Raw genomic sequence first — 56,109 nt, 5'->3', positions numbered from 1 at the left:
GAGGAATTGCCACAAGATACGATAAGCTAAAACGTAACTATCAAAGCGCTGTTGCTTTAGCTTGTATATTTATATGGTTGCCTCTTTAGCTCAATTTATCGGCTGTAAATGTCAACACACCCTAATACATTGAGGATCGCTCATGAAATACGGATCATTTTTAGCAGGTTTAATTGCAGCTACATTCATCGGTAATGTATCTGCATCGCAAGCAACCCAAGTCACCGCCAAAGCTAGTTCCAGCTATGCAAAGACCAAATATCCAATCGTATTCAACCATGGTATGGGTGGTTTCATTACCGTTGGTACGGACTCATTTGGACTCGACTATTGGTATCAAATCCTTCCTGATCTTGCCCGAAATGGTGCAAATGTTTGGGCAACGCGCGTATCGCCTTTTAACTCTACCGAAGTACGTGGCGAACAACTTTTACAACAGGTCCTTGAAATCCGAGCACTCACAGGTGCGGATAAAGTGAATTTAATTGGACATAGTCATGGTGGACCAACAATTCGCTATGTTGCCGGTGTGCGCCCAGATGTCGTGGCTTCATTAACCAGTGTTGCAGGACCTCATCAAGGCTCCCCTGTTGCAGATTTAATTTTAAAAGCTGAAGGCACCGCTGTCGAAGCACCCTTGGTCGGAGCTGTGAATTTTGTCTCTAAAGCCATTGTTTGGGCGCAAGGTCTAGATCCAACGACTTATCCTCATGACGCATTGGCAGGTGGTTCAAGTTTAACGCTAGCGGGTTCTGCAAAGTATAACGCCGCATTCCCTCTGGGCTTGCCTAAATCCAATTGTGCTGATGGTAATAGCGTGGAAAAAGGCATTTATAACTATTCATTTACAGGTGTGGGCCAAATCACCAATATTTTAGATTTAGACTCAGCACTAAAAGTGACCGCATTACTGATCGATGGCGGAAAAGACAATGATGGCCTCGTATCACGCTGTAGTGCCAAGTTTGGTAAAACCATTCGTGATAACTACAACTGGAACCATTTAGATGAAGTCAACCAAGTGCTTGGTCTCAAAGCGTTGTTCGCACCAGATCCTGTCGATGTCTATCGTCAACATGCAAACCGGCTAAAATCTCAAGGTTTATAATTTAGTAAAGCTATACATTAAACCCTGTAAATTCAGGGTTTAATGATATTTTCATTAATCAATGTACAAAATATCTTTCATTCTGTCGATTAGTTCTCACATTTTACTTTCCTTTTTTTATAATCCTTAATGACAATAAAAATTGTCAGATAGGCAATTTTGTCTATTTGCAAACTGAACTGAATCAAAGTTTGAAAACCAAAACAAAAAGAAAGGAATGAAAAATGAAAGGAAAATTGCTCTGCGCCACGCTCCTTGCAAGTATGGCAGTGACCCAAACGCATGCTGCATTGGGTATACAACAAGCGACCACTAAAAAAGTCATCGACAATTATGCTGAAACCCAATACCCCCTAGTGTTTGTACACGGGATGTTTGGTTTTAATCGCTTAGGCGGTGCCGTTTTTGGTCTAGATTATTGGTATCAAGTTCTCCCCGATTTGGCAAGCCATAAGGCAACGGCCTTTGCTACTCAAATCTCCCCGTTGGAGTCCATTGAAGTTCGCGGTGAACAACTGTTAGACCAAGTTGAACAAGTTGTCGCGATTACAGGCAAACCCAAAGTGAATTTAATTGGTCATTCACATGGTGGTCCTACGGCTCGATATATTGCTGGCGTACGACCTGATTTGGTTGCCTCTGTCAGTACAGTTGCAGGAACCAATGACGGTTCACCTGTGGCGGATTTAGTACAGAGTGTGCCGATTTTAAATGGCGTATTAGCGACAGTTATGGATGCCTTAATGACCCCAGTGATTAACTTCGCCCAGCAGTCCAATCTGCCTTCAAATTTTAAAGCTTCGATCTACAGTATGTCTCAACCGGGTGCGAAAGCCTTTAATGCAAAATTTCCACTCGGTATGCCTGCAACTAAATGTGCTGATGGCCCAAGTGTTGCCAATGGCATTAGCTTCTATTCATGGACAGGTATTTCCAACACCACCAACTTACTTGATCCAGACACGATCTTTACCGCAATGGGGCCAATTGCATTTAGCGGACAACCGAACGATGGCTTAGTGAGCCAATGCAGCAGTAAATTGGGTAAAACCGTCCGTGATCATTACAAGTGGAACCATTTCGATGAAGTCAATCAAGTATTAGACTTGAAAGGCTTATTTGCACCAGACCCTGTTTCAGTCTACCGTCAACATGCCAATCGTTTGAAACTTCAAGGGTTATAATTTTCTTTCTTGCATAAAAAAATGCGCCTAAAGGCGCATTTTTTTACAGCGTTGTAAAACAAATTATTTTGCTTTACGAGCTGGTAATTTTTCACGAATACGTGCAGCTTTACCAGACAATTCACGTAGGTAGTAAAGTTTAGCACGACGAACGTCACCACGACGTTTCACTTCGATACCAGCAACGATTGGTGAGTGAGTTTGGAATACACGCTCAACACCGAAACCACTAGAAATTTTACGTACTGTGAACGCAGAGTTCAAACCACGGTTTTTCTTAGCAATTACAACACCTTCAAATGCCTGAAGACGTTCACGCTCACCTTCTTTTACTTTAACTTGAACAACTACTGTGTCACCAGGAGCAAAAGCAGGGATGTCTTGTTTCAACTGTGCATTTTCAACAGCTTGTACTAAAGGATGTTTACCGCTCATGGGGTATCTCCGATTATGCGAGTTAGAAGAGGTCTAATCATCGCTGGGGCTAGAGGCTAAAGCGCATAGACCCGATTGACTTTCCCTTTATGCTTGACCGCTTCAATGCATAAAGAGCCTAATATAAGATTTAAAAAATTAAACCTTGGAATCTTTTAGCCATTTCTTTTGCTGCTTGGTCAATTCAACTTTTTCAACCAACTCAGGTCGGCGTTCTAAAGTGCGTTGATATCGCTGCAAAAACCGCCACTTCTCAATATTGGCATGATGTCCCGATTTTAATACTTCAGGAACATCTAAACCTTCAAAATGGTCTGGCTTGGTATATTGTGGGCAATCTAAAAGACCATCCACAAATGAGTCTTGCACATGTGATTGCTCATCAGACATTGCACCCGGAAGTCTCCGAATCACACTATCCAATAAAACCATCGCAGGAAGTTCACCACCAGATAAAACGTAATCGCCTATTGACCATTCCTGATCAACATATTGTTGGATCAAACGCTCATCTACACCTTCATAACGACCACACAATACAATCAATCCATCATATTTGACGAAATCTTGTACCGAAGGTTCATTTAAGGTTTTTCCTTGCGGCGACATATACACCACAGGGACATGAACAGCACCCGCTTGCTTGGCAAGCTGTTTGGCACGATGAATTGCTCTCGCTAATGGCTCAGCCATCATCACCATACCTGGACCACCACCAAATGGACGTTCATCCACTCTTTTGTAGTTGCCCTCAGCAAATTCGCGTGGATTGATACAATGAACTTGCACAATGTCACGTTTTGCTGCGCGCCCGCTAATACCGTAGGCTGTAATCGCTTCAAACATTTCAGGAAAAAGCGTAATGACTGCAAAAAACATCGCAGACTCCTCTATTTTCCTGCTGCGTCAATCCTTAAAGGATTAATAATCTACGCCCCAATTTACGTAGATACGACCAGCTTCGAGATCAACACGCTGTACTACATCTTTATGCCATGGAATCATTCGCTCTTCGCTATCGACACTGTCAGCAGTAGCGCGAACTACCATCACGTCGTTAGCACCTGTTTCAAACAATTCGTGGATTTGACCGAGGTTGACTTCTTGTTCATCTTCTCCAAGACCTAACACTGTTAAGCCCTTCAAATCTGACCAGTAGTACTCATCCACGCCTGCTTGAGGCAGTTGCGATTTAGAAATCCAGATATTTGCGCCAACCAAGTTATCTGCCGCGGTACGATCACTCACACCTTTTAGCGAAACAACCAAGCCTTTGCCATGTGGTTTCCAACGTTTTACATCTACTGTTTGCCAACCTGCTTTGGTCTCAATGTACCAAGGGAGGTAGTCAAAAATATTGCTCATAGGTTCTGTATTGGAATAGACCCAGAGCCACCCATTTAATCCATATGCTGAACGTAGCTGTCCAATCTGAATACGATCTTCTGGAACATTCTGTGTTGGTGTCATGGGCAAGCTACTACCGTATTAAACAGCAGCTGCAGCTTTTTTAGCTTGAGCAGCTAAAGAAGCAACACGGTCAGACGGTTGAGCGCCTTGAGATACCCAATGAGCAAAACGGTCAGCGTCTAAACGAAGTTTTTCTGCTTTACCTTGAGCTGTAGGGTTGAAGAAACCGATACGTTCGATGAAACGACCGTCACGTGCATTACGGCTATCAGTCACAATGATTTGATAGAACGGACGTTTTTTAGCACCACCGCGTGCAAGACGAATAACTACCATGATACAACCTTATAGTTTTTACGGATTATCCCTGCACCGACCATCGGCACACTTCAAACCCCTTTCATAGAGGGCAATATTTTACGTTATCTTTACTGCGAAAGAAAGATTAAAATTTAGTTATCCGCAATTTTGAATTTTGAAAAAATCTGATTTTCTCTATTCCCATTTATCACAGATATTACTCTCTTTATACCAGCATTTTTCACCCTGCCAATTTAAAGTCAAATTTCCTGCATTCGGATTAATAGCCTCTGCTGTCAACATCCAGGTGCTTACTTTTGCCCCTGTGCGCACATATTCCAAACCACTTTCATCTGTGAGTTTAAAATTATAATTACTCTTAACACTAGCTGGTATAGATTCCCCATATACACCATCAAAATCAAGATTTTTAAAACTTCCAGCAGTAACCTTATAAATAGCTAACTTTTGTGAAAGCTCTTGCAAAGCAGCTTGTGCTTCTACCCTTTTTGATTTCATGGCATATTGATTGTATTGAGGATATATAAATGCTATTAAAGCACCAATAATCACAACAACGATCATCAACTCCATAAGCGTGTATCCTAGGTTTGTTCGCACACTTTTTTTACTTACATGCTTCTGGCAACACACAAGCTCCCCTCCATTCACATGTCCGTCCATCATTTTTTTTAGCAAAATTCTTATAAGTATCTTTTCCAGATAGCTGATCATTCACACATGCCATTAGAGTCCAAGTCTGAACCGTCGAATTAAGAAAGATATTGTATTTAATATCCTTACCGGTTTTACCTTTAGGCAAAGTCGATTCCTCTTTTGCCAGTTTATACCCACTGAAGTTAAAGTTCCTCGCCTTCTCCTGCTCTAATTCAAGAGAAATTCTATTTAATGCCTGTTCTGCAATATTTTCATCATTTTTACGCTTATAGCTCTGGTAGTTTGGTATTAAAATAGCGGTTATTATTGAAAAAATAATAACCACAACCATAAGCTCAATTAAAGTAAATCCGTTTTTAACCATCTTATTTGCCCGCATAAGGGTTATATTCGAACCAACGGCGCGGCAACAATCTATCTTTTGTTGCATACTGAGCCGGTGAAGATGTAGATTTATTATTTAAAATCAAAGTTCGAGTATCCGAATTAGAACCTGGCCCAATACTAAGGGCTAAAATTCCTGCGCCTAGTTTACCAACCGAAGCTATATCTCTATCGCCTGTGCATTCACCAGATGGTAAACACAATTTATATGCTTCACTCTCACCAATAATCCCCCCTGTACAGCTTGTAGCAGAACTACTACTGCTATTACTTTTTTGTGGATTAAAAATTGAATAGTAAAGATCATTATCCAATGCGATCCCTTCAGCTAAGCCGCGACTTTGATATTTAGCTGCGCTTGCTGTCGAGCCGCCATTAACCGGAAGCTTATAATACCAACCCTTTGGATTTGTCACTGACGGTGCCGCAGTACTATAAATCTGCTTCAAGCTGGTCAGAACAGCTGCTGTATCTGTCACTGGTACAGACTTAGTAACGCCATTATCATACAACCCAACAATCATATCTTGACTATTTGCATCATTTGTCACCAACGGACTGCTGCGATCCCCTGTTACAAATGTAACTACAGCAGAATTCACCCCATCACTCTTATGAATTGTAAAAGTTGGAGCCTCATAAATACGAGGAGGATTTTTTCCAGCCGTATTCAAATCTGCAAATTTAAAAGCATTAATAGCAAATGGTTTAACTTCTTTAACGGCACTAGATATTTTATGTTCAGAATTCAAATCGATGCGAAACACTTGCCCACCCAAATCCCCTACATATAGATGATCTGTGACCCCATCTCCGTTTCGGTCTACAGCCTTGATTCGAGAAGGAATACTATTTGTCATCGTTGAAATATTACTAGAAGCTGGTGTTTCCACTCGAGTCTTATCCGTATTTAAGACAGCATTACCGTCTTTAGCGAAGCTACTTCCCCACCATAATAAATCGCCATTTTTAGCATCAAAAATATAGATACCATTGCCCTTAGCATTTCCATTAGTTGCTGTGACTTTAAATGTTGGCGACTCATAACGTTCGTCATATCCGCCACCTACAATCATCGCCAGCCTTTTCTCACCATTCCACTTAATATAAGTCAGTGTAGGCTTAGACCAGCTTTGCCCCATGTACTGTAAAGGGCTATCTGTAGTGGCAGTAGTTGGATTTATTTCAAACAACATTTCAGGTTTATTAATATCAGTTAAGTCTAAACCATAATAACTTCGCCCACCCATGCGTAAGCCACCATATACATATTGATGACTATGTCCTGTTGTTTTATCAACTTTTAAGCCTTCACGCTGCACCATCACTTCTTTGTTATTAGCATCTAAAATTTTATTTCCGTTACCATCCAATGAAACCGATTGATAAATTGATGCTTCATATTCTGTATGAGCAGTCCAAGGTCCATCAACACCGTAAAAAAAACCGCCTCCTTCTTGAGCAGGTTTAGATCTTTTTTGCGCTAATGATTCAATAAAGCCTGTTTTTTGTTTTGCTAGCATTTCTTGAGGCACAAATGCAAATACTTCCTCACCGCCAGCGGCATCAACACCCACTCCGTTCATTGACTGTTTATTTTGCTGACCTGCTTTTAAAACATGAACCACACCTTGTGTTGTTCCATACAGAATATAATCCTCTCTATCCGTAGAACTAAAACCATCTTGTTTATATTCGATCACCCCTTTTTGCGTTAACAGCAAAGGAGATGAATGAATTACTGCACCTAATTGATAATCTGCTTTAGGCATACCTAAAGTACTTAAATAAGCTAATTGATCAGCATAAGAATTTTTTGCTTTTAAATTTATTAAATCCTGAGAATTCAGGGTTGAAAAACCCAATAAACCATACAAGTATTCCCGATCAGCCAACGCGCCTTCCGCTAGAATATCCGTAACAGGTTTTAGCTTACCATCAACATTCATCCACACATTACGTTTAATTTTTAAAGCATTACTTTCGATCAAAACCTTCATTTTTGCTTGTAACTGGCTTAAATTACCACCAAAATTCAAAAATTGATCTGTATTTTTGCCTGCTGATGTATACCAATAATCTTGAAGGCCTGCATTAAAATCAACACTATTTTTAAATACAGCAATATTTTTGACATCAAATAGAGAGCCATTAGAAACATTAAATTTCTTTAAATTCCCCATCCAAAGCTGATCTTCTGTGCCTATTAAAGGCTTAAACATTGGGAAATATGCGTAAGGCTGCAATACACGGGTATTTAAAGCATCTACTGGGATAGTACTACTTCCCATAGTTGTTCCTTCTATTGGAACTGTTGTATCTGTAATAAATGCCTTAATACTACTTACTAAGTCTGCAGAGGATTGGGCAGTATAAAATCCTCCCTCACCAAACCCCCCCATACCCGTTTGGTTTGGAATTGTTTTAGATCCCCATTTACACAAACTTAAATGATCTGCGCCATCTGCTCCTGTTGTATCCAATTTACTGCAATCAAAATATTTTTTATCACCTATGCTAATATTCGCTTCTGCTTTTTTTGTAGCATCTAAATAATACCCACCGCCAAAGCCAACAGTAGCAGTTTTAACTTTATATTTACTGCTTCGTATACTCTGTGCAAAATTACCAACATGTTTCCAATAATCATCTGATGCTAACGTATTCGTATTAACGCTTGTAATGCTTCTATTTGTCAAAATAGTTGAATAATCATCTGAACTATTGCCATATCCATTTGTATTAGTATTCAAACCTGTAAAAGACGGCTCACCATCTGTTAAGAAATAAACACCATTACCTGTACATTCCAGCGATGTTGCACCGGCTGGACTAGAAGCATTTGCAAAAAGGTTGTCAGCTGCAACACTGTAGGCTGGTGCAATTGGGGTACCACTATTAGCAGTAAGATTTTGAATAACATTAATTAAACTGTTTTTATTGTTTGTATCCATTGATTGAAATGCAAAAATGGTTTTACCTGAATACTTTGCATTGTTCGATGATCCAATATTAACTGGATACTGACCTAAAGCAAAATAGATACTCTCGTCAATAGTGGCATCCGCAACAACAGAAATAAGTCCTTTTCGAAGATTCACCATCCGGCTGTAGCAATTATATTCATTGGTTGTACCGATAGGCTCACAAACACTCGGTATTTTTGCCTTATAAGCTAAATCCTCATTAGTGCTCCCTATTACCGAAGAATTTAGATTCACTTTACAATAAGTATCCGTTAACTTCGTGTACGTATAAGACTTAGGCAACCCATTTTTATCAGGAATTGATATGTTCAAGTTAGATGGTAAAGTCTTCCTTTCACACAAATCCTTATCAACAGTCTCATTCCAACAATACAAATAATAACACTTTCTCACACTTTCTGTATATGGATAACCATAATCGACTTCAAAAGAACTGGAATTATCCATACTCCCAGAAGTATCCAACATCAAATAAATACGAGTTGCTCCTGTCCCACCTGACTGATAGATATCAATATCGCTAGCAGACACTTGGTAAGGAATACCGCTTAGAATAAGCGCTGTAATAGATGCCGATAAAGTCGATACTTTAAATTGCATCCAAGTTTTATTCATCTTTTTGCTATTTTTCATATTAGACCTCGACTTTTATGGCGTTAGGGAAGCAGCAGGAATTTTTTTAATAAATTGCCCTTGGCTATACTCAGAAACTTGGGTTTTATACGGAACAGAAAGCGCTTCTAAACACCCAGAAACTGTTAAATTTGCGGGAAGTGCTGTATTATCCAAATAGCTCATTTTTTTCATACATTTATTAATTTCGTCATTATCTGCTGAACTTAGAGCAGGCATGACCGTTGTAACAGTCGCAACAAGGCGTACAGGATCCTCTAATTTACCTGACTCCCCATCCGTACCCTCTTGTAGAAAATCAAACGGATTTTCCGTGGCACTTAAACCGCCAACACGAATTGAAATTTGCGTCATTGCAGCACTTCGACCACTCACAAATGCCTTTAAGCTATCATCTACCTGACAAAAACCGGTTTCAGACCCGCCTAAGTTTCTCGCCTTCACTTCCCCATTCTCTAAATAAACCACACTTGCTTTGCTTAAGGCGTAAAAATCAGTGTCTGCCCCTCGATAGCAAATCACAATTTCTTTATCGCGATTTGGCAAATCTTTTGGATAACCAAATAATCCAGTACCAAGTAAATAATTTGAAAGCTTTGAAGCATCTTCTATTTTCAAAAAAGGCGCATCTGTATTTTGATTCATGATATTAGTGGCCTGACTGTTTGTTGCTATCTTCAAACTCAGCAAACCAGAACGTACAGACATAACACCTATGATCATCATAACAATGACGATTAGTAAAATAGTTATTAAGGCGGAGCCTTTTTGAGCATGAATTCCCATTATGAAGCATCCCCCAAAGCATTTCGAAATGCTATCGTTTGTTCAACTGGAATTCTCAAATATTTCCTATGAACATTGTCAGGCAACGCCAATTTATATGGTTCATTTAACAGCTGATATTGATTAGCTTCTTGTGTATTTGAACTAGAATTATCAACTGATCTAACTAAAACACCTATCTGCAGCGATACTGCACGAGCGCCAACAATATTATTTGCAAATTGTTTTGGTGTCATATAAGCCATCTCAGCACCATTTACCGACCCAATTAAAACTTTAAACTGATCCACTCTCGGCATGATGATTTGCCCAGAGCCATCCAATCCCGTTATTTTCTTACCCGTACCAAAAGCATATCTACCAGCATCGCAGGCCAAGGCTAAATCTTCATTGGGGCTATTCTTATCAACTCTCAAAAAATAACGCTGTACAATTACATCATTCACAGAAGTAATTAAATTACCTTCACAATCATAGCCTCTAGCTACAACAGGCCTATATTGAATAACCAAAATATCACTTTTAATATTCGTGAAACTCGGACCAGCCTCACTCTCAGAAAAAACAGCCCCATCCATTTTAACCACAGGACTGCCACTGGCTGGAGGCTCTATAAAATTTGCATCAGAAACAACTAAACCGGATATTTTATTATTCAGCATCGCTCTATTTGGAAGATTCAAGTTGGCATGATGGATATCTGAAACGATATAATTAATACCAATATTCGCATTATCTTGCACATCCGCGACTGCAGATTGGAATAACAAACTTTTTTGTCCGCCAATTAATAGCTGTATCCCTGCTGCAATTACAATAAGCCCAAGGATTAATGCAATCATTAATTCAACTAATGTATATCCTGAGACATTTTTTTTCATTTTCAATATGCCTCTACTACAATACATTTAGCATTAGGCTTATAGGTAAACTCTTTCACGTTAGTACAAGCTGAATCCGCATCATCTGATTGCGTAGCAAATGTTTCATCCCATGCGACATAAATACAACTTCTTCCATTTTTTGTAGCAGGACAAGGCAATACATCTACTCTCATATTTTTATCTTCAGCCAGCTTAGCTATATCAGCCAAATCTTTTTTTGCAAAATCAGTAAAAGCACAGTATTTAATTTTATCTTTGTCAAATTTACAATTTGCTATATCACTTTTCTGACTTAAGCCGCTTTTATAAATTCCTGAGTACGCCACTTTATTTACATACATACGTTCCCCAAGATTTCGAGCCAAATTCATCGCTTCAACTTTTTTCAAAGCCTGCCCGCCCGCCTCTAATGATCTATATTGCAATAAGCTATATCCCAAGACAGAAATTGCCAACAAGAGCAATGCGATGATAACTTCCATCAATCCGACACCATTTTGATTTTTCATAAAATACCTTTTTTACTTAAGGACATTGATGATCGGAAACATTAAAAACCCCCAAAGCATTTATCTCTATTGATTTATATTCCAGTGTCTTAGAATGCAAAAATTCAAGGCATATCGGATATAAATTTAAATTAGATGACACCATCCCATTCGGTTCAAAATAAAGAATTGTAGCTTTTGAATTTACCTTGACCTGTGCACTTGTATTTTTTTCAATTTGAGTAAATCCATCTTTCACTTTCCCTGAGGATAATGAGTAAGCTATTTTACGATTTTCCGCTTTCGAAACAGCCCTATATTCTTTAATTGCATCACTTACATCTCTAACGTCTTTTTTTAATTGATAGTTAGCTATCATTACCCCAAATGAAGGCACAGCCATCATCGCGATAATCGCCATCACAGCAATCGTCACCATCAATTCAATTAATGTAAATGCTTTATTTTTCTGCATACTCCCCCCAAGGCGCGCCAAACTTTACCCTATTAAAAATAATATCTAATTAAATTACAAAACAAACACAAATAAGGATAAAAGGCATAAAAAAACAGATAATTGCCAAAAAGCAATTATCTGTCAATTCTTAAAAAAATTCAGAATGTTAAGTCATTAACACTTTATGCCTGAGTTACAGGAATACGTAACTCTTTTGGCAAACTAAATGTAATATTTTCTTCACGACCATCTAACTCTTGCGGTGCTTTCGCCCCCCAATCTTGTAGGCGCTGAATTACCTGTTTAATTAAAATTTCAGGTGCAGATGCTCCAGCAGTTACGCCAATTTTAGTGTGTTCATTAAACCATTCTTGCTGCAACTGATCTGCATTGTCCACCAAATACGCATACTTACCCATCCGTTCAGCCAATTCACGTAATCGGTTCGAGTTCGAAGAGTTCGGTGAACCCACAACCAAAACAACATCACATTGCTCAGCCAGATCACGTACGGCATCTTGGCGGTTTTGAGTAGCATAACAAATATCATCTTTACGCGGCCCCTGAATTTCAGGAAACTTCTGACGTAAGGCATCAATGACTTTTGCTGTGTCATCTATAGAAAGCGTTGTCTGAGTTACAAACGCTACTTTTTCAGGATGCACCACTTTTAGATCAGCAACATCTTGTTCATCTTCAACCAAATAAATCGAACCACCATTTTTGGTGTCATATTGGCCCATTGTCCCTTCAACTTCTGGGTGACCTTCATGACCAATCAAAATCGCTTCCACGCCTTCACGTGCGTACTTGGTCACTTCTATATGTACCTTGGTCACCAAAGGGCACGTCGCATCAAAAACTTTTAGCCCACGGCGTTCAGCTTCTTGTTGTACCGCTTTAGATACACCATGCGCACTGAAAATCACGATATTGTCATCTGGCACTTCATCCAGTTCATCCACAAATATCGCACCGCGTTGACGCAGGTCGTCCACCACAAATTTATTATGTACTACCTCATGACGCACATATATTGGGGGGTTAAAGCATTCCAGTGCACGGTTCACAATCGCGATGGCGCGATCAACACCTGCACAGAAACCGCGTGGATTAGCTAAAACAATTTCCATAGAATCCTCAATGCCCACTCAATTTTACGGGTATCACTTGAAATAAATGTAAACAATAGACGTCTAACTATTTTGTTTGGCGCGCGTCTGCTCTAAAATAGAGAAGATATTTTATCATATCAGGAAAAATATCATGTCGGGTCTCTTGTTTGTCGTTTCTGCTGCTTCGGGAACGGGCAAAACATCCCTCGTTAAAGCCCTGCTTGAACGTGTAAACAATTTACATGTCTCTGTTTCTCATACCACTCGTGGTCAGCGTCCTGGCGAATTAGACGGCGTACATTACCATTTTGCTAAAAAAGAAGATTTTCTATCTTTGGTAAATGAAGGCGGCTTCATTGAATATGCAGAAGTTTTTGGTAATTATTACGGTACTGCACAGCGCACAGTAAAAGAACAATTGGCCAAAGGTCATGACGTTTTACTTGAAATTGACTGGCAAGGTGCTGAACAGGTTCGTAAACTTTTTCCTGAATCTAGACAAATTTTTATTCTTCCTCCGAGTCAGTTCGATTTACGTCAACGTTTATCCAATCGTGGCACAGACTCTGTTGAAGTCATTGAACATCGTCTTAGCTGTGCCGTAGAAGATATGCAGCAATACGTTAATTTTGACTATATCATTATTAATGATGACTTTAATAAAGCACTGCATGACTTAGAGTCCGTGATTATTGCCAATCGTCTTGTTTTAAAACAACAGGCCATGCGCCATGAAAAACTGATTGAGAAATTAATCACCCCTACGGAACAGTGATTAAAACTTGAGTCTATAGACAAAGCACCTTATACTGCACAGTCTGTTAAAATTTTATATTCAAACGAGAATTCTTATGGCACGCGTAACCGTTGAAGATTGTTTAGACCATGTAGACAACCGCTTTGAGCTTGTACTAGTGGCAAGCAAACGCGCGCGTCAATTGGCACGTCAAGGTATCGAACCTACTGTTGAGTGGGACAATGACAAACCAACCGTTGTTGCTCTTCGTGAAATCGCAGCGGGTCACGTTTCTAAAGACATTTTGAAACAACGTGAACAAGACTACCAAACTTCAAGTTTAGACCTTGCACTTTCTGCAAATAACCTAAACTTAGACGGTTTTTCTTTCCAATAAGATAAACCTGACCTTAAAAGCCTAGTTTTTAACTAGGCTTTTTTTATGGATTCTCTTTAATATTTTACTCAGAACAGTTATAACATAAGCTTAAGAAGTGCAAAGCAAGCAAAAAAGATTTTCATTTTTTTAAACTAAAAAATTGACAAGTCATGCAATATGCATTTCATTAAAGTATTAACCGTTTCATTTGTAAATTAGTAGTAAAAGGGTGTTCTATGCCAGGCCCAATGGTCAGCCAAGCCAAGCAACAGTTAAATGTGATTATCGACGCTTACCTTTCAGTAAGTGATGTCGAACGCGTGCTTGAAGCTTGCGACTATGCGGATATTGCCCATGATGGCATTACTCGTAAAAGTGGCGAACCCTACATCCTTCACCCGATTGCGGTGAGCTGTATTTTGGCGCATATGCGTCTTGATGCGGAAACTTTAATGGCCGCTTTATTGCATGATGTCATAGAAGATACTGAATTTACCAAACAAGATATTACTGAAAAATTTGGTCTGACCGTTGCTGAACTCGTCGACGGCGTCACAAAACTCAGCCACTCTAGTGATAAAGAATATAATAAAGCCGCATCCTTCCGTAAAATTTTGCAAGCAACACTACAAGACCCACGTGTCATTATTATTAAACTAGCAGATCGCTATCATAATATGACCACACTAGGTGCTTTACGCCCTGACAAACGTGCTCGTATTGCCCAAGAAACTTTTGAAATTTTTGTGCCTATGGCACGCCTTGTCGGTATGAATGAAATGGCCGACAACCTTGAACATTTGTGTTATCAAAATCTCGACTTAGATATGTATAACAATGTTCAAGAAGCTTTATTACAAACCAAGCCGAAACGCTGCGAATACCAAACCAAGTGGGAAAACAACCTCACCACCTTACTAGAACAGCACCATATTTCTGGTCGAATTAAAAAGAAAAATAACAATATTGAGTTACTTCGCCACTTTGTAAAAAACGATATCGACTTACAAGAGCTCACCCATAGTCATGCCTTTGAAATTATTTTACAAAGTATCGCAGACTGTGACCGACTTGCAGACATCCTCAAAGAAAGTTTTAAAGTTCTTAATTACGCCGATCATATCCGTCGCCCACTCCCTGGTGGCAACCAGTCACTGATGATGCGCTTAAAAGGTGAAAAGACTATTTTATCTCTGACCATCCAAACGGAGTTGATGCGTAAAGCAGCGCGCTTTGGTGTGGTCCTCGGTGAAAATGCACCGCAAGCTTGTCGTTCAGCGATCCAAGCCTCCATGCAAAATTTAAACGTGTTAGTCGATGGCGCATGTGCAAAGACCACATTTAGTGAATTACTGGATTATCTACATCAAGAAAAAATTTGGGTTTATACCCCACACGGTCATTTGCATGAACTCCCTCAGGGTGCCACAGCGGTTGATTTTGCTTATTCAGCAAGCTTATTTTTGGGCAACCATGCTGTTGGTGCGAAAATTAATGGGGAAACCAAGCCCCTTTCAACACCATTACTGAGTGGTCAAGTGGTTGAAATTATCACTGATGTTCTTGCAACACCAAACCCTGACTGGCTCAGCTTTATTAACACCCAAAAAGCCCGTCGTGCATTACAAAATATCCTCCGTGACCAAGACCAAGACGAACAACGTTTAGTTGGTCAGCAAGCTTTAAATCGCGCATTAAAACTCTTTAACCGTTCTGTGAGTGATTTGACATTAGCCGATTGGGAAAATGTGCTGAATTGGCGTCATTTAAATGATAAAGAACAATTATTTGAACAGATTGCCGTGGGTGACTTACTACCTCAATTGGTTGCCAATCATTTATATGCTCAAGATACTATTCAGACTTCAAATTCTGCACGCTTAATCTTAGGTACTGACGGTGTCGACGTTAAATATGCGCATTGTTGTAACCCGGTTTTAGGCGATCCAATTCAAGGTCATTTATCACGTCGTGGTTTGATTGTGCACCGTTCACGTTGTCACAACTTATTGCATGAACAGCATTTACATCCTGAAAATATCATGCCGTTACACTGGACCACAGAAGACAGTGAAGACATTAGTTTTACAGCCTATTTATGCTTAAACATGCTGTTAAATGATGAGCAAATTTCAGAACTGATCTATCTGTGCCGTAAAGAAAAAGTGGGTGTAGAGACTGTCCGCTCACATGAAGAAAAAACCTATGTGAATATTGTTGTACACAACCGTAAACAAATTGCCGAAATTATCCGTAATTTAAGAATGCATTTTGGCTTCCCACGCATCAGTCGTTTGGCACAACCTGTTGCCATTGCTGAGCCTGCGAAAGTTGCCAGCTAACCTGACACCATATGTATATGTGACGTGTCTGTGATGATAATAGGAGAAATAGATGTCCCGCCAGGTAATCCATACTGAAAATGCACCCGCTGCAATTGGTACTTACTCACAAGCCATTTTAGTAGGCGACACTTTGTATTTATCAGGTCAAATTGGCTTAGATCCATATAGTATGGAGCTGGTAGAAGGCATTGAAGCTCAAATTCGCCGAGTATTCGACAACTTAAAAGCGGTATGTGAAGCTGCAGGTGGTACGTTAGCCGATATCGCTAAGCTGAATATTTTCCTCACTGACCTTTCTAACTTCCAATTGGTCAACCAAATTATGGGCGAATACTTTGCTCAACCCTACCCTGCACGCGCAGCACTCGGTGTTGCAAGCCTACCAAAAGGTGCCCTAGTTGAAATGGATGGCGTGGTGATTATTAATCAATAAGTTAGTAAACACCGCTTAAGCCCATCACTGAATATCAAATTCTAAAAGAATAGAAGTCTCATACGGAAATCTGAGCATTACTCAGATTTCCGCTTAAATGACATTTTTTTATTTAAAAACTCAATCAGCATAAAAGTATTTTTAGATGATTTTTATTGACAAACGATAATAATTATCAATAATATTACTTATCCCATTTATTCACTTGGTTTGATTTCATGTACGTTTGTTTGTGCCGTGGTATTACTGATCAAGACATTAAAGATGCAATTGCCAATGGTGCAGAAAGCTATCGTGAAGTTCGCGATATGCTTGATTTAGGCACCTGTTGTGGTCGCTGTGCTCCTGAAGCTCGTATGATCATCAGTGATGAAGTTGCACAAATTGCAGCCCGTATCGCAATTGCTGCATAAACCAAATTTTTAAGTTTCCTCAACAATCATAATTATAAAACCAATGGTCTTCGACCATTACTCCTCCCCCGCTTCTGACTCTAAGCGGGTTTTTATTTATTAAAACCTGAAAATTAGCGCCTTGTTTTGATTGTGATTTTCATTTGCTGTTCTATAAAATACTCGCTAATTTGCACTTTGTTGTTTAAGATATTTCTATTCTAATATCGAATTTATATTGCTTAGTTCGAGCTTTATTGCAGTTAAGGAGTCAGACATGAAAGGCAATCGTGATGTAATTAATCAGTTAAATCAGGTGCTTTATCATCATTTAACTGCAATCAACCAATATTTTCTTCATTCACGTATGTTTAACGATTGGGGCATTGAGCAACTGGGATCTGCGGAATATAAAGAATCAATTCGTCAAATGAAGCATGCTGATAAAATAATTGAACGTATTTTATTTTTAGAAGGTTTACCTAACTTACAACACCTAGGTAAGCTCTATATCGGTCAGCATACCGTTGAAGTTTTAAATTGTGATGTGCGTAAAGTCAAAGAGAACATCGAGGCTATTCAAGCAGCGGTTAAGCTTACAGAAGAACAACTGGACTATGTCACTCGAGATTTAGTACAGGAAATTTTAGAAAAAGAAGAAGAATGGTTGGATTGGGCGACAACACAACTAGATTTAACTGAGACTGTGGGTATAGAGAATTATATTCAGAGTCAGATTTGACAAAAAATTAGGAGGCATTTACTGACAATTTTTAGTAAATGCTGACATTTTTATACATGTAAAAATATAAGCTATTGTTTTTTTAAAAAAATAGTGGCATAAAAATTGCTTAATAAAATTTATTCCGTTTAGAAATTATTACTATGAACAATGGTTTTACATTAATTGAATTAATGATTGTTATAGCAGTTATCAGTATCCTTGCTGCAATTAGCATCCCAATTTATCAATCATACGCAATTAAAGCGCAAATTATCAATATTATTAGCCATATGGATACATATAGAACTTTTACCAATTATACATATAGCCAACAAGGAAAATGCCCATCACAAGCGGAAATTAGCAGTATATACAAAAATGAATCAGCAAATAGCTATATAGAATCCGTAGCTTTAACAATACCAGATAACAATACCTGCACCTTGGCATTCAAACTTAAAAACAATCTATCTTATAAAATTTCTGAAAAAACCATTATCTTAAATTTAAATATAGCTACCAACGATACGTCTAATTGGATTTGTACATCTCCAGACATTGATAAAGCCTACCTCCCGCAAGACTGCAAATGATTTAAAATATTTTTCTATCCAAAATATCTTCGAGCGTATATTTAGGATAGTATTTTTCATTATATTTAAGCAATAATTGATCTCTTTTCTCATATTCACCCAGTTTATTATAGACAAAGATCAATTTTAAAATATTTTGAGGAGATGGCCTATTCAACAAAAAAACTTCAAACCTACTTAAATTTTCAACCGAAATATTTTCAACACAATTTAGAAATGCCGCCTCATTAAACTCATCAAATAAAAATATTTTTCTATTCATTTCTACACAATAACCACGAGATATAGCTCTATAATTTGATCTACCATCCTCATACTCACGAACATACATTAACGTCAAAATATTAATCAAAAAAAATAGAATTAAAAAATGGTTTCTATTAACTTCCAATGACTTTAAACCTATCCTTAAAACTGTGCACAAATACAAAAATACAAATACAAATACAAATATAAAATAAGAATAAAATAGTGGAAATTCTAAAAGAGAATGATTGATTAATACAATTAAGATTGAAAATATTATGAAATTACTACCATCTTTAATTTTAATTAAAAAAAGCACAACACAAATTAAAATATAAACTGAAACCAACCCACCTATAATACCAAATATGACCACTAGATCTAGAATAATATTATGATAAGAAAATATATACTCTTTAGTCGTGCTTGGATATACCCACTGAAAGCTCTCTATATTTCTCCAACCACTTCCCCAAAATTTTAAATAATCAATTATTCCATAAAAATCTTTCCAAATTGCCAAACGCCCAAAACCACTGTTTACACGACTTATAATTTCAACACTGCTATTTATATTCCTAAAAATAAGCATAATCGCAACATAAGTAAGCATTGTAAAGGCAACATACAATTTCAAAATACGATCTAAAATCTTCCATTTTAATAAGACAAAAAAAGAAATTAGAATAAAAAAAGTCCACACTGAACGTGATTGAGTCAAAACCAAAGAAAGAACAATTAATGTAGTCAAAAAAATGACAAGAAAATCATTCAATGAAAATTTTATCTTGAAATAAAATAATGAAAATAAGGATATCAATAACAGGGAAGCTAAGTGATTTGGTTGACCCAAATTCGCAGAAAACCTCCCGCTATCATTTGGAGAATCAATCCATAGGTTATTTAAAAATAATCCAGACCACTGAAATATAGCCAAAAAAGAAGATATAACACCACAGAAAACTAATGAGGTTAAGATTGTTTTAAAAATAATTTCTCTTCTTGATGACTGAAATATATTAATCAATACAACGGTAAAAACAAAAACGTTTAGTAGATATAAATTAAAAATAAAGTAGTTTTGTTTAAATACATACCCCCCCCAACTTAATAGTGAAGAAATGAGTAATACTAAAATCAATATTGAATTTATTTCTAATTTTATTTTTTCTTTAAAATAAACAATAAAATACACATAAAAAACAATTGACAAATAAAAAATATTTTTTTCACCATCAAATGTTGTCCAAGGATAAAAGTGTTCCACATTAAGAACAGCTAAATTAATTAAAATTATAATAAATATATTTAGAATCTTCATAAAAAAAGAGGCTGCTTTAGCAACCTCCCTATTATTACTATTAGTTTCCAGCTGTAGCTGCTGCTGCTGTTTCAGTTTTCGCTTGTGCTAATACCGCACTTACATCCAACTTAGCAATTAACGCAGTACCAGCTGTATCTGTTTCATTTACACAGTTTTTAGGTGCCAATGAAGAAGAAACAGTTGTTACACACTCCCAAGAACCTGTACTCTCAGCAACTGCTGAAGATGGATTAGCCCCACCTACGGCCTTTTGAGCATTTTTATCAGAAGAACGCACCCATGAAATATATTGGTCTTGAACTTTAGAGCTGCCTTTCACTTTACAGGTTACAGCGACAGCACCCTCTTTTGTAATATTTACACCAACGCCACTACAAGTTGATGTAACATTTTTTACGCCAACGGTAGAACCAGTTGTTAATGCAGCCGCACCAGTAGCATCTAACCCTTCAGAAAGCTTAGCCTCAATATTTACTTTAGCGCCAGTGATGTCAGCAAGCGCAACAGAAGCCTGTGATTTCGCTGTATAGTTTTGATAAGCAGGAATCGCAATCGCAGCAAGAATTCCGATAATTGCAACAACGATCATTAATTCAATAAGAGTGAAACCCTTTTGAGCGTTCATAACATTCTCCACAAATGTTTTTTAATTTAATTATTTAATAAAGCTATGTAGCTTGTTTTATAAACAGCACAAAACGTGCCAAGATTTATTATAGTGAAAATGACAGAAAAAACAGCACTTTAAGAAAATATTTTTATTTTTGTAAATATTGTGTCTCTTTTTGTGTTCAAAAGTGACGATTTGTGTCACTTTATCACCGTTTTTTAGCGCAAAATAATAGGCGCATTTGCGATTTCATTCGTTCTATCTACAGACTTTCCTGCATAAAAGTGATCCATCACTTCACCAATCTCTTTTACACCAACCGTCAAAGCTATTCGGTATTGTTTATTTTGCATGTTTTGGATAATTCGCGCGCAAATAGCCTGCCACACTTGGGCATTGGTTGCCTGTCTCATCCCACGATCAATGACAATTTCAACCTGACGTTCACACAAATTTAAATACAGCAAAACACCACTATTATATTCTGTATCCCACACACCCAGTTCAGCAAAGAGCTGTTCAGCACGTGCACGAGTATTCTGATAATAAGCTTGGTTTGAAGGAATATGCCCTTCGATCACCACTTGTATTTCACCTACATGTCCATGCTCTGCTGCTGTGACTGCTTGCGCAATGGCCTGCTGATCTTGCTTATTAAAAAAACGGTTTGCCGCAGGCATATAAAAGAAATGCTTCAACCAGCGTTTAAAACTCGGTTGTTGTCTTTCCTGTGTCTTTGGACTAGTGACAATGTCTGTTGTTTCTGTTTTCGTTACCATGAACCTGATGCTCCCCCACCGCCAAAACCACCACCGCCTCCGCTATAGCCTCCACCACCAAAGCCGCCACCTCCGCTACGGCCGCCTCCGCCCCCACCACCGGCAAGGAACATTTGAAAAATGGTTTGAGCAATAGCAGTAATCAGTAGAAAGAAAATTGCTCCACCCATCAACAGACTGGTGAGTAGACCTGCACCGTTGACCAAACCTGCAACGGTACCAGCAACAGCAGCAGTTGACGCACTTAAACGCTTACCCACAATAAAGGACGCAAAAATACCAATCACCAAAATGATGAGAACCGTTGTAAACGTTTTCTCTTTGGCTTGTTGTTCGTGTAAGGCTTGTTCCTGACGTTCTTTTAACTCTTGGGCTGCTTGCGCGGCAACTTCAGGGTCTTGATTTAAAATATGGGTTATTTCCGTTAAGCCAGCATCAATGCCTTGAGCATATTGGGCTTCCTTAAAATGAGGTGTAATTTGATTTCGAATAATGCGACTAACGATGATATCGGGCATGATTCCTTCTAACCCATAACCCGTTAATATTTGTATGCGACGATCATTCACAGCGATCGCCATCAATATCCCATTGTCACGTTTTGCTGAACCGAGTTGCCATTTTTCTGCAACACGCATAGCATAATCAAAAATATCTTCTTGACCTGTGGTTGGCACAATCACGACGCCAATTTGTGCCTTGCCTTGTTCGTGTAACTGTAGAATTTTCTGGCTAATGGCTTGCTTTTCAGCAGCGGAAAGTAAGTTTGCCTGATCAACTACCGGTTCATTTAGGGTCGGCAAGCCACGAATCGACTCGCCATCTGCCATATCATTGGCGATATTCGGCTGCTGAATTTTGATTTCAGGCTGTGCTGTTGTATCTTTTTGCGTAGCTGACTGCTGATCTTTTAATATTTTACCGACAACAACTGTTTCAGCATCTACATCTGTAGCGGTGGCAGTTTCTGCATGTGTGAAACCCACCACACACAATAAGCATGCTAAAACCATGCGCTGCAACCACAACAAACCTGTATGTTTTAGCTCAAAATCCACCATCAGCCCACCTCACAATGCAGTGATGCCAATTAATTAAAATCAACTTTCGGTGCAGTTTGTGCACTTTGCTCTGCGCTAAAGTTAGGCTTGGTATCCATACCGATGACTTTAGCTGTCATCACTTGCGGGAACTGGCGTGCATAGCCATTAAAGTCTTGTACCGTAGTAATGTAGCGATTACGTGCGACAGCGATCCTGTTTTCAGTGCCTTCCAGCTGAACCTGAAGATCTTTAAACTGCTCATTGGCTTTCAAGTCAGGATAATTTTCCGACACGGCAATCAGGCGGGATAATGCGCCGGTCATCTGCGCCTGCGCTTCCTGATATTTTTGGAATAAAGCCGGATCTTCCAGCACTTCTTTATCCACTTTCAGCCCCGCCACATTGGCGCGCGCCTGAGTGACTTCAGTCAGCACCTGCTCTTCATGCTTGGCATAGCCTTTCACGACATTGACAAGATTAGGTACCAAATCTGCACGGCGTTGATATTGGTTTTGCACTTCAGACCATGCTGCTGTAACGGCCTCGTCTTTGACTTGTAATGTGTTATAGCCACAACCACTCAGGGTCAATGTACTGACTAATGCGATTGCGAGCATGCTTTTTTTCATTGAATTCATAACCCTTAACCTCAAGTATTTATTTGTAATTGTTTAAATAAATTCATTCTAACCTTATTTTTCGAATGAATTATGTATTTTCTTTGTGATTAAACTGATCTACTCGAAAAATATTTAGCATAAAAAAAAGCCCATTATTCGGGCTTTTTTAACATTTTGAATTAACTATACAGTTGCGGGGTAATGTCAGACTGAAAACTTTCCATTTGATATTCATCAGCAAGGCGTTCTTTCCAATATTTCACGATCTGACTGTAATCAATTTCGCTCGGATGGAATTCTGCTTTGTAATATGACAAATATTCAGGCGCTAGTTGAATAAACATTTTTGCCAATAAATACGCCCCGAAAATATTTCCGCCTATCTTCGGTAAACTTTTTTTCTTATCCTGCATAAATAGCTTCGTTGCAGAATAAAACGTGAGACTTGCAAAACCTGTGGTCACACTACGCATAATCATGCGACGTATTTTGTCATCACCATACACATGTTGATATACATCGAATGCTACCGCACGATGCTCAATCTCTTCAATCGCATGCCAAACCCAAAGTTTCACTGCATCAACATCTAAAGTACTCAGTACTTCAGGATGTCTTAAAATATAGCCACCAAGCAAAGCAGTAAAATGTTCAAATGCACAGGTAATTGCCAACTGTATTTTTGGATGTAAGTTTTTTACATAGCTGTCTTTACGCGCCAGCCATGCTTGGAAACGATCTAAATTATAGCTTTCACTGCGCCAAGCATCGTTAAATTCAGCGTGGGCTTTGGAGTGCATCGCTTCTTGCCCAATGAATGCCGCGATCTCAGCTTGCAATTTTTCATCACTGACTTTATCGCGTACATTACGCACGCTATGCACAAAGAATTGCTCACCAATGGGAAAGGTCGATGACAATGCCGTCAACAAATGCGACATCACCGGTGAGTTGGCAAAATAATGCCGGCGAATCGCTTTAGGATTGAATTGTGCTCGACGTACCGTAATGCCAATGGCTTTAGGACGATTTAGATATGTTTTTTGTGTCGTCACTTGCGTCATGGTCGCTTCCTAAGATTTAGATCATGATCGCAGTATGTAATTCCTAAGCTCTTTCACACATGGCAAAATGTGCTAGCACACTTGCATAATTCACCATTCTAAAGCGCTGTCTGACAACTTTTCAGCGTATTTATCTGCAAAATCCATTTACGTGTCATTTGAGGTAAATTCCAAAAAATAAAAAACCCGCCGAAGCGGGTTTTTTGAATGAATCCAGTGCAATCACTGGCATGTCATGACTTAAACATCTAAGTAGTCAAGAATACCTTCTGCAGCTTGGCGACCTTCCCAGATTGCGGTTACCACAAGGTCCGATCCACGTACCATATCACCGCCGGCAAAAATTTTCGGATTCGATGTTTGGAACTTAAATTCTTGCTGTTCAGCAGCAATGACGCGACCTGAACCATCCATACTGATGTTTGATGTAGTAAACCAATCTGCAGGGCTGGTACGGAAACCGAAGGCAAGCAATACTGCATCTGCTGGTAAAATTTCTTCTGAACCTGGAACTGGCTCAGGGCTACGACGACCGCGACTATCAGGTGCACCTAGCTGTGTAGTCACAACTTTAACACCCGTCACTTTGCCATTTTCACCTACAATTTCAATCGGCTGACGATTAAATTGGAAATCTACGCCTTCTTCTCGCGCATTTTTCACTTCACGACGTGAACCCGGCATGTTTTCTTCATCACGACGGTAGGCACAGACAACGGATTCGGCACCTTGACGGATCGAGGTACGGTTACAGTCCATCGCGGTATCACCACCACCCAGAACAATCACTTTTTTGCCTTCCATGCTGATGTATTCAGATGGATCTTTTTCCCAACCTTGCGTACGGTTGACATTGGCAATCAAGAAATCCAGTGCATCATGAACACCAACAAGGTCTTCACCCGCGAAACCGCCCTTCATGTAGGTATAGGTTCCCATACCCATGAATACAGCGTCGTAATCAGCCAATAGCTGATCTATCGTCACATCTGTACCAATTTCGGTATTTAGACGGAATTCAACGCCCATGCCAGAGAAAATCTCACGGCGACGTTTCATTACGTCTTTTTCCATTTTGAATTCTGGAATACCAAATGTCAGCAAGCCACCAATTTCAGGGCGTTTGTCGAATACGACTGGCTTCACACCATTACGTACAAGAATATCTGCACAGCCAAGGCCAGCAGGGCCTGCACCAATAATCGCAACTTTCTTGTCTGTCCACTTAACGTGTGACATATCTGGACGCCAGCCCAATGCAAATGCCGTATCGTTAATGTATTTTTCAGCATTACCAATGGTGACTGCACCAAAGCCATCATTTAGCGTACACGCGCCTTCACATAAACGGTCTTGTGGGCACACACGACCACAAACTTCAGGCAATGTGTTGGTTTGATGACACAATTCTGCCGCTTGGAAAATGCGACCTTCTGCAATCAATTTTAACCAGTTTGGAATGTAGTTATGTACAGGACATTTCCATTCACAATACGGGTTACCGCAACCTAAGCAGCGGTGCGTTTGGTTTTTTGCAACTTCAGCTGTAAACGGTTTATAGATTTCCACAAATTCTGCTTTGCGGACAACTAGATCTTTTTTCTCTGGATCTTGGCGTGCTACATCCAGGAACTGAAAGTCATTATTTAGGCGCTCTACCATGTCTCTCTCCGTGGGTAGGTGTAAGCATGTTTGGACTTACACCTGCCTATCAAATCTGCAGTAGTGGAATTATTGTGGATCAGCTTGAGTTGTTTTCAACAAAGTCTGCAAATTAGCAGCTTTTGGTTTCACAAGCCAGAATTTGCGGCTATAGAAGTCAAACTCGTTGCGGATCTTATACGCCCAAGCACTACCTGTTTCTTTAATATGTTCATCTAAGATACGGCACAAGAACTCTTTGTGTTCTTCCATCGATTCTGTAGAGATACGGTTCAATTCAATCAGTTCGTGGTTGTAATGGTCAACAAAGTCATTGTCGAGGTCGAGCACATAAGCGAAACCGCCTGTCATACCCGCACCAAAGTTATGACCCACTTTACCCAATACAGTCACGATACCACCCGTCATGTATTCACAGCAGTGGTCGCCTGCACCTTCAATTACAGCAAACGCACCTGAGTTACGCACAGCAAAACGCTCGCCTGCTGTACCTGCAGCAAACAATTTACCGCCTGTTGCACCATACAAACAGGTGTTACCAATGATCGCAGTATTTTGCGTTTGGAACGGTGAACCTTTCGGTGGGAAAATCGAGATACGACCACCAGCCATACCTTTACCCACGTAATCATTCGCATCGCCTTCTAGGCTGATGTGTAAACCACCTGCGTTCCAAACACCCAATGACTGACCTGCAGTCCCTGTTAATTTAACTTTAACAGGATGCGCTTCCATGCTGAGGTTGCCATAACGTTTTGCAATCTCACCCGAAATACGCGCGCCAATTGAACGGTCACAGTTACCGATAGTGAAGCTATATTCACCGCCTGTGCCTGCTTCAATCGCTGGCAGCATTTCAGCTACCATTTTCTCAGCCAATAAGCCTTTATCGAATGGTGCATTACCTTGTACTTCACAGTACTGTGCTTTGCCTTCAGCCGCAGGATGCGATTGGAGCAATGCGCTCAAATCAAGGTGTGCATGTTTTTCAGTTTCACCCGGAAGCATTTCCAGTAAATCTGTACGGCCAATCAAATCTTTCAAGCTTGCTACACCAAGCGCTGCCAGCCATTCACGTGTTTCTTCCGCAATAAAGTGGAAGAAGTTGATCAGCATTTCAGGCTCACCGATATAGTGTTCCTGACGTAAGTGATCTTGTTGAGTTGCAACACCGGTCGCACAGTTGTTTAAGTGGCAAATACGTAGGTATTTACAACCCAATGCGATCATCGGTGTAGAACCGAAACCGAAACTTTCTGCCCCAAGAATCGCTGCTTTCACAACGTCTAGACCCGTTTTCAAGCCGCCATCAGTTTGTACACGGACCTTGCCACGCAGGTCATTCACACGAAGCGCCTGATGCGCCTCAGATAGACCAAGTTCCCATGGTGAACCTGCATGGTGAATTGAAGAAAGTGGAGAAGCCGCTGTACCACCGTCATAACCAGAAATGGTAATGAAGTCTGCGTATGCTTTTGCTACACCTGCCGCAATCGTACCGACACCCGGCTCAGAAACCAGCTTAACGGACACCATCGCCTGTGGGTTAACCTGTTTTAAATCGAAAATTAACTGTGATAAATCTTCGATTGAGTAGATGTCGTGATGCGGCGGCGGAGAAATTAATGTCACACCCGGTACTGAGTAACGTAAACGTGCAATTAAGCCATTCACTTTACCGCCCGGCAACTGACCACCTTCACCTGGTTTTGCACCTTGTGCCACTTTAATTTGAAGGACTTCTGCAGAAGTTAGATATGCAGGGGTCACACCAAAACGGCCAGATGCAATTTGTTTGATTTTCGAGTTACGAATGGTACCGTAACGCGCAGGGTCTTCGCCGCCCTCACCTGAGTTCGAGCGACCACCAATGGTATTCATAGCGATTGCAATAGCTTCGTGCGCTTCAGGCGATAATGCGCCTAAAGACATCCCAGCCGAGTCAAAACGTGGCAGAATCTCTTCTACGGATTCAACTTGATCGAGTGCAATCGATTGATCTGTTTTCAGTTTGAATAAGTCACGAATCGTCGCGATTGGACGGTTATTCACTAGCTCTGCGTATTCTTTAAAGTCCGCATAATTACCAGAACGCACAGATTTATGCAGCGCATTGATCACATCTGGGTTAAATGCGTGATATTCCTTACCGAATACAAATTTCAGCATACCGCCTTGATCGATTGGCTTACGTGATTTCCACGCCAAATCTGCCAATTTTTTCAAGTCATTTTCTAGATCAGAGAATGTTGCGCCTTTAATACGGCTCGGTACGCCAGTAAAGCATTTTGCAACCACTTCATCAGCAAGACCGACCGCTTCAAACAGCTGACCGCCACGGTAAGAGGCAACAGTAGAAATACCCATCTTAGAAAGGACTTTCAATAAGCCTTTCTCAATACCTTTACGGAAGTTAGCTTGCGCATGAATTGGATCACCCAATAACTCACCTTTCGCGATCAAGTCATTGATCACGTCATAAGCCAAGTATGGATAGATCGCAGTCGCACCGAAACCAAGAATCACCGCAAACTGATGCGCATCACGCGCCAAACCAGTTTCGACAATGATGTTGGCATCTGTACGTAGACCCCCATTGATTAAATAGTGGTGAACCGCACCAGTTGCCATCAATGCATTGGCAGGTAAGAAACCTTGACGGATTTTCTTATCAGACAATACAAGCAATGTTTTTCCGTCGCGAATCGCTTGTGCAGATTCTTCACAAATACGCGCGATAGCAACTTCTAAGCCTTCATCTTCTGCATAGTTCAGGTCGATGTCTGCAATTTCATAACCTTTACGGCCAAGGGTACGAATTTGATGCATTTTCGAATTTGACAGTACTGGGCTTGAAATGATCAGACGATCTGCATGCTCTGGACCTTGTTCAAATACATTTTGTTCACGGCCGAGACATGTCTCTAACGACATTACGATCGATTCACGTAATGGATCGATTGGCGGATTCGTAACCTGAGCGAACTGCTGACGGAAGTAGTCAGACACATGGCGCACTTGACGAGACAATACTGCCATTGGCGTATCGTCACCCATTGAGCCCACGGCTTCCTGACCGCTTTCAGCGATTGGACGAAGCAATTGGTCACGCTCTTCAAAAGTAACCATGAACATTTTTTGTGAAGCTTTCAGGTCATCGCCTTTTAAGCCTTGTTCACATAAATATTCTTCCAGCTCTGGACTGCCTTGTACACGTACTGAGTTTTCACGTAACCACTGACGGTACGGACGCATACGCTTGAGGTGATTACTCACATCTTGAGTATCGAGCATTTTGCCGGTAAAGGTATCAATCACCAAGATTTGACCCGGACCGACACGACCTTTAGATACAACGTCTTCAGGTTCATAACCCCAAACACCAATTTCTGATGCCAAGGTGATGTAACCATTTTTAGTAATTACCCAACGTGCTGGACGTAAACCATTACGGTCAAGCATACAAATTGCATGACGACCATCTTGAATTACCAGACCTGCTGGACCATCCCAAGCTTCCATATGTTTCGAGTTGAATTCATAGAATGCACGTAAGTCAGCATCTAAAGTTTCAACGTTTTGCCAAGCTGGCGGAACCAACATGCGTAGCGCACGGAACAAGTCCATACCACCACCGACAAGGATTTCCAGCATATTATCTAAGCTTGAAGAATCCGAACCTGTACGGTTTACGATTGGATTCAGCTCAGTTAAACCCGGCAGCAATGGGTTTTCAAATTTTGGTGTACGTGCCATCGCCCAGTTACGGTTGGCGGTAATGGTATTGATCTCACCATTGTGTGCTAAGTAACGGAACGGCTGAGCCAATGGCCAACGAGGCAAGGTATTAGTTGAGAAACGCTGATGGAACACAACAATGTGTGACTTTAAACGCTCATCAGCAAGATCGGTATAGAAATCAGCAATGGCTGCTGGCATCATCAAACCTTTATAGCTGATCACAGTTGAGCATAAAGTGGTTACATAGAAGTATGGGTCAGCAGTCAGCTGTTGTTCTGCACGACGACGTGCCATCACCAACTTACGGTTGAATTCAACCTCTGAAACACCCATTGGGCAATTCACGATAATTTGTTCAAAGGCAGGCAATGACTGCATCGCGATTGAACCCAACGCATCGTTATTGGTTGGCACAACACGCCAAGCGATGACTTTACAACCTTCGTCTTCGATTTCTTTGGTTAAAATTTGTTTTGCATGTGCGGCTAATGCAGGGTCTAGGTTTAGAAATACCGTACCCACAGCAAAGATTTCACTCAATGTAATGTCACTGAGTTTTTTCGCTTCTTCACGGAAAAATTCTTTGGGCATAGCAAGGAGCAGACCACAGCCGTCACCGGTTTTGCCATCTGCGGCAATACCACCACGGTGGGTCATACAACTTAAACTATGCATTGCGGTTTTGACGAGATCATGGCTTGCATCACCCTGCATATGGGCGATTAAACCGAAACCACAGTTATCTTTAAACTCATCCGGTTGGTATAAACCTTGAGCGGGAGCTACAGTATTAGGCGATGGCATGTGCATAGCGTACCCTTCTTTTCTTTACAGCTCTTTCGAGCACTTAACAAACTAATTTCTTGTTGCGATTCGTCTTAACTTACTCACATGAATTGTTCTGTCGAGCAAAATTATTTCTTATTCACACCCTTAAGATAAACCGAATTCATCTTTGATGCATGAATAAAAAGTCAAATTTTCTGCTTTTGCAGTTCAGATCAGGGATAACGACTGGATTAATGACTTCGCACTTTTATCGAATCATTTTCGCGCCAAAACAGGGAGAAAAGTTCAATTTACGCACCAATTAAGCAATTTACATGCCAACTTGATGCATTTTCTCCTAAGATGGCTGATTACAAGCATTTTTTAGTTATAACAAATAATTCAAATTGTTCTTTTTTTATTTTATGCACTTTTTCTGTGCAGTTTAAGCTTTTCCTAAGATGTCTTGCGCTATTTTAGAACTAATTAAAAGGATCGGTTACTTCTTGCTCTACCGGTGCAGGTTTTGGACGTGGTGCATCTACACTACTTTGTGATTTTTGCACATCAATCACATTTCCTTCAGCATCTCGACGTGTCACCGTAGTACTTGTTGTTGCATTAGTTGGTGTTGTTACCGTCGTTGCAGCCGCTGCTTTTCGTGCGACGATTTGAGCTTCATCAATTTTCGGTAAAGGTACAGATTTTAATTTAACAGCATATAACTTTTGACTCGACGACATTTCTTCCGTGCCCAAATCATTCACATATGCTTGATATTGTTTAAATTCAACAACCTCAGGTTTGATTGAAGCAGGCAAAGCGATGTTGAGGCTCGACATTGCAGCTTTGGCATCATTTTGCGACGAATATGGTCCTGTTAAAATGACGTATTGCTCAGGATGGTCTTCACCAGAAAGACGTAGATAAATAAATTTGTGACGCTCAGGCTGCTTACGTAAGAAGCTTTTTAAAATATCTTCTTCAGAAACCCGAAATAATTCAACACCATAAAGTTTGGCAGAATCATTGATAAATTTAGTGCCGCGAAATTCTGGCTCATGTTGAGCTGTAGCAACCACACGTGTCGTCATATCCAGCGGACGCACTTCTTCATTTAATGCACCAAGATGGGACATTGCCGCCACTTTCTCGGGCTGAATTTGCAAATCCACTTCAGTTTCAGCTTGTTTTTCAACTTCAACCAATTCTTTGGTATCTGTAATCGCCCAGAAAACCAATGCAGCGAACAGACACACAGCTCCACCCACCAACCATGCGTAGTGATGAACTTTTTGCCATTGAGACTGCCGCGCTGCCATGATGTACCTACTCTGCCTGATTTGCCAAAATTGCCTGTTTCATTAACTCAACATCAAACTCTTTGGTGATGATGGCCTGACCTAATGATTTCAGTAAAATAAGTCGTAATTGCCCATTCAATACTTTTTTATCATGAGACATATACGCCAAAAAATCCTCTAGCGGAATTTTAGGGCAAACTATCGGTAATTGTGCACGTAAAATGATTTTTTTTGTACGTTCTAAATCTTCAGCAGTGATCCAGCCCATACGATGGGACAAATCTGCAGCCATCACCATCCCTGTTGCAACGGCTTCGCCATGTAACCATTCACCATACCCCAAGTACGATTCAATCGCATGGCCAAAGGTATGACCCAAGTTTAATAACGCACGCTCACCTTGTTCTTTTTCATCATTGGCCACAATACGCGCTTTATGGGCACATGAACGATAAACCGCTTCAGCCAACAAAGTTGCATCACCTGCAACTAAAGCATCCATATGCTGTTCAAGCCAAGTTAAGAATTCAACATCACCCAACAACGCATATTTGATCACTTCAGCCAAACCTGCAGAAAGTTCACGCGCTGGCAAAGTTTTTAATTGCGCCATATCCGCCAATACCACTTGGGGTTGTTGGAAAGCGCCAATCATATTTTTACCTAGTGGGTGGTTAATCCCTGTTTTCCCTCCAACGCTCGAATCCACTTGTGAGAGTAAAGTCGTTGGAACTTGAATAAAATACACACCGCGCTGGAAACATGCCGATGCAAAACCGGCCATATCTCCAATCACTCCCCCCCCCAAGGCAAGTACGGTGCAATCTCGGTTAAAACCTGATTCAAGCAACGCATCAAAAATTAGATTTAAGTGTTCACTGTTTTTGAATTTTTCACCATCGGGCAAAATACATGTCGCAACGGTTTTACCCAAACCCTCAATAGCACGTACATAATGCTGTAAATACAAAGGTGCGACTGTTGTATTTGATACGATCATCACCTGCTTACCGTGAATATAAGGTTCAAGTAAGCTTTCTGGGTTTAAATCACTGCCAATAAAAATGGGGTAACGACGTTCACCAAGTTCAACATGTAAAGTTTGCATGAAATTAACCGTTTTTCTACCGAGATGTATGTTCTGAAATAATCAAATTAAAAATTTTTTGTGCAAGATCGCGTGCAGCACCTTGATTTGTTTCAATAATATGATGTGCTACTTCACGATAAAGTGGATCACGTACAGCCAATAAATCTCGAAGCTTCTGTTCAGGATTTTCGACTTGAAGAAGTGGACGATTTTTGTCGCGATAGGTCCGTTGAAGCTGAATCTCAACTGGCGTATAGAGATAAACAACAATACCCCGTTGTTTTAAAAATTCACGATTGGGAGCCTGAGTGACCGCACCACCACCAGTGGCAAGCACCAGCTGCTTTTTTGCAGTTAACTCATCAATTACATTCGTTTCACGACTTCGAAAACCAACTTCCCCTTCTTTTTCAAAAATCCAAGGAATCGTTGCACCTGTTTTACGTTCTATTTCATGATCACTGTCAAGAAATTCACGTCCTAACAACTCTGCTAAATGTCGTCCTACAGTTGTTTTTCCTGCCCCCATTGGCCCTACCAAATAAATATTTGGTAGGGTTTCAAACTCTTTGCTTGGCAAGGAGTCACCTATTTCTTTTGTTAAATTGAAAATATATTAATGATTTCTGGTAACACTGTCATTAACAATTCGTGGTGTAACAAAAATCAGGAGTTCTGTCTGTGCACTAGTTTTCACATTATTTTTAAATAAGTTTCCAACAACTGGCAAATCTCCTAAAAAAGGGACTTTGGTATACTGGTTTTGTTGAATGTCATCAAAAATACCACCAAGGACTACTGTTTCACCATCACCGACTAAAACATTAGTCTCAAGTTTATTGGTATTAATTAAATAGCCAGCTGCTGTTAATCGACCAACAGTATCCTTGTTAACTTTTAGATCCATTTGTACTTTCCCATCAGGTGTAATACTTGGAGTCACTTCCAGTTTCAGATTCGCATCAACAAAACTCGTTGTCGTACCGCCCTCAGCACTCCAGCTTTGATAAGGAATTTGATCTCCCCTCAAAATTGTTGCTTTTTGCTTATCTCCCGTTAAAACTTTAGGCGCTGCTAAAACTTCACCATGACCATCCGTTTGTAAAGCTGTAAGTTGTAGATCAAGCATAAAATCTGAAATTTTAAGCAACCCAAAACTAAAGTTTCCTGCCGATGCCGTCCCCAAATCTACCGCTAAATCCAACTTTGGAGAATAATCTCCCCCCCAAACATTTGATCCATTAGCACCCGCACTTAAACTTGGATTATTACGCTGTATACCCCAATTAACACCAAGCTCTCTCGAGAACTCTGTTTGAGCAGTCACAATTCTTGTTTCAACCATAACCTGCTTCACAGCAACATCTAATAGATCAATCATCTTACGAACTTTATCAATATTCTCAGATGTATCATTAACAATAAGTGTATTTGTCCTATTATCAGAAACAACACTACCTCTTGGGCTCAGTACACTTTCTAATGCAAGTGATGTACCTCCTGCTGTACCATTTGACTCTGCCCCTTTTCCATCTCGGGAATCTTCTAATAATTTTAAAATATCTGAAGATTTCGCATAACTCAGTTGAATATATTCCGTTTGAATTGGTGCTAATTTTATTCGCTGTGCAATTGCTTTCGCTTCATCATCTTCCGCTTTAATCAGCTCAGAAACTGGTGCAATCCAAATCACATTACCGTTACGACGTTTATCCAAGTTTTTGGTTTTTAACACAATATCCAATGCTTGATCCCAAGGCACATCTTTTAAACGCAGGGTAATATTGCCTTGGACGGTATCAGCCGCAACCATATTGATTTCAGTAAAATCTGCCAATAACTGCAAGACACGACGAACTTCAATATCCTGAAAATCTAAAGAGATTTTTTTACCCGTGTAATGATTGGCTGCTTTTGGACGTAATGGATTTTTATCTTCTGGACGCTTCAGACTAACCGTCAACTTATTGTCCGATTGATACGCCATGTACTCATAGCTGCCTGAAGATTGAATGGTAATAGTCCCATTACCTCCATCATTATGTGCATCTACGGTTGATACAGGCGTTGCAAAGTCATTCACATTTAAACGGCGTGTCAAATGTGTAGGAATTTTATTTCCTAATGTACGAATAACAATTTTACTGCCTTGTTGTTGCACATCAATAGGGGTATTTCCACCCAGTAAATCAACAACCACTTGGCCTTCACCATTCGACCCACGATGGAAACCAATATTTGAAATCCCTTGTTGCTGACGCTGAGCAACTGGTTCAGCAACACTCGCAGCTTGTGCTGAATTGATTTTTAAAATAAAGGTATTGCCTTCAACACGTGTGGTAAATGCACCTGCATTGGCCAAGTTTACAGTCAAACGTGCACGCTGTGCATCTGAAGTTACATCCACTGAACTTGCTTCAGCGGTTGCGACAGCAATTGAACTTTGCTTTAAATTTTGCTGTGCTTTATCAAAATCCAACACCAAACGTGAAGGTTGATCCAACTGGTATGCCTGTGGTTGTGGTGGTAAACCATTAAACATCACCCGAATTTCAGTTCCCTGACCTGGAATCTGCATCGGCACAATATTGGTTACACTGACCTGTGCACTGGCAACTTGCATCATCGCCATTGCAACAGCACCCATCGAAAACTGACGAAACACCTGCTTCATTGTATTGCCATCCCCAAAAATAAAATCTTGTACAGTATTTTTCATTTTTTATTCCTTTAAGCTTATGGCGCTGGCCCAATTAAAATGAGACTTCTCGGACGTTCGACATACCCTTCTCGACCATCTGGAATAATCTCAATCAAATCAATTTGTGTCGGGGTAATATTGACCACACGACCATGATTCAGCCCCATATAACTGCCACGTTGAATACGCTCAACCTCACCATCTGGTGTTTGAATTAAGGCCAAAGTCTGACCTGATTGATTACGCATGCTGCCTTTCATATTTAAGGTTTCAAGGGCATAGCTTTCCAAAGGTTGTGGCTGACGGCTCAAGTTTGGATAAACACGCTTACCTGCCATGATTTTAAGTTCTGCTGCCAAGGAACTTGGCAAGAACGGACTTTTTAAAGAATGCGCCGCATAATTAAAAGTTTCGACAGGTACAAAATCTGGCGCAGGTTCAATCGCTAGTGGAGCTTGATTGCGTATATTTGCCATCTCTTGATTGACCACATCAATACGTGATTCACAACCAGCCAATACAAATCCAACCATCACAGAAAGTGCCAATTTATTCATTTTCATTTTGGAGCCTCCTGTGTGCTTGCTGAATCTGCAGCTTTCGCAGCACTTTCAGTATTTCCTTCGTAACGATATGTTTTCGCAGAAATTACATAATCAATTTTTGGAATATCTGAATTCTTTTCTTTATTTTCAGTTGCTGTAATCGTTAAATTATGCAAAGTCACAATTCGTGAAAGCCCTGCAATACCACTAACAAATGAACCAAAGGCATGGTAATCACCTGTTGCTTCGATATGAATTGGCTGTTCCGTAAAGAACTCTTGCTTCACTTCAGGTTCAAGACGAATAATTTTAAATTTCAATCCAGAATTCACGCCTGTTAAGTTGATATCTTCAACCAAGCCTGGAATTTCAGTTTCTTTCGGCAATTGTTCTAACTGTTGATTAAAACGTGCTTCCATATCCTGCAACTGCAATTGATATTGTTGCAAATTACGTAGTTTTGAATCTTTTTCACGAAATTCATTCAACAAATTTTGTTCTTGCGCATTGGCACTTGAAATAGCTTCAATCTTGCCTTTAATCGCCAAGAAATAGCCCAAAATTGCCACAAGGATAATGATAAAAATCCAGCAGGTAATTTTGACTGAAATTGGCCAACTACCATAGTTATTAGGGTCTAAGGTATTGAACTGCTGTACAAACTTATCAAAAGTCATTTTCTTTTTCGGAATGACAACAGCATCTTGATTCAATTGTTCAAATTCATCACGACTCATTTTGCAGCCTCCGGAGTTGGTGTTGCTGCAGTTTGTGCGTCAGATGTTTGCGCCGATGAAGCTGACTGTCCTGCATTTGCTGCTGGATCATTAATGGTCGGCTGCGCAATTTGCTCCAAATCAGCAGTCACAGTAAATGCACCATAAGATTCTTCTACGCGAGGAACCACTGACGTCGGCGCTTTGTCTTTTTTCTCTTCAGCCACAAGGAATGAGCTCATGAAGGCATTACGATACCAAGGTGATGCTTCCAAATTACGCAGTAAATCTGCAACAGTATTTGGACTTTCCGCACGCCCTTCGATCATAAATTTGTCGCCATTACGCTCAAATTTTGTGATGTACATATTGGCAGGTGTCACACGAACCAATTCATCTACAAGATGTACCGCGATTGGACGTTGACCTTGTAAGCCTTGAATCAGCTTCATGCGTTCAATAATGGCATTACGTTGTTCTTGCAAACCATCTAAAGACTTTAATTGAACATCTAAATTTTGGTTATGACTGATAATCAATTGGTTCGCTTGTTCTTGATCTTTTAATTTGTGATCAAAGTACAACCATGTTAAACCAACCCCAATTACCCCAATTAAGAAAGCCCCAATACAAAGTGCAATAAATTCTTTTTTTCGTTTCTCTCTTAGCTCATCACGCCAAGGGAGCAAGTTAATTTTTGCCATTAATCAAAACTCCTCAATGCTAGACCGCATGCCACCATGAGTGATGAGGCATCATTTTCAATTTTTTTAATATCAATTTGAGGTGAAAAACCCATTTGTAAGAATGGATTGGCAATCGTGACGCGGTAACCCAATTTTTGTTGAAGTAGTTTTGCAAGCCCCGGAATATTGGCATTCCCCCCTGCCAATAAAATATGGTCAATTTCGTTGAACTGTGAAGATGAAAAGAAGAACTGTAAAGAACGCGCTGCTTGTTGAACGACAGCTTCTAAGAAAGGCTCTAAGACTTCAACGTCATAATCATCTGGCAAAGCACGTGTTTTTTTCGCACGACCTGCTTCTTCAAAAGACAATGCATAGCGATTTTGAATTTCCTGTGTTAATTGTTTGCCACCAAACACTTGCTCACGGGTATAAATCACTTTGTTATTCTGCATAACAGATAAGGTCGTCATACTATGACCAATATCTAAAATACCCACGGTATTCACACCCATTGGTAAAGTATCTGAGAAAACTTTAAATGCATTTTCAATTGCAAAGCTTTCTACATCGCCAATTTTTGGTGTCAGACCCGCAAGCTGAATAACTTCCGCACGCGCTTCAACATTTTCAATACGCGTAGCGACAAGTAGAACATTGACACGATTTGGATTGGATAGACGATCCGGCAAGACCTCAAAATCAAGGCTCGCTTCATCAAGTGGGAACGGAATATATTGCTCAGCATCATCACGAATCTGAATTTCACGTTCATCATCGTTCATATCTGCGTCCATTTCGATGATTTTTGTAATCACCATCGACGTTGGAACCGCCAAAGCTGCATTGGTCGTCTGTGTATTGGCCAAATTAATTGCGCGCTCTAAACAGTCACCGACAGCTTCCGGATTCAATATGTTCTTTTCAACAACACTTCCTTCTGGTAACGGGACCAAAGCATAGCTTTCTACCCAATACCGTCCACTTTTTACAGAAAGTTCCAAAACCTTAACAGAAGTCGAACTAATATCTACTCCTATTAACCCCTTATTTGGCTTACGATATAACCTGAGCACAATATAATTCCTATTATTTTTTTATCCCCAAAAAAATTAACCCACTAATTAGCATTGGTCTATAATTTTATACAGATACAATAACTCATCTAACAATCCGTATATCGAAAGGATATACTGACCACCAATTAGTTTGCCATTAGCTCTTATTAAAACTTACTTGTTATGAAAAAGCTATCTTGTTCAGGCCTTGTTCATCCATTTTTTTTGGCCATTATTATTATTTTGGTCGCAATTCCAATGGGTTTCTATGGCATGTATCTCTATATTGCCCCGTCTTTGCCTGAAATGTCCATCTTAAAAAAGGCTCCATTATTAAAACCATTACAGGTTTATAGTGCTGATAATGAGCTGATTGCAGAATATGGTGGCAAACTTTCGGTCCCTGTAGAGTACGACCAAATCCCGTCTCATTTCATTCATGGCTTTTTAGCTGCGGAAGATTCTTCGTTTTTTGAACACAGCGGCATTAGTTTCAAAGGATTGGGGCGTGCCGTCAGTGAAAGTATTACCGGTTCCGATGTGCAAACCGGTGGTTCAACCATTACCATGCAGGTTGCAAAAAACTATTATCTGACTCCAGAGCGTACTTTAAAACGTAAACTGACCGAAGTTTTCCTTGCTCGAAAAATTGAACAAAATCTAAGTAAAGAAGAAATTTTAACGCTGTATGTCAACAAAATCTTTTTAGGAAAAAATGCCTATGGGATCGCAGCAGCAGCAAAAATTTATTATAACAAGAGCCTGCAAGATTTAAGTTTGGCTCAAATGGCAATGATTTCAGGCTTACCTAAAGCACCTTCAAAATACAATCCTGTAGCCAACCCAAAACGTGCTTTAGAACGTCGTAATTGGATTTTAGGACGTATGTTGCAATTGGGTTATATCAATCAATCTGAATATCAAAAAGCGATTGCTGAACCGATTAATCTCGATATGCCTGACCGCGGGGTCAGCAACAAATTCCCCTACGTCGGGGAAATGGTTCGCTCTGAGCTCGTAGAAAAGCTTGGTGAACAAGCGACGGATTCTGGCTATAAAGTCTACACCACTATCAACAGCCAACGCCAAGCCTATGCTGAGCAGGCTGTACAAGAGGGTCTCGAAGCTTACGATAGACGACATGGTTGGCGTGGTGCAGAAGCACATGATGAACCCTTAAAAAACTTTATTCCATATGCCAACACCTATCCTGCCGAAGTAACCAAAGTCAACAACACCAGTATCGAAGTGTTGATGCAAGACGGCAGTAGTGTGACAGTTCCATGGTCAGGTTTATCTTGGGCACGCCCCTATCGCAATGCCAATAGTGTAGGCAATGCGCCTAGCAAAGCCTCTCAAATTGTAAAAGTAAAAGATATTATTCGCCTACGTCCGAATGCGGACAAAAGCTCATGGGCTTTGGTGCAAATTCCCAAAGCGCAAGGTCAATTAATTGCACTTAATCCCAACAATGGTGGTATTGAAGCCATTGTGGGTGGTTATAATTTTTATCAATCTAAATTTAACCGTGCTCTACAAGGCTGGCGTCAGCCGGGTTCAACCATTAAACCCTTTGTTTATGCTTTAGCACTTGAACGTGGCATGACTCCGTATTCCATGGTCAATGACAATCCAATTACGATTGGCAAGTGGACGCCTAAAAACTCTGACGGTCGCTATTTAGGGATGATACCTCTACGCCGTGCCCTCTATTTATCACGTAACACAGTTTCAGTACGCTTATTACAAGTCGTCGGGATTGAACGTACTCGCCAATTATTTATGGATTTTGGCTTACAAGAAAACCAAATTCCAAGTAACTACACCATTGCTTTAGGTACCCCACAGGTGTTGCCGATTCAAATGGCGACAGGTTATGCGACTTTTGCCAACGGTGGATATCGTATTCAACCCCATTTTATTAGCCGTATTGAAGATGCTTATGGCAAAGTCATTTATCAAGCCAATCCTGAATATGCATGTATTCAATGTATCAATCAAAAGGACGAAGTTGAATCTGCAGATCCGACCACGCCGGATGATGAAGTGATTGAAGTCACCAATCAGGATAACAAGCCCGCTGAATCAAAAATTTCCGATACTGAAGCAGCAAACTATAAACAAGCTCAGCGGATTTTGAAGTCAAGTTCAGCCTTTGATATGGCGAACATCTTGCGTGACGTGATCCAACACGGTACAGGTCGTGCGGCTTTAAAAATTGGTCGCGGTGATTTAGGCGGTAAAACCGGTACAACCAATGATGCAAAAGACGCGTGGTTTGCTGGATTTAATGGAAAATTGGTCACTGTGGCTTGGGTCGGTTTTGACCAACCCTCTACTTTAGGTCGCCGTGAATATGGTGGTGTTGCAGCATTGCCTATTTGGTCAGATTTTATGGCGAAATCACTTAAAGGCACACCTGAAGCTTGGGTGCGTTTAGACACCCATGCCAAGAATCCAATCAACCGTAATTCGGCTAAAGCGACTCAAGGTCAACCTGAACAAGATCGTGCAGCAACGCCACCAATGGCTCAACCGCTGTATCGTCCTGCTCCTGTTGCACCGAAGCCTCAGGCTTCGCAAAATGATTTTGACGACCTTCCTGGGTCTACTGAAACCAATCTTGCACCGACTCGAACTGCGCCTCCGCCAATGCAGCCTAAACCACAAGGTGCAGAGCATAAAACGGACGCACTTGATCATCTCATCGATCAAGTTCAGTAAATACTGCATAAAAAAAGCCCTCAAACGAGGGCTTTTTTATCACTTCCAATGCATTATTTCTTTTTAAAGAGATAAATTTGATACTGCGCTTGCAACTCAAATTGTTCATTTTTTTCTAGAGCTTCTCGACGCTCAGCTTTCACTTTATAGGCATAAGGTGTCATTGCAATTAAGTTTTTGAGATCCTGCTGAGAAAGTGACATTTTCGCTTGTACCACTTGCTCACTTTCCAATTCAAAATCATTCGCCAGTTGTTCCACAAATTTATGCGGTTCATGTAGTTTTACTTCTTCAAACAGGGCTTCACGCATTGCATAAAGATGCTCTGGCGCAGGTGTAACCACCATCAAGTGCCCTTCAGGCTTTAACACACGAAGGATTTCTTCTTGAGGAATAGGACTAAATAAACTCGTACACAAGTCAATCGAATGATCTAATACAGGTAAGGTTGCCCCTGTCCCAACCACCCAAGTCACCTCTTTATTCAGTTTAGCGGCCACTTGTACTGCATTTTTAGCAATATCGACACCCACACACTGTAATACTTCAGCTTGCATTGCATTGGTGTAATAGCCTTCACCACAGCCAATATCCAACAAGTTTTCAACACGTAACTTTTGAATCAAAGCCACTACTGCCTGTTGCAAAGGTGCATAGTGACCTGCACTTAAAAATGCTCGACGCGCCTGTACAGATTCAGGCGTATCACCCGGATTTTTACTGTGTTTATGTTGAACCACATGTAAATTGACATAGCCTTGTTTTGCAACATCATAGCTATGATTATTTTCACAGCGCCATGTCCGCTCTGTGAGTTTTAATGCTTCACGGCATACAGGACACATCAACAGGTTCATCATTTACTCCACTATATTTTGAAATAAAAAAACCGGCATCTGTGGGAGCAAATGCCGGTTTTGTTTATTTATTTGCTTAACGTAATTTTAAAGTCATTAGACCTAAAACTACCAGCATAATTGTAATAATCCAGAAACGAATCACCACCTGCGTTTCACGCCATCCCTTTTTCTCATAATGATGGTGCAGCGGTGCCATTAAGAATACGCGCTTATTCCGCATACGCAGCGAGCCAATTTGCAAGAAGACAGAAATAGCTTCAACCACGAAAACACCGCCCATAATGGCAAAAACGATTTCTTGACGAACCATGACTGCAATCGTACCGAGCATCGCACCTAGAGATAAGGCACCGACATCACCCATAAAGACTTGAGCAGGATGCGCATTAAACCATAAGAATGCCAAGCCAGCACCGATCATTGCCGCACAGATCACGACAAGTTCAGATGCATATTTCACATAAGGGATATGTAAATAATCAGCAAAACGGACATCACCAGCCAGATAAGCAAATACACCTAAACCTGCGGCAACCAAAACGATTGGCATAATCGCCAAACCATCCAAACCATCGGTTAAGTTCACAGCATTGGATGCGCCGTTAATCACCAAATAAGTAAAGACAATAAAGCCGATACCAAGTGGGATAATAGACAACGGAATGCTAATTTCTTTAAAGAATGGAATCAGCAGATCCAACATATTTGAAGTATGTACTGGGTTTGCTTGCTGTGTCGCAATCACATAGAGTGCAATACCAGCACCTAAAGATGCCACAGAAGTCCAAAAGAATTTCTTCTTCGCAGGCAGACCTGCATTGTCTTTATAACGGATTTTAATCCAGTCATCTGCCCAACCCACAGCACCAAAAATCACCATCACCCCAAGTACAATCCATACATAAGGGTTTGAAAGATCGGCCCAAAGTAAGGTTGAAATACCAATAGACAGTAAAATCAACACACCACCCATAGTTGGTGTGCCCATTTTTTTGGCATGATTTTCAGGTGCAAATGAACTGACTGCCTGACCATATTTGAGAGCTTGCAATTTGCGAATCATCACAGGTCCAAGCAACAGACCAATGGCCAATGCCGTTAAGACACTGAGTAGCGAACGAAGCGTTAAATAACGAACAACCTGAAACGAGCTGTGATAACCCGCAAGCTGCTCAAATAACCATAACAGCATTAAAGTTTCTCCATCAATTCAGCCATCAAAGTTTCCATGTGGGTATAACGAGAACCTTTAAACAGGAAACTCATGGACTGAGGCTGATGTGTTTTGACTAGACTAATTAATAACGGTAAGGCCTGTTCTTGAGATAGAAAGGCCTGTAATTTTTTACCATATTGGGTACTGCGCGCGCCTTCTTGCACGGCAGGTGAAAACTCACCGACAGCAACGACAAATTGAAGACCGGCGTGTGAAACAAGGTCACGTCCCAACATGTAGTGCTGCTGTGCAGCAGATGAACCTAACTCACCAATATCCCCAATGACCATGACTTTGATGCCATCTTGCTGTGCAAGTACATCAGCAGCAGCACGCATTGAGGTTGGATTTGCATTGTAAGTATCATCAATAAACAAATAATCTTTATGTTGAATAAAATTTAGACGACCTTTGGCACCTGTTGCATGTTCAAGACCCACAACGATGTCATCTAAACTCACGCCAATCGACAACGCAAAAGCTGCGGCAGCAGTTGCATTTTGCACATTATGCTCACCCGCAAATGGCAGTTGAACAGGACGCGAACCTTGTGGCGTATTTAAGATAAATCGTGAAGATTGAGCCTGAAGTTCAGTCTCAGTCGCAAAAACATCCCCGCCCTGACCAAAACTCATTACTTGCTCAGTTTGCACCGCTTGACGAATGGCATCTGTAAAATCATCTGCCGCAGGGACAATCGAAGTTCCTGTTTTCGCTATATGTGCATAAATTTCAGACTTGGCACGACAAATACCATCACGCCCACCAAACTCCCCCATATGAGCGGTGCCAATATTTAAAATACCGGCAACCTGAGGCTGTACCAAATTTGAGGTGTAATCAATTTCACCTTTATGACTGGCACCAAGCTCCATCACGGCATACTGATGTTCTGGACGTAACTCAAGTAACATCATCGGTACGCCAAGGTCATTATTTAAATTACCGCGCGTAATTAACGTTGGTGCAAGACGAGAAAGGATACTCCCGAGCATCTCTTTGGTTGTGGTTTTACCACTACTTCCTGTCAAGGCAATCACTTTTAAGGCTGGGTTTTGGGCACGACGAAATGCACCTAAATGTCCAAGTGCTAAACGTGTATCTGCAACCACCAACTGACAAATATCCACATCGACCGGATGACTGACAATGGCAATTTCACAACCCTTTTCAGCCACTTGAGCAAGGAAATCATGCGCATCAAAGCGTTCACCTTTCAGGGCAAGAAAAGCATCTCCTTGCTCTGCATGACGTGAATCGGTCAAAATTCGTTTCACAGGACCTGTCGGCGCTTGATTATTATGCCAGTGCCCTTGTGTCGCTTGAACCAACTGTTCGGCAGTCCAAGGTTCTAACTGAACCGTACTGGTCGTTGAAGTATGCATATCTGTTTCCTATTGCGCTGGATAAGCCGAGTCAGTGTTGTGATGCTGTGAATCAATCGCTGATTTCACTTCCACCACATCATCAAACCAATGTCGAACACCATTAATTTCTTGATAGTTTTCATGGCCTTTACCAGCAATCACCACAATATCACCAGCTTGCGCATGGCTGACTGCGAATTTAATCGCTTCACGGCGGTCATGGATTTCATGGACAGTTTTTCCAGTAAAATCAATACCAGCCTTCATATCTGCAAAAATTTGTTCTGGGTTTTCAGTACGTGGATTATCCGAGGTAATCAACGCCACATCTGCATGGTTTAATGCCGCTTGTGTCATCAATGGACGCTTACCACGATCACGATCACCACCACAGCCAAACACTGCCCATAACTGTTGCGATACATGACGTTTTAAGGTCTGTAACACTTGAATCAAGGCATCTGGTGTATGTGCATAATCCACCACAAACAGGCGCTCATCATCACGGATCACTTGCATACGACCCGGCGCACCTTTTAACTCAGGCGCAGTTGCGATCAAGGCAGATAAGTCAAAACCCGCTTGCTCCGCTGAAATTAAGCTCGCCACAATATTTTCAATATTGAAGTGTCCCAATAATGGACTTTGCACCACAAATTCAGCTTGAGCAGTACGCAATTTAAATTGTGCGCCCGTTAAGCTGTATTGAATATCCGTCACTTGATAATCCGCAGCCTGACGCGTTGAATAAGTCAAAATTTTAGGCTGAGCCGGATTTTGACGTGCGGCATTCAGCATCACTTCGGCATGTTCATCATCAAGATTGATGACTGCAACTTTGAGCGATGGAAACTGAAATAAACGTGATTTCGCTTCAGCATAGGCTTCAAGAGTTTTATGATAATCCAAATGGTCACGACTTAAATTGCTATAAGCGGCAATTTCAATTGCACAGCCATTTAATCGACCTTGTTCTAATCCGTGCGAACTTGCCTCAATGGCAGCAAACTCTGCACCCTCAAGCGCGTAGGTATGCAACGCATTTTGCATATGTAACGCATCTAAAGTAGTGTGAGATGAGGCTTCTAAATTCGGTAAAATTCCGTTACCAGTGGTTCCCATCACTGCACATTTTTTGCCTTGCAGCATGAGTAATTCAGCGATTAAGCGTGAGATCGTGGTTTTACCATTGGTACCCGTCACTGCCAAAATTCGTGCAGCTTGAACCGGTTGAGTCGCCTGTAAATATTGCTTTTGCCACTGCCCCATCAATTGACGCACATCCGCGATCACGACACTTTGATCCAAACCCAAATCAGTTTCTGAAATGACCGCCAGCGCGCCATTTTCTAACGCTGTACGTGCAAATTGTGCTGTTTTTTCAGGTTGCGAAAACGAAGTCAGGGCAATAAATATTTGCCCTGCTGTAACTTTGCGACTATCCAGATTGAAGCCCTGAAAGGATTGCGACATCCATTCAGCGGGCTGTTCAACGGTGTATAGATCTTGAAACGTAATTTTCATTCATCACCTATTACTGGATCTTAGGAGTGTCTAAAGGTTTATCTAAAGGTACGTTCATTAAACGTAAAGATTCTTGCATTACACGAGCAAAAACGGGTGCAGCCACCAGACCACCGTAATACTGACCTGTTGGGTTTTCCACCACAACAATCATGGCCAAACGTGGATCACTCACTGGTGCGACACCAGCAAAGAGTGCACGATATTCTGAAGTCGAATAGCCTTTACGGTCTGCACGTAATTTATGTGCTGTACCAGTTTTACCCGCCACGCGATAACCCGGAATATTGGCTTGACGTGCCGTACCACCCGGCAAGGTCACCGCTTCCATCATTAAAAGCACTTGATCAGCAATTTTAGGGTCAACCATCTGCTCACCTTTCGGCTTTTCCTCAAGCTTGTACAAGCTCAGTGGCATTTTGACGCCCTTGTTGGCAATCATGGCATATGCATCAGCCAGTTGGAGTACTGTAGCGTTCAAACCATAACCATAAGCCATGGTTGCTACTTCTGACACATTCCATTTGCTCTTCGGCAAAATCAGACCAGCACTTTCACCGGGGAATTTCACCGCTGAACGTTGACCAAAGCCAAGACGTTGATAGAATGTCGGCAATGTTTCATAAGGGAGAGATAAAGCGATTTTTGCCACACCAACGTTAGACGATTTTTGAATAATGCCGCCCAAAGTCAAAGGACCATAGTTATGCGTATCTCGAATAGTATGATTCCCAACGCGCATTGAACCCGGTGTGGTATTTACCACCGTATTTGCCGTGTATTTGCCGCTTTCCAACGCCATTGCCACGGTCATTGGCTTCATGGTTGAACCTGGCTCAAAGGAGTCAATCGCACCACGGTTACGCATGGCATCTTTATTTAAAACGCCTTTTTTATCGTTCGGGTTGTACGACGGCCAAGAGGTCATCGCCAAAATTTCACCCGTTTTAACATCCACGGCAATCGCGGTTGCAGAACGTGCATTATTGGCCACCCCTGCGGCGGTCAACTCACGGTACATGATGTATTGCAAACGTGAATCGATACTGAGCGTGATATTTTCGCCCGACTCGACTTCTTTCACGATCTCAGGGTCTTTAACGCGGTTGCCCTTTTTATCACGGACAATTTGCTGCGCACCATCGACACCTGAAAGACGTTCATTCAGTTGCATTTCCAAGCCTTCAATACCCATGCCCTCACTATTGGTTAAACCAATAATTTGTGAGTTCGGCTGAGGCTGTGGATAGTAGCGCTTATAGTTTTTCTCGGTATACACACCCTGAAAGTCACGTTTCATGATCAATTCAGCTTGTTGCGGCGGAACTTCTTTCTTTAAAACCAAATAACGGGAACGTGGACGCTCATTGAGCTTGCGTTTCAGTTCAGCACGATCCATTCCGACAGCATCGGCAAGTTCATCTAAGTTCAGATTTTTATCGGGTAATTGACGTTTTAACTTACGGTTATTTGGATCTTTAGCCAATTCAGCCGTGGTTTCTTCAAAGAGTTTTTTATTGTCAAAATAATCACGTGGATCGATCACGATTTTCATGATCGGAGTACTAATCGCTAAAGGTACACCGTGACGGTCATAGATTACACCGCGCATGGCTTTTAAGGTTTCAGTTCTTAAAATTTTCGCATTGGCTTTATTTTGTAAAAAGTCTTTATTGATGATTTGTACATAAAAAGCCCGCCCCACCAATGCAATGAAGCACAGTAAAACCACCGCCCACATCAAGTGATAGCGCCACATCTCCACCGAAATGGCTGTACGACCAGTAACAGACTGCTGTTTCTTACGCGGAGTTTGTTTGTTTCTCTTTTCAACCATGTGACCGGCAGCCTATTTTTTCTGTTCTGGAGTTTGTGGCAATGAAATAACAACGGTTTGTGCAATAGGAGGCGAATACATGCGTAATTGGGTAACTGCACGTGTCCCAATTTGGGCTGTTGCACCGAAAGTTTGTTGTTCGATCAGCAAACGTCCCCATTCTGCGTTGAGGTCATCCCTTTCACGCATATAGGTACTCAATTGACGATAATCTTGGCGATATTCAAAGACTTGAAAGACCACCATAATCGCACTCACAAAAACCAAGAGCAATAAAATGCCGTATGTAATGATTTTCTTCGACTGCGATTGATCAGAGTTTTTTTCGATTGCTTCGGTTTTCATTCTTTGCCTTTTAAGCTAAACGCTCTGCCACACGAAGCCAAGCACTACGAGATCGTGGATTGGCTTTAACTTCTTCTTCACTTGCTTTAATTCGTGACACTTTTTTTAAGCGGCGGGTATCTTCGCGTTTTTGTGGTAAACCCCAGCCTGTGTCTTCTGCAAGTGTAGATTCTTTTTGAATAAATTGTTTAATTAAACGATCCTCTAAAGAGTGGAAACTGATCACTGCAAGAGTGCCTTCAGGTTTCAGCATATCCACCGCTTGAGGTAAGAAGATATCAATATCGTCGAGTTCTTTGTTAATAGCAATACGAATTGCTTGGAAAGTTCGTGTCGCTGCATGTTTATTTTTTTCCCATTTCGGGTGGGCAACTTTCACAATTTCGGCCAATTGAGCTGTGGTTTCAATATACCCTGCCGCTTTAATTGCTTTAGCAATACGGCGGCTATAACGCTCTTCACCATATTTAAAAATAATATTGGCCAAATCTTCTTCTTCAATATCAACCAACCACTCTGCGGCTGTTGGGCCTTGTGAGTTGTCCATACGCATATCGAGTGGGCCATCTTTCATAAAGCTAAAGCCACGCTCTGCTTGGTCTAGCTGCGGAGATGACACCCCTAAATCCGCCATAATACCGTCGACCAAATCGACACCACGACTACGCAGTTCCTCTTTTAAATCGGCAAAACTGGCGTGAATAATTTTAAAACGCGCATCTTCTTGTTCTAATTCTGCTGCAACGGCCAATGCTTGCGGGTCTTTATCAAAGGCATAAACACGTGCATTTTCATCTAATTTAGACAGTAATAAACGCGTATGACCACCACGCCCAAATGTGCCATCTACGAAAATTCCTGTATTGCGATCTGCCAGTAAAGCATCAACAGTTTCATGAAGTAATACAGAAATATGCGACATAAGGGTTCGTTCAACACAGCTAAAAATGTAACTGCACATTATTACCTTGTTTTAGCAAAGCTCCAAACGTCTTTTTGTACAGAAATATTACTTTCCATAGAGAAAACCGTTTTTATTTTTTGCCATCCATTAAAAAACCTCCCGAAGGAGGTCTTTGAACATCTCAAATCCTAGATTTCGATGTATTAGCGCTTGTTATTGTAGATCTGATCGAAGATCGCACCATTCACAAAATGTGTTTGTTGAGCTTTTGCCCAACCACCAAACACTTCATCAATGGTAAAGGTTTTTAATGGCGGGAACTGTGATTTATATTTTGCTAAAACTGCTGCATTACGTGGGCGGTAAAAATGACGAGCTGCCATCTCTTGACCTAATGGAGAATAAAGATAATTGATATAGCCTTGAGCTAACCATTTATTACCATTTTTATCGACAGTTTTGTCTACGATTGCCACTGAAGGCTCAGTCAAAATCGACATCGATGGATACACGATATCAAATTTGTTTTTACCCAAAGTTTTTTGCGTAACTAAAGCTTCGTTTTCCCAAGTCAATAACACATCACCAATACCACGTTCTGCAAATGTAGTCATCGATGCACGTGCCGCAGAGTCCATTACTTTTACGTTATGGTACATCTTACCCACGAAATCTTTGGCTTTCGCTTCATTACCACCCGGCTGTTTCAAAGCATAACCCCAAGCTGACAAGTAAACCCAACGTGGGAGACCGCCAGTTTTCGGGTTCGGGGTAATAATTTGTACACCCGGTTTGGTTAAATCAGACCAATCTTTAATATGTTTCGGGTTGCCCTTACGCACCATGAATACAATCGTTGACGTATATGGCGCTGAGTTATGTGGAAACTCTTTTTGCCAACCCGGCTGAATCTGACCAGACTTCACAATTTCTTCGATGTCATTGGCCAAGGCCAAAGTCACGACATCACCTTTTAAACCGTCAACCACAGAACGGGCTTGTTTGCCTGAACCACCATGTGATTGTTTAAATGCGACCGTTTTACCGGTACGCTCTTTCCAATATGCACCAAATGACTTATTAAATTCGTCATAAAATTCACGCGTTGCATCATAAGAAACATTTAAAAATTCACGATCAGCGGCCTGAGCAGACGCTGAAAATGCAACACCAGTGGCAAGCAACGCGGCACTGAGCCACGCCTTAAATTGAGTTTTCATAACAGCCAGCATAAAGTTATATTCAATACTGCTAAATATATGAAATAAAGTCATAAATCGCAATTGCAGCGTGTTTAGACGCTTTGTTGAATACAGCTAAGGCTACGAATTTAATTGTTTGTTTTTCATATTAAAATACACAAAAACAATCTACTTATTCCCTATATATAGATTTTTATGCATTACATATGCAAAAAACGGATAATCTAAATTATCCGTTTTACACCACTCAACTTTATTTACAGACTTACTCTTTATTCTTTTCACTATAGATTTGATCGAAAATCGCACCATTCACAAAATGTGTTTTTTGCGCTTTAGCCCAACCGCCAAACACTTTATCAATGGTAAACATTTGAACTTTCGGAAATTGAGCAGCGTATTTTGCTGTGGCTTTTGCATCGCGAGGGCGGAAGAAATATTTACCTGCCAGCTCTTGGCCTTTAGGTGAATATAGATAGTTCAAATAACCCTTCGCCAAATTTCGATTACCATTTTTATCGACGGTTTTATCCACTACTGCCACTGAAGGTTCGGCTAAAATCGAAATAGACGGATAAATAATGTCATATTTATCTTTGCCTAGGCCCTGAGTCGCCAACAGTGCCTCATTTTCCCAAGACAGTAAGACATCTCCAATGCCACGCTCAGCAAAGGTCGTGAGTGAACCACGCGCGCCTGAATCTAAAACTTTGACATTGCTATAGAGTTTTTTTACCAATTCTTTGGCTTTGGCCTCATTTCCACCCGGCTGTTTTAATGCATATCCCCAAGCTGATAAATAGATCCAACGCGGTGCGCCGCCTGTTTTTGGATTTGGTGTAATAATTTCAACGCCCGGTTTGGTCAGGTCATTCCAATCTTTAATTTTTTTCGGGTTACCTTTGCGCACCAAAAATACGATGGTTGAGGTATACGGTGCAGAATTATGTGGAAATTGTTTTTGCCAGTTTTTATTGATTTGCCCAGTCGCCACAATTTCATCAATATCATTGGCCAATGCCAAAGTCACGACATCTGCCTGCAAACCTGTCGCCACTGCACGAGCTTGTTTGCCAGAGCCACCGTGAGATTGTTTAAAATTAATCTCTTGTCCTGTACGTTTTTTCCAATATTGTCCAAATTCTTGGTTATATTCCTGATAAAACTCACGTGTTGGGTCATAAGAAACATTTAAGAAATCTTTTGCGGCATACACCTGTACCGCCACCCCACCCAACAAAGCGAAAATTCCCGATGCTATTATTTTTTTCATCTGCTCAAACTCAAATTGATATTGAGAGCACTATATAAATCAAAAATAACTTTAACAATCAGCTATCTATAATATAAATTCAAATCTATTTCTGTTTTAAAGATATCTAAAAATAACGTATTTAAAGCTTTAATTCTGCTAATACAGCAACAATCAGAAGCGATCTCCATGCTATCTTCATAGTTGTTTGCTAAAACATCCGAAAATCTGGAGAAAACAGTCTATTTAGGTAATCCTAGTACAGACTTTTTTAGTTTTTTTGTAAAAATTGTGACGTAGTTCTACTTTTTAATTACGAAAGATGGTTAAATCGTAGTCTAAATATTAAAACTATTTTGCAAATAAAAAGTTCCATCACCAAAACTAGGGGGAGATTTGGACATGAAATTTTCATACGCACTATGCCTAGGCTTAAGTTTAAGTGTGACTGCACAGACTGCTTTGTGTGCTGCAACCAGCACCGCATCGAATAATAAACTTACGATGCCTGCTGAACGTACCTCATTGATCGAAAAAGCGATTAATCAGCAAAAATCTGAAGGCAAAGGCCGTACAGACGATAATTTAAAAGTACTTACGTCTATTAAAGCTGCACCGACTCAAAGTTTCTTTGCATCACAAAACCAAAGTTTTTCTCGTTTTGTTCAAGCCATTTTCTCTGGTAGTAGCTCATAACGACATCAGCATACTCATGTCATCCAAGCTATTGTTTTAGACGAGTTCCCCTACTGTCGTCTAAAAAACACTAAAAACGCCTGATCATTCAATGTTGAATTAAGCATTAAGTGATCAGGCTTTTTCGTTATAATAGATCCCAATTTACATTCTGATTAAAAGCTGATTATGACTGTTCGTACTCGTATCGCACCTTCTCCTACTGGTTTCCCGCACGTTGGGACTGCTTATATTGCATTGTTTAACTTATGTTTTGCGAAGCAACATGGCGGTGAATTTATTCTTCGTATTGAAGATACAGACCAACTACGCTCTACCCCAGAATCTGAGAAAATGATTTTAGATTCATTGCGTTGGTTAGGTTTGAACTGGTCAGAAGGTCCAGATGTGGGTGGCCCTCATGCGCCATACCGTCAATCTGAACGTATGGACATTTATAAACAATATGCTTTGGAACTGGTTGAAAAAGGTCATGCGTTCTACTGCTTCGCAACAGCAGAAGAACTCGATCAAATGCGTGCGGAACAACAAGCGCGTGGTGAATCACCGCGTTATGACGGTCGTGGCTTAAAACACACTGCAGAAGAAGTTGCACAGCGTTTGGCTGCTGGTGAACCGCATGTCATTCGTATGAAAGTGCCTGAAGAAGGGATTTGTAAATTTAACGACTTACTTCGTGGTGAAGTCGAAATTCCTTGGGCGCAAGTCGACATGCAAATTCTACTGAAAACCGATGGTTTACCGACGTATCACTTGGCAAACGTGGTTGATGACCATTTAATGAAAATCACTCACGTGATTCGTGGTGAAGAATGGATTCCATCTGCGCCTAAACACCAATTATTGTACAAATATTTTGGTTGGGACATGCCTGTACTTTGCCACATGCCGCTGTTACGTAACCCAGATAAATCAAAACTGTCTAAGCGTAAAAACCCAACCTCAATTAACTACTACAAAGACATCGGCGTTTTACCTGAAGCATTATTGAACTACTTAGGCCGTATGGGCTGGTCAATGCCGGATGAAAGTGAAAAATTCACTTTGGCTGAAATGATTGAACACTTTGACATTCAACGTGTATCACTAGGCGGTCCAATCTTTGATGTTGAAAAGTTGAACTGGTTAAATGGTCAATGGATTAAAGGTTTAACACCAGGTCAATTGCTCGACACCCTACTGGCTTGGAAATCAGATCGTAATACCTTGGAAGAAATTGCTGCTGCGATTCAACCACGTATTAATTTATTGTCTGAAGCAGTGAATTGGGCAGGTTTCTATTTCAACCAATTCCCAACACTCAGCAAAGAACAGTTTGAAAGCAAAAAATTGACTGAAGAACAAGTTCGTCAAAGCCTTCAATTTGCCATTTGGCGTCTAGAAAGCATGTTCACTTGGAACAATGATACTGTCAGCCAAACGCTTATGGATTTGGCGAACCAAATGGACATTAAACTTCGTGACTTCATGCCAACCTTCTTTATTGCTATTGCAGGTTCAACATCTTCGACACCGGTTATGCAATCGATGGTAACCATTGGTCCTGATTTAACATTTGCTCGCTTACGTCATGCACTTGAAATTGTGGGTGGTCCGAGCAAAAAAGAAACAAAAGCATGGGAAAAACTCAATGAAAGCCTAAAACTGCCGAAAAATAATGCAGTTGATGAAGCTTAATTGATTTTTTAGTTGACGGATGGGCGTTATCCCCCTAATATAGCGCCCATACCGAGAGATGGTGTCAACCAACTCTAAGTTGCCTCAAATTGTCCCTATCGTCTAGAGGCCTAGGACATCGCCCTTTCACGGCGGTAACCGGGGTTCGAATCCCCGTAGGGACGCCATATTCAAGGTGATGCAAATCATCTTATAAAAAACCCAAGCATTATGACTTGGGTTTTTTATTGCCTAAATTTTATCTGATTTAAATTTACGGTATTTTTGCTTTCTGCGTCATTCTGATTAAAATAAACCATAGATTAAAATTATGGAGTTGCAATGCAATACCGTTGCCCTAAATGTCAAAGCCCTAAAATTATGCCTCTTGCGCAAGCAGGCCAGCCTGTTGCTCGTCCTGTCGTGCCTAAAAGCCTGATTATCCTCATCCCTGCGGTATTTATTCTTTTACTGTTGGTGATTATCAGCATCGCAATGTGGATTTTTGGTGACGGTGCAGGTACTACATTACAAACTGCGACTGTTGTTGTATTTATTGCCTGCTTGATTGCTGGCTTCATGTTCTATCGCGACCTGCCAGATTTTAAAATCTCAATGCAAGGTTTTATGCAATCACAGAAAAAATGGAAATGCCGCGAATGTAATCATGAGTGGGAAATCTAAACAGGCCATTTAAATCACATCAGCATTAGTGCTGATGTGGTTCATCATGAGAATGCGCGTGATCATCTTGAAGGTGCTCATGTGCATGATCAGACTTTTGGGTGTGTTGGTGTACCACACATTCATCCTCTTCGATCTGCAAAGTCATCTCCGTGATTCCGTGTTCATGTTGCAACATTTCAATCGCCTCAAAATACAAGGCATTACGATCGGCTTCAGGTGCAAAGAGATGAACCGTCAAATGCACATTCTTTGACGTAATTGCCCAGACCTTTAACTGGTGAATACTCTCCACCCCTTTGAGTGCCAATAAATCATTGCGTAATTTTTCAATGTCAATTTCTTCAGGCACACCTTCCAATAAAATATTGATACTTTGTTTGAGTAAAATCCAAGTCCTTGGTAAGACCCAAAAGCCAATGAGCACCGCAATAAGCGTATCGACCCACATCCAGCCGGTAAAATAAATAATCGCTGCGCCAATAATCACACCGACCGAACCTAAGGCATCACTTAACACCTCTAGATACGCCCCTTTCACATTCAAGCTTTCTTGTGAACTGGAAAATAAAATACGCATCGAGATTAAGTTAATGATTAGACCGATGACGGCCACAATTATCATGCCCATACTTTGAATTTCCGGCGGCGTTGAAAAGCGCTGATAGGCCTCATACAAAATATAAATCGCAACCACAAATAGCATCAAGGCATTAAACAAGGCTGCCAAAATTTCAAAACGCTGATAGCCAAAGGTACGTTTGTTATCAGCAGGAAGCTTGCCAATTTTGATCGCGACCAATGCTATGGCAAGGGCTGCAGCATCGGTGAACATATGTGCCGCATCTGACAATAGCGCCAAACTTTGCGTCATAAATCCAGCAATGACTTCAATAATCAAAAACGTCGTGGTCAGTACTAAGGCAAAACTTAATTTTTTGACATTCCCTTCTGTGACAACGGCATGGCTGTGGTCATGCCCATGATGCTCACTCATTATTTTCTGACCTTATAAATTATATGTTCTTCAGTCTTGAGCTTAACAGGTACAGTAAACGTAATAAAATTACATCATTCAACCTTCAGTATTACGTTTTACCTTCAAACTTTAAAACTGCTTTTTCAGCATCTACTTTCAATTTATTCAAATTAATTTTTCGCGATCTAGATGACTGAAATTACTTATAAATATTTTTCAAGAACTATTCACATATCATGACAAGCATGCTAATTTTCATCTTAAGTGTGATCTGTTTAAAACAATTAAATCATTCATCGCAGCGCACGAATGACTGCAATTAATATTTTTATTAGGGTCTGTTGACATTTGTTGATTAAAAAAATAGCGAGATAGTAAAATTAAATCGCCAAACCCAATTTTACACTCGCTATGCCTCGAACAATGCTAAATGATCAACACTGGTCCAAGTTACT

The 56,109-nt window shown here is 40.6% G+C and carries 50 protein-coding genes, 1 tRNA gene and 3 pseudogenes; 16 read left to right on the top strand and 38 right to left on the bottom strand.

Annotated elements, in window-relative coordinates; all coding sequences use genetic code 11:
- The 3 genes and pseudogenes from FTU38_RS10785 to FTU38_RS10775 all read left to right on the top strand — a co-directional run.
- A pseudogene (locus tag FTU38_RS10785) lies at positions 1 to 89 on the top strand (IS5/IS1182 family transposase); the annotation flags it as partial.
- Between the two features lie 53 nt (positions 90 to 142).
- Positions 143 to 1,108: a triacylglycerol lipase gene (locus FTU38_RS10780; protein WP_180111143.1), complete on the top strand. Its 966-nt coding sequence runs from the start codon at positions 143 to 145 to the stop codon at positions 1,106 to 1,108.
- A 224-nt stretch (positions 1,109 to 1,332) separates the two neighbouring features.
- On the top strand, positions 1,333 to 2,292 hold the full coding sequence (locus tag FTU38_RS10775) for a triacylglycerol lipase (RefSeq protein ID WP_180111141.1): 960 nt from the start codon (positions 1,333 to 1,335) through the stop codon (positions 2,290 to 2,292).
- Positions 2,293 to 2,355: 63 nt separating this feature from the next.
- Here FTU38_RS10775 and rplS read toward each other — a convergent pair whose 3' ends face one another.
- From rplS to ispH, 12 genes are all read right to left on the bottom strand, one after another.
- Positions 2,356 to 2,727, bottom strand: coding sequence for a 50S ribosomal protein L19 (gene rplS, locus FTU38_RS10770; protein ID WP_078189351.1), 372 nt, complete (start codon positions 2,725 to 2,727; stop codon positions 2,356 to 2,358).
- Positions 2,728 to 2,865: 138 nt separating this feature from the next.
- A complete protein-coding gene (gene trmD / locus FTU38_RS10765; protein WP_180077097.1) occupies positions 2,866 to 3,606 on the bottom strand; it encodes a tRNA (guanosine(37)-N1)-methyltransferase TrmD in 741 nt (246 codons plus the stop codon).
- Positions 3,607 to 3,648: 42 nt separating this feature from the next.
- The gene (gene rimM / locus FTU38_RS10760; protein ID WP_078189353.1) at positions 3,649 to 4,197 is read right to left on the bottom strand and encodes a ribosome maturation factor RimM; all 549 of its coding nucleotides are present in this window, start codon (positions 4,195 to 4,197) and stop codon (positions 3,649 to 3,651) included.
- 18 nt (positions 4,198 to 4,215) lie between these two features.
- Positions 4,216 to 4,473 carry a 30S ribosomal protein S16 gene (gene rpsP / locus FTU38_RS10755; RefSeq protein ID WP_005013161.1) on the bottom strand — a complete coding sequence of 86 codons (258 nt, stop codon included), beginning with the start codon at positions 4,471 to 4,473 and terminating at the stop codon, positions 4,216 to 4,218.
- 159 nt (positions 4,474 to 4,632) lie between these two features.
- Complete coding sequence (locus tag FTU38_RS10750; RefSeq protein WP_373686434.1) at positions 4,633 to 5,058, bottom strand: type IV pilin protein; 426 nt, start codon at positions 5,056 to 5,058, stop codon at positions 4,633 to 4,635.
- Between the two features lie 7 nt (positions 5,059 to 5,065).
- A complete protein-coding gene (locus FTU38_RS10745; RefSeq protein WP_180111139.1) occupies positions 5,066 to 5,479 on the bottom strand; it encodes a type IV pilin protein in 414 nt (137 codons plus the stop codon).
- Between the two features lies 1 nt (position 5,480).
- Positions 5,481 to 9,119 carry a pilus assembly protein gene (locus tag FTU38_RS10740; protein ID WP_180111137.1) on the bottom strand — a complete coding sequence of 1,213 codons (3,639 nt, stop codon included), beginning with the start codon at positions 9,117 to 9,119 and terminating at the stop codon, positions 5,481 to 5,483.
- A gap of 15 nt (positions 9,120 to 9,134) precedes the next feature.
- The gene (locus tag FTU38_RS10735) at positions 9,135 to 9,905 is read right to left on the bottom strand and encodes a pilus assembly PilX N-terminal domain-containing protein (RefSeq protein ID WP_180111135.1); all 771 of its coding nucleotides are present in this window, start codon (positions 9,903 to 9,905) and stop codon (positions 9,135 to 9,137) included.
- On the bottom strand, positions 9,905 to 10,786 hold the full coding sequence (locus FTU38_RS10730; protein WP_180111133.1) for a PilW family protein: 882 nt from the start codon (positions 10,784 to 10,786) through the stop codon (positions 9,905 to 9,907). The genes FTU38_RS10735 and FTU38_RS10730 overlap by 1 nt, the downstream gene beginning before the upstream one ends.
- A 2-nt stretch (positions 10,787 to 10,788) precedes the next feature.
- Positions 10,789 to 11,298, bottom strand: coding sequence for a type IV pilus modification protein PilV (pilV, locus tag FTU38_RS10725; RefSeq protein ID WP_180111131.1), 510 nt, complete (start codon positions 11,296 to 11,298; stop codon positions 10,789 to 10,791).
- A gap of 16 nt (positions 11,299 to 11,314) precedes the next feature.
- Positions 11,315 to 11,752, bottom strand: a complete 438-nt coding sequence (locus FTU38_RS10720; protein ID WP_180111130.1) for a Tfp pilus assembly protein FimT/FimU — start codon at positions 11,750 to 11,752, stop codon at positions 11,315 to 11,317.
- A 164-nt stretch (positions 11,753 to 11,916) separates the two neighbouring features.
- On the bottom strand, positions 11,917 to 12,867 hold the full coding sequence (gene ispH, locus FTU38_RS10715) for a 4-hydroxy-3-methylbut-2-enyl diphosphate reductase (RefSeq protein WP_111884160.1): 951 nt from the start codon (positions 12,865 to 12,867) through the stop codon (positions 11,917 to 11,919).
- A 133-nt stretch (positions 12,868 to 13,000) separates the two neighbouring features.
- Between ispH and gmk the strand changes: the two genes are divergently transcribed.
- The 8 genes and pseudogenes from gmk (at position 13,001) to FTU38_RS10680 (ending at position 18,451) form a co-directional block, all read left to right on the top strand.
- Positions 13,001 to 13,624, top strand: a complete 624-nt coding sequence (gmk, locus tag FTU38_RS10710) for a guanylate kinase (RefSeq protein ID WP_078192517.1) — start codon at positions 13,001 to 13,003, stop codon at positions 13,622 to 13,624.
- A gap of 76 nt (positions 13,625 to 13,700) precedes the next feature.
- Entirely contained in the window at positions 13,701 to 13,982 is a 282-nt protein-coding gene (gene rpoZ / locus FTU38_RS10705) for a DNA-directed RNA polymerase subunit omega (protein ID WP_067762989.1), read from the top strand.
- Positions 13,983 to 14,200: 218 nt separating this feature from the next.
- A complete protein-coding gene (locus FTU38_RS10700) occupies positions 14,201 to 16,306 on the top strand; it encodes a bifunctional (p)ppGpp synthetase/guanosine-3',5'-bis(diphosphate) 3'-pyrophosphohydrolase (RefSeq protein WP_180008708.1) in 2,106 nt (701 codons plus the stop codon).
- A 52-nt stretch (positions 16,307 to 16,358) separates the two neighbouring features.
- Positions 16,359 to 16,742 carry a RidA family protein gene (locus tag FTU38_RS10695; protein ID WP_078189365.1) on the top strand — a complete coding sequence of 128 codons (384 nt, stop codon included), beginning with the start codon at positions 16,359 to 16,361 and terminating at the stop codon, positions 16,740 to 16,742.
- A gap of 218 nt (positions 16,743 to 16,960) precedes the next feature.
- Positions 16,961 to 17,155 (top strand): bacterioferritin-associated ferredoxin, encoded by a 195-nt coding sequence (locus FTU38_RS10690; protein ID WP_078192519.1) that lies wholly within the window; start codon positions 16,961 to 16,963, stop codon positions 17,153 to 17,155.
- A gap of 256 nt (positions 17,156 to 17,411) precedes the next feature.
- A complete protein-coding gene (bfr, locus tag FTU38_RS10685; RefSeq protein WP_180111129.1) occupies positions 17,412 to 17,876 on the top strand; it encodes a bacterioferritin in 465 nt (154 codons plus the stop codon).
- 143 nt (positions 17,877 to 18,019) lie between these two features.
- Positions 18,020 to 18,098 (top strand): annotated as a pseudogene (locus FTU38_RS17035) (type IV pilin protein); the annotation flags it as partial.
- Positions 18,074 to 18,451, top strand: a complete 378-nt coding sequence (locus FTU38_RS10680; protein ID WP_373686433.1) for a pilin — start codon at positions 18,074 to 18,076, stop codon at positions 18,449 to 18,451. The pseudogene FTU38_RS17035 and the gene FTU38_RS10680, both read left to right, overlap by 25 nt.
- A 1-nt stretch (position 18,452) precedes the next feature.
- On the opposite strand, the gene FTU38_RS10675 is transcribed toward FTU38_RS10680, so the two are convergent.
- From FTU38_RS10675 to FTU38_RS10600, 16 genes and pseudogenes are all read right to left on the bottom strand, one after another.
- Complete coding sequence (locus tag FTU38_RS10675; RefSeq protein ID WP_180111127.1) at positions 18,453 to 20,018, bottom strand: PglL family O-oligosaccharyltransferase; 1,566 nt, start codon at positions 20,016 to 20,018, stop codon at positions 18,453 to 18,455.
- A 151-nt stretch (positions 20,019 to 20,169) separates the two neighbouring features.
- A pseudogene (locus FTU38_RS10670) lies at positions 20,170 to 20,646 on the bottom strand (pilin); the annotation flags it as partial.
- Between the two features lie 203 nt (positions 20,647 to 20,849).
- On the bottom strand, positions 20,850 to 21,410 hold the full coding sequence (locus FTU38_RS10665) for a TPM domain-containing protein (RefSeq protein WP_180111123.1): 561 nt from the start codon (positions 21,408 to 21,410) through the stop codon (positions 20,850 to 20,852).
- Positions 21,404 to 22,471: a TPM domain-containing protein gene (locus FTU38_RS10660; protein WP_180111121.1), complete on the bottom strand. Its 1,068-nt coding sequence runs from the start codon at positions 22,469 to 22,471 to the stop codon at positions 21,404 to 21,406. Before FTU38_RS10660 ends, FTU38_RS10665 begins: the two co-directional genes overlap by 7 nt.
- A gap of 29 nt (positions 22,472 to 22,500) precedes the next feature.
- Positions 22,501 to 23,091 (bottom strand): LemA family protein, encoded by a 591-nt coding sequence (locus tag FTU38_RS10655; protein ID WP_180111120.1) that lies wholly within the window; start codon positions 23,089 to 23,091, stop codon positions 22,501 to 22,503.
- Positions 23,092 to 23,252: 161 nt separating this feature from the next.
- Positions 23,253 to 24,137 (bottom strand): metal-dependent hydrolase, encoded by an 885-nt coding sequence (locus FTU38_RS10650; RefSeq protein ID WP_180111119.1) that lies wholly within the window; start codon positions 24,135 to 24,137, stop codon positions 23,253 to 23,255.
- Between the two features lie 240 nt (positions 24,138 to 24,377).
- Positions 24,378 to 25,799 (bottom strand): FAD-dependent oxidoreductase, encoded by a 1,422-nt coding sequence (locus FTU38_RS10645; RefSeq protein WP_180111118.1) that lies wholly within the window; start codon positions 25,797 to 25,799, stop codon positions 24,378 to 24,380.
- 69 nt (positions 25,800 to 25,868) lie between these two features.
- Positions 25,869 to 30,344, bottom strand: a complete 4,476-nt coding sequence (gene gltB, locus FTU38_RS10640; protein ID WP_180111117.1) for a glutamate synthase large subunit — start codon at positions 30,342 to 30,344, stop codon at positions 25,869 to 25,871.
- A gap of 446 nt (positions 30,345 to 30,790) precedes the next feature.
- Positions 30,791 to 31,630, bottom strand: a complete 840-nt coding sequence (locus FTU38_RS10635) for a hypothetical protein (RefSeq protein ID WP_180111116.1) — start codon at positions 31,628 to 31,630, stop codon at positions 30,791 to 30,793.
- Positions 31,631 to 31,637: 7 nt separating this feature from the next.
- Positions 31,638 to 32,720 (bottom strand): 3-dehydroquinate synthase, encoded by a 1,083-nt coding sequence (gene aroB, locus FTU38_RS10630; protein ID WP_180111115.1) that lies wholly within the window; start codon positions 32,718 to 32,720, stop codon positions 31,638 to 31,640.
- A 16-nt stretch (positions 32,721 to 32,736) separates the two neighbouring features.
- A complete protein-coding gene (gene aroK, locus FTU38_RS10625) occupies positions 32,737 to 33,282 on the bottom strand; it encodes a shikimate kinase AroK (RefSeq protein WP_180111114.1) in 546 nt (181 codons plus the stop codon).
- A 36-nt stretch (positions 33,283 to 33,318) separates the two neighbouring features.
- A complete protein-coding gene (gene pilQ, locus FTU38_RS10620) occupies positions 33,319 to 35,421 on the bottom strand; it encodes a type IV pilus secretin PilQ (protein WP_180064860.1) in 2,103 nt (700 codons plus the stop codon).
- Between the two features lie 17 nt (positions 35,422 to 35,438).
- On the bottom strand, positions 35,439 to 35,966 hold the full coding sequence (locus FTU38_RS10615) for a pilus assembly protein PilP (protein WP_180111113.1): 528 nt from the start codon (positions 35,964 to 35,966) through the stop codon (positions 35,439 to 35,441).
- On the bottom strand, positions 35,963 to 36,685 hold the full coding sequence (locus FTU38_RS10610; protein ID WP_078189381.1) for a type 4a pilus biogenesis protein PilO: 723 nt from the start codon (positions 36,683 to 36,685) through the stop codon (positions 35,963 to 35,965). Before FTU38_RS10610 ends, FTU38_RS10615 begins: the two co-directional genes overlap by 4 nt.
- The gene (locus FTU38_RS10605) at positions 36,682 to 37,368 is read right to left on the bottom strand and encodes a PilN domain-containing protein (protein ID WP_078189382.1); all 687 of its coding nucleotides are present in this window, start codon (positions 37,366 to 37,368) and stop codon (positions 36,682 to 36,684) included. Before FTU38_RS10605 ends, FTU38_RS10610 begins: the two co-directional genes overlap by 4 nt.
- Positions 37,368 to 38,426, bottom strand: a complete 1,059-nt coding sequence (locus FTU38_RS10600) for a pilus assembly protein PilM (protein ID WP_078189383.1) — start codon at positions 38,424 to 38,426, stop codon at positions 37,368 to 37,370. Before FTU38_RS10600 ends, FTU38_RS10605 begins: the two co-directional genes overlap by 1 nt.
- 165 nt (positions 38,427 to 38,591) lie before the next feature.
- On the opposite strand from FTU38_RS10600, the gene ponA reads away from it, so the two are divergent.
- The gene (ponA, locus tag FTU38_RS10595; RefSeq protein WP_180111112.1) at positions 38,592 to 41,132 is read left to right on the top strand and encodes a penicillin-binding protein PBP1a; all 2,541 of its coding nucleotides are present in this window, start codon (positions 38,592 to 38,594) and stop codon (positions 41,130 to 41,132) included.
- Between the two features lie 53 nt (positions 41,133 to 41,185).
- Here the strand turns inward: ponA and FTU38_RS10590 are convergent, their stop codons facing one another.
- The 9 genes from FTU38_RS10590 to FTU38_RS10550 all read right to left on the bottom strand — a co-directional run bounded on the left by FTU38_RS10590 (position 41,186) and on the right by FTU38_RS10550 (position 51,660).
- A complete protein-coding gene (locus FTU38_RS10590; protein WP_180021660.1) occupies positions 41,186 to 41,989 on the bottom strand; it encodes a putative RNA methyltransferase in 804 nt (267 codons plus the stop codon).
- A 76-nt stretch (positions 41,990 to 42,065) separates the two neighbouring features.
- Positions 42,066 to 43,184, bottom strand: a complete 1,119-nt coding sequence (mraY, locus tag FTU38_RS10585; protein ID WP_078189386.1) for a phospho-N-acetylmuramoyl-pentapeptide-transferase — start codon at positions 43,182 to 43,184, stop codon at positions 42,066 to 42,068.
- Positions 43,184 to 44,593, bottom strand: a complete 1,410-nt coding sequence (gene murF, locus FTU38_RS10580; protein ID WP_180111111.1) for a UDP-N-acetylmuramoyl-tripeptide--D-alanyl-D-alanine ligase — start codon at positions 44,591 to 44,593, stop codon at positions 43,184 to 43,186. The genes mraY and murF overlap by 1 nt, the downstream gene beginning before the upstream one ends.
- A gap of 9 nt (positions 44,594 to 44,602) precedes the next feature.
- On the bottom strand, positions 44,603 to 46,099 hold the full coding sequence (locus tag FTU38_RS10575; RefSeq protein ID WP_180111110.1) for a UDP-N-acetylmuramoyl-L-alanyl-D-glutamate--2,6-diaminopimelate ligase: 1,497 nt from the start codon (positions 46,097 to 46,099) through the stop codon (positions 44,603 to 44,605).
- Positions 46,100 to 46,109: 10 nt separating this feature from the next.
- On the bottom strand, positions 46,110 to 47,936 hold the full coding sequence (ftsI, locus tag FTU38_RS10570) for a penicillin-binding protein PBP3 (RefSeq protein WP_180111109.1): 1,827 nt from the start codon (positions 47,934 to 47,936) through the stop codon (positions 46,110 to 46,112).
- 12 nt (positions 47,937 to 47,948) lie between these two features.
- The gene (gene ftsL / locus FTU38_RS10565; protein ID WP_078189390.1) at positions 47,949 to 48,281 is read right to left on the bottom strand and encodes a cell division protein FtsL; all 333 of its coding nucleotides are present in this window, start codon (positions 48,279 to 48,281) and stop codon (positions 47,949 to 47,951) included.
- 10 nt (positions 48,282 to 48,291) lie between these two features.
- Entirely contained in the window at positions 48,292 to 49,203 is a 912-nt protein-coding gene (gene rsmH / locus FTU38_RS10560) for a 16S rRNA (cytosine(1402)-N(4))-methyltransferase RsmH (RefSeq protein WP_180111108.1), read from the bottom strand.
- A 185-nt stretch (positions 49,204 to 49,388) separates the two neighbouring features.
- Complete coding sequence (locus FTU38_RS10555) at positions 49,389 to 50,405, bottom strand: sulfate ABC transporter substrate-binding protein (protein ID WP_078189545.1); 1,017 nt, start codon at positions 50,403 to 50,405, stop codon at positions 49,389 to 49,391.
- A 247-nt stretch (positions 50,406 to 50,652) separates the two neighbouring features.
- The gene (locus FTU38_RS10550) at positions 50,653 to 51,660 is read right to left on the bottom strand and encodes a sulfate ABC transporter substrate-binding protein (protein ID WP_168378188.1); all 1,008 of its coding nucleotides are present in this window, start codon (positions 51,658 to 51,660) and stop codon (positions 50,653 to 50,655) included.
- 381 nt (positions 51,661 to 52,041) lie between these two features.
- Between FTU38_RS10550 and FTU38_RS10545 the strand changes: the two genes are divergently transcribed.
- The 4 genes from FTU38_RS10545 to FTU38_RS10530 all read left to right on the top strand — a co-directional run bounded on the left by FTU38_RS10545 (position 52,042) and on the right by FTU38_RS10530 (position 54,675).
- Positions 52,042 to 52,335: a hypothetical protein gene (locus tag FTU38_RS10545; protein ID WP_180062805.1), complete on the top strand. Its 294-nt coding sequence runs from the start codon at positions 52,042 to 52,044 to the stop codon at positions 52,333 to 52,335.
- Positions 52,336 to 52,503: 168 nt separating this feature from the next.
- Entirely contained in the window at positions 52,504 to 54,012 is a 1,509-nt protein-coding gene (gltX, locus tag FTU38_RS10540) for a glutamate--tRNA ligase (protein WP_180111107.1), read from the top strand.
- Between the two features lie 91 nt (positions 54,013 to 54,103).
- A tRNA-Glu gene (locus FTU38_RS10535) sits at positions 54,104 to 54,179 on the top strand.
- 154 nt (positions 54,180 to 54,333) lie between these two features.
- Positions 54,334 to 54,675, top strand: a complete 342-nt coding sequence (locus FTU38_RS10530; protein ID WP_078189395.1) for a hypothetical protein — start codon at positions 54,334 to 54,336, stop codon at positions 54,673 to 54,675.
- A 25-nt stretch (positions 54,676 to 54,700) separates the two neighbouring features.
- Here the strand turns inward: FTU38_RS10530 and FTU38_RS10525 are convergent, their stop codons facing one another.
- Complete coding sequence (locus tag FTU38_RS10525) at positions 54,701 to 55,672, bottom strand: cation diffusion facilitator family transporter (protein WP_180111106.1); 972 nt, start codon at positions 55,670 to 55,672, stop codon at positions 54,701 to 54,703.
- Between the last annotated feature and the right edge of the window lie 437 nt (positions 55,673 to 56,109).

The sequence above is a fragment of the Acinetobacter sp. YH12098 genome (assembly GCF_013419235.1).
GTDB classification, from domain to species: Bacteria; Pseudomonadota; Gammaproteobacteria; order Pseudomonadales; family Moraxellaceae; genus Acinetobacter; species Acinetobacter amyesii.
Note: the sequence above shows the minus strand (reverse complement) of the source record. Positions and strands in the feature narration are given on the sequence as shown.

What these genes read in the sequence shown, in the direction of transcription:
- FTU38_RS10780 (WP_180111143.1), top strand. Translation starts at nt 143, where the DNA reads ATGAAATACGGATCATTTTTAGCAGGTTTAATTGCAGCTACATTCATC.
- FTU38_RS10775 (WP_180111141.1), top strand. Translation starts at nt 1,333, where the DNA reads ATGAAAGGAAAATTGCTCTGCGCCACGCTCCTTGCAAGTATGGCAGTG.
- rplS (WP_078189351.1), bottom strand. Translation starts at nt 2,727, where the DNA reads ATGAGCGGTAAACATCCTTTAGTACAAGCTGTTGAAAATGCACAGTTG.
- trmD (WP_180077097.1), bottom strand. Translation starts at nt 3,606, where the DNA reads ATGTTTTTTGCAGTCATTACGCTTTTTCCTGAAATGTTTGAAGCGATT.
- rimM (WP_078189353.1), bottom strand. Translation starts at nt 4,197, where the DNA reads ATGACACCAACACAGAATGTTCCAGAAGATCGTATTCAGATTGGACAG.
- rpsP (WP_005013161.1), bottom strand. Translation starts at nt 4,473, where the DNA reads ATGGTAGTTATTCGTCTTGCACGCGGTGGTGCTAAAAAACGTCCGTTC.
- FTU38_RS10745 (WP_180111139.1), bottom strand. Translation starts at nt 5,479, where the DNA reads ATGGTTAAAAACGGATTTACTTTAATTGAGCTTATGGTTGTGGTTATT.
- FTU38_RS10740 (WP_180111137.1), bottom strand. Translation starts at nt 9,119, where the DNA reads ATGAAAAATAGCAAAAAGATGAATAAAACTTGGATGCAATTTAAAGTA.
- FTU38_RS10735 (WP_180111135.1), bottom strand. Translation starts at nt 9,905, where the DNA reads ATGGGAATTCATGCTCAAAAAGGCTCCGCCTTAATAACTATTTTACTA.
- FTU38_RS10730 (WP_180111133.1), bottom strand. Translation starts at nt 10,786, where the DNA reads ATGAAAAAAAATGTCTCAGGATATACATTAGTTGAATTAATGATTGCA.
- pilV (WP_180111131.1), bottom strand. Translation starts at nt 11,298, where the DNA reads ATGAAAAATCAAAATGGTGTCGGATTGATGGAAGTTATCATCGCATTG.
- FTU38_RS10720 (WP_180111130.1), bottom strand. Translation starts at nt 11,752, where the DNA reads ATGCAGAAAAATAAAGCATTTACATTAATTGAATTGATGGTGACGATT.
- ispH (WP_111884160.1), bottom strand. Translation starts at nt 12,867, where the DNA reads ATGGAAATTGTTTTAGCTAATCCACGCGGTTTCTGTGCAGGTGTTGAT.
- gmk (WP_078192517.1), top strand. Translation starts at nt 13,001, where the DNA reads ATGTCGGGTCTCTTGTTTGTCGTTTCTGCTGCTTCGGGAACGGGCAAA.
- rpoZ (WP_067762989.1), top strand. Translation starts at nt 13,701, where the DNA reads ATGGCACGCGTAACCGTTGAAGATTGTTTAGACCATGTAGACAACCGC.
- FTU38_RS10700 (WP_180008708.1), top strand. Translation starts at nt 14,201, where the DNA reads ATGCCAGGCCCAATGGTCAGCCAAGCCAAGCAACAGTTAAATGTGATT.
- FTU38_RS10695 (WP_078189365.1), top strand. Translation starts at nt 16,359, where the DNA reads ATGTCCCGCCAGGTAATCCATACTGAAAATGCACCCGCTGCAATTGGT.
- FTU38_RS10690 (WP_078192519.1), top strand. Translation starts at nt 16,961, where the DNA reads ATGTACGTTTGTTTGTGCCGTGGTATTACTGATCAAGACATTAAAGAT.
- bfr (WP_180111129.1), top strand. Translation starts at nt 17,412, where the DNA reads ATGAAAGGCAATCGTGATGTAATTAATCAGTTAAATCAGGTGCTTTAT.
- FTU38_RS10675 (WP_180111127.1), bottom strand. Translation starts at nt 20,018, where the DNA reads ATGAAGATTCTAAATATATTTATTATAATTTTAATTAATTTAGCTGTT.
- FTU38_RS10665 (WP_180111123.1), bottom strand. Translation starts at nt 21,410, where the DNA reads ATGGTAACGAAAACAGAAACAACAGACATTGTCACTAGTCCAAAGACA.
- FTU38_RS10660 (WP_180111121.1), bottom strand. Translation starts at nt 22,471, where the DNA reads ATGGTGGATTTTGAGCTAAAACATACAGGTTTGTTGTGGTTGCAGCGC.
- FTU38_RS10655 (WP_180111120.1), bottom strand. Translation starts at nt 23,091, where the DNA reads ATGAATTCAATGAAAAAAAGCATGCTCGCAATCGCATTAGTCAGTACA.
- FTU38_RS10650 (WP_180111119.1), bottom strand. Translation starts at nt 24,137, where the DNA reads ATGACGCAAGTGACGACACAAAAAACATATCTAAATCGTCCTAAAGCC.
- FTU38_RS10645 (WP_180111118.1), bottom strand. Translation starts at nt 25,799, where the DNA reads ATGGTAGAGCGCCTAAATAATGACTTTCAGTTCCTGGATGTAGCACGC.
- gltB (WP_180111117.1), bottom strand. Translation starts at nt 30,344, where the DNA reads ATGCCATCGCCTAATACTGTAGCTCCCGCTCAAGGTTTATACCAACCG.
- FTU38_RS10635 (WP_180111116.1), bottom strand. Translation starts at nt 31,630, where the DNA reads ATGGCAGCGCGGCAGTCTCAATGGCAAAAAGTTCATCACTACGCATGG.
- aroB (WP_180111115.1), bottom strand. Translation starts at nt 32,720, where the DNA reads ATGCAAACTTTACATGTTGAACTTGGTGAACGTCGTTACCCCATTTTT.
- pilQ (WP_180064860.1), bottom strand. Translation starts at nt 35,421, where the DNA reads ATGAAAAATACTGTACAAGATTTTATTTTTGGGGATGGCAATACAATG.
- FTU38_RS10615 (WP_180111113.1), bottom strand. Translation starts at nt 35,966, where the DNA reads ATGAAAATGAATAAATTGGCACTTTCTGTGATGGTTGGATTTGTATTG.
- FTU38_RS10610 (WP_078189381.1), bottom strand. Translation starts at nt 36,685, where the DNA reads ATGAGTCGTGATGAATTTGAACAATTGAATCAAGATGCTGTTGTCATT.
- FTU38_RS10605 (WP_078189382.1), bottom strand. Translation starts at nt 37,368, where the DNA reads ATGGCAAAAATTAACTTGCTCCCTTGGCGTGATGAGCTAAGAGAGAAA.
- ponA (WP_180111112.1), top strand. Translation starts at nt 38,592, where the DNA reads ATGAAAAAGCTATCTTGTTCAGGCCTTGTTCATCCATTTTTTTTGGCC.
- FTU38_RS10590 (WP_180021660.1), bottom strand. Translation starts at nt 41,989, where the DNA reads ATGAACCTGTTGATGTGTCCTGTATGCCGTGAAGCATTAAAACTCACA.
- mraY (WP_078189386.1), bottom strand. Translation starts at nt 43,184, where the DNA reads ATGCTGTTATGGTTATTTGAGCAGCTTGCGGGTTATCACAGCTCGTTT.
- murF (WP_180111111.1), bottom strand. Translation starts at nt 44,593, where the DNA reads ATGCATACTTCAACGACCAGTACGGTTCAGTTAGAACCTTGGACTGCC.
- FTU38_RS10575 (WP_180111110.1), bottom strand. Translation starts at nt 46,099, where the DNA reads ATGAAAATTACGTTTCAAGATCTATACACCGTTGAACAGCCCGCTGAA.
- ftsI (WP_180111109.1), bottom strand. Translation starts at nt 47,936, where the DNA reads ATGGTTGAAAAGAGAAACAAACAAACTCCGCGTAAGAAACAGCAGTCT.
- ftsL (WP_078189390.1), bottom strand. Translation starts at nt 48,281, where the DNA reads ATGAAAACCGAAGCAATCGAAAAAAACTCTGATCAATCGCAGTCGAAG.
- rsmH (WP_180111108.1), bottom strand. Translation starts at nt 49,203, where the DNA reads ATGTCGCATATTTCTGTATTACTTCATGAAACTGTTGATGCTTTACTG.
- FTU38_RS10555 (WP_078189545.1), bottom strand. Translation starts at nt 50,405, where the DNA reads ATGAAAACTCAATTTAAGGCGTGGCTCAGTGCCGCGTTGCTTGCCACT.
- FTU38_RS10550 (WP_168378188.1), bottom strand. Translation starts at nt 51,660, where the DNA reads ATGAAAAAAATAATAGCATCGGGAATTTTCGCTTTGTTGGGTGGGGTG.
- FTU38_RS10545 (WP_180062805.1), top strand. Translation starts at nt 52,042, where the DNA reads ATGAAATTTTCATACGCACTATGCCTAGGCTTAAGTTTAAGTGTGACT.
- gltX (WP_180111107.1), top strand. Translation starts at nt 52,504, where the DNA reads ATGACTGTTCGTACTCGTATCGCACCTTCTCCTACTGGTTTCCCGCAC.
- FTU38_RS10530 (WP_078189395.1), top strand. Translation starts at nt 54,334, where the DNA reads ATGCAATACCGTTGCCCTAAATGTCAAAGCCCTAAAATTATGCCTCTT.
- FTU38_RS10525 (WP_180111106.1), bottom strand. Translation starts at nt 55,672, where the DNA reads ATGAGTGAGCATCATGGGCATGACCACAGCCATGCCGTTGTCACAGAA.